Source organism: Zoogloea sp. (genome assembly GCF_023150065.1).
GTDB lineage: Bacteria > Pseudomonadota > Gammaproteobacteria > Burkholderiales > Rhodocyclaceae > Zoogloea.
This window is the reverse complement of record NZ_JAKLLN010000008.1, coordinates 110464-160486: the sequence shown is the minus strand read 5'-3', so window position 1 is coordinate 160486 and position 50023 is coordinate 110464. Positions and strand designations below refer to the sequence as shown.

The 50023-nt window shown below is 66.2% G+C and carries 35 protein-coding genes and 1 riboswitch; of the genes, 24 read left to right on the top strand and 11 right to left on the bottom strand.

Annotated elements, in window-relative coordinates; genetic code table 11:
• The 3 genes from L6Q67_RS11965 to L6Q67_RS11955 form a co-directional block, all read left to right on the top strand.
• A partial coding sequence (locus L6Q67_RS11965; RefSeq protein ID WP_296569559.1) for a porin occupies nucleotides 1-897 on the top strand: 897 nt, incomplete at its 5' end.
• A gap of 45 nt (nucleotides 898-942) precedes the next feature.
• Nucleotides 943-2907 (top strand): pyrroloquinoline quinone-dependent dehydrogenase, encoded by a 1965-nt coding sequence (locus L6Q67_RS11960; RefSeq protein WP_296569557.1) that lies wholly within the window; start codon nucleotides 943-945, stop codon nucleotides 2905-2907.
• 100 nt (nucleotides 2908-3007) lie between these two features.
• Complete coding sequence (locus tag L6Q67_RS11955) at nucleotides 3008-3400, top strand: cytochrome c (RefSeq protein ID WP_296569556.1); 393 nt, start codon at nucleotides 3008-3010, stop codon at nucleotides 3398-3400.
• Nucleotides 3401-3532: 132 nt separating this feature from the next.
• On the opposite strand, the gene L6Q67_RS11950 is transcribed toward L6Q67_RS11955, so the two are convergent.
• Nucleotides 3533-5560 carry a sigma-54-dependent Fis family transcriptional regulator gene (locus L6Q67_RS11950; RefSeq protein WP_296569554.1) on the bottom strand — a complete coding sequence of 676 codons (2028 nt, stop codon included), beginning with the start codon at nucleotides 5558-5560 and terminating at the stop codon, nucleotides 3533-3535.
• A 338-nt stretch (nucleotides 5561-5898) separates the two neighbouring features.
• Here L6Q67_RS11950 and L6Q67_RS11945 point away from each other — a divergent pair, with 338 nt between their 5' ends.
• The 7 genes from L6Q67_RS11945 (at nucleotide 5899) to L6Q67_RS11915 (ending at nucleotide 12288) form a co-directional block, all read left to right on the top strand.
• A complete protein-coding gene (locus L6Q67_RS11945; protein WP_296569553.1) occupies nucleotides 5899-6936 on the top strand; it encodes an NAD(+)/NADH kinase in 1038 nt (345 codons plus the stop codon).
• A 127-nt stretch (nucleotides 6937-7063) separates the two neighbouring features.
• Nucleotides 7064-8038 (top strand): thiamine pyrophosphate-dependent dehydrogenase E1 component subunit alpha, encoded by a 975-nt coding sequence (locus L6Q67_RS11940; protein ID WP_296569552.1) that lies wholly within the window; start codon nucleotides 7064-7066, stop codon nucleotides 8036-8038.
• 33 nt (nucleotides 8039-8071) lie between these two features.
• Nucleotides 8072-9082 carry an alpha-ketoacid dehydrogenase subunit beta gene (locus L6Q67_RS11935; protein ID WP_296569550.1) on the top strand — a complete coding sequence of 337 codons (1011 nt, stop codon included), beginning with the start codon at nucleotides 8072-8074 and terminating at the stop codon, nucleotides 9080-9082.
• Nucleotides 9082-10194 (top strand): acetoin dehydrogenase dihydrolipoyllysine-residue acetyltransferase subunit, encoded by a 1113-nt coding sequence (locus L6Q67_RS11930; RefSeq protein WP_296569548.1) that lies wholly within the window; start codon nucleotides 9082-9084, stop codon nucleotides 10192-10194. Before L6Q67_RS11935 ends, L6Q67_RS11930 begins: the two co-directional genes overlap by 1 nt.
• A gap of 65 nt (nucleotides 10195-10259) precedes the next feature.
• A complete protein-coding gene (gene lipA / locus L6Q67_RS11925; RefSeq protein ID WP_296569547.1) occupies nucleotides 10260-11231 on the top strand; it encodes a lipoyl synthase in 972 nt (323 codons plus the stop codon).
• Nucleotides 11228-11470 carry a sulfur carrier protein ThiS gene (gene thiS / locus L6Q67_RS11920; RefSeq protein WP_296569545.1) on the top strand — a complete coding sequence of 81 codons (243 nt, stop codon included), beginning with the start codon at nucleotides 11228-11230 and terminating at the stop codon, nucleotides 11468-11470. The genes lipA and thiS overlap by 4 nt, the downstream gene beginning before the upstream one ends.
• A gap of 53 nt (nucleotides 11471-11523) precedes the next feature.
• On the top strand, nucleotides 11524-12288 hold the full coding sequence (locus tag L6Q67_RS11915) for a thiazole synthase (RefSeq protein WP_296569568.1): 765 nt from the start codon (nucleotides 11524-11526) through the stop codon (nucleotides 12286-12288).
• A 67-nt stretch (nucleotides 12289-12355) separates the two neighbouring features.
• Here L6Q67_RS11915 and thiC read toward each other — a convergent pair whose 3' ends face one another.
• Nucleotides 12356-14272: a phosphomethylpyrimidine synthase ThiC gene (gene thiC / locus L6Q67_RS11910; protein ID WP_296569544.1), complete on the bottom strand. Its 1917-nt coding sequence runs from the start codon at nucleotides 14270-14272 to the stop codon at nucleotides 12356-12358.
• Between the two features lie 37 nt (nucleotides 14273-14309).
• Nucleotides 14310-14411: riboswitch (TPP riboswitch) on the bottom strand.
• A gap of 193 nt (nucleotides 14412-14604) precedes the next feature.
• Between thiC and L6Q67_RS11905 the strand changes: the two genes are divergently transcribed.
• A complete protein-coding gene (locus L6Q67_RS11905; protein ID WP_296569542.1) occupies nucleotides 14605-16080 on the top strand; it encodes a carbonic anhydrase in 1476 nt (491 codons plus the stop codon).
• Nucleotides 16081-16245: 165 nt separating this feature from the next.
• Here L6Q67_RS11905 and L6Q67_RS11900 read toward each other — a convergent pair whose 3' ends face one another.
• Nucleotides 16246-17121, bottom strand: a complete 876-nt coding sequence (locus L6Q67_RS11900) for a LysR substrate-binding domain-containing protein (protein ID WP_296569541.1) — start codon at nucleotides 17119-17121, stop codon at nucleotides 16246-16248.
• 77 nt (nucleotides 17122-17198) lie between these two features.
• Between L6Q67_RS11900 and L6Q67_RS11895 the strand changes: the two genes are divergently transcribed.
• A complete protein-coding gene (locus L6Q67_RS11895; RefSeq protein ID WP_296569539.1) occupies nucleotides 17199-17906 on the top strand; it encodes an NAD(P)H-dependent oxidoreductase in 708 nt (235 codons plus the stop codon).
• An 88-nt stretch (nucleotides 17907-17994) separates the two neighbouring features.
• Here L6Q67_RS11895 and L6Q67_RS11890 read toward each other — a convergent pair whose 3' ends face one another.
• Nucleotides 17995-18384, bottom strand: coding sequence for an Hpt domain-containing protein (locus tag L6Q67_RS11890; protein WP_296569537.1), 390 nt, complete (start codon nucleotides 18382-18384; stop codon nucleotides 17995-17997).
• Nucleotides 18385-18467: 83 nt separating this feature from the next.
• The gene (locus L6Q67_RS11885; protein ID WP_296569535.1) at nucleotides 18468-19916 is read right to left on the bottom strand and encodes a PLP-dependent aminotransferase family protein; all 1449 of its coding nucleotides are present in this window, start codon (nucleotides 19914-19916) and stop codon (nucleotides 18468-18470) included.
• Nucleotides 19917-20067: 151 nt separating this feature from the next.
• On the opposite strand from L6Q67_RS11885, the gene L6Q67_RS11880 reads away from it, so the two are divergent.
• From L6Q67_RS11880 to L6Q67_RS11840, 9 genes are all read left to right on the top strand, one after another.
• Nucleotides 20068-20520, top strand: a complete 453-nt coding sequence (locus L6Q67_RS11880) for a hypothetical protein (RefSeq protein ID WP_296569533.1) — start codon at nucleotides 20068-20070, stop codon at nucleotides 20518-20520.
• 107 nt (nucleotides 20521-20627) lie between these two features.
• A complete protein-coding gene (locus L6Q67_RS11875) occupies nucleotides 20628-21278 on the top strand; it encodes a TetR/AcrR family transcriptional regulator (protein ID WP_296569531.1) in 651 nt (216 codons plus the stop codon).
• Nucleotides 21275-22378, top strand: a complete 1104-nt coding sequence (locus L6Q67_RS11870; protein WP_296569529.1) for an efflux RND transporter periplasmic adaptor subunit — start codon at nucleotides 21275-21277, stop codon at nucleotides 22376-22378. The genes L6Q67_RS11875 and L6Q67_RS11870 overlap by 4 nt, the downstream gene beginning before the upstream one ends.
• Nucleotides 22379-22383: 5 nt before the next feature.
• Nucleotides 22384-25563 carry an efflux RND transporter permease subunit gene (locus L6Q67_RS11865; protein WP_296569527.1) on the top strand — a complete coding sequence of 1060 codons (3180 nt, stop codon included), beginning with the start codon at nucleotides 22384-22386 and terminating at the stop codon, nucleotides 25561-25563.
• 81 nt (nucleotides 25564-25644) lie between these two features.
• Nucleotides 25645-26298 (top strand): protein-L-isoaspartate O-methyltransferase, encoded by a 654-nt coding sequence (locus L6Q67_RS11860; RefSeq protein WP_296569525.1) that lies wholly within the window; start codon nucleotides 25645-25647, stop codon nucleotides 26296-26298.
• A gap of 12 nt (nucleotides 26299-26310) precedes the next feature.
• Nucleotides 26311-26634: a rhodanese-like domain-containing protein gene (locus tag L6Q67_RS11855; protein WP_296569523.1), complete on the top strand. Its 324-nt coding sequence runs from the start codon at nucleotides 26311-26313 to the stop codon at nucleotides 26632-26634.
• A gap of 29 nt (nucleotides 26635-26663) precedes the next feature.
• The gene (locus tag L6Q67_RS11850) at nucleotides 26664-27998 is read left to right on the top strand and encodes a TolC family outer membrane protein (protein ID WP_296569521.1); all 1335 of its coding nucleotides are present in this window, start codon (nucleotides 26664-26666) and stop codon (nucleotides 27996-27998) included.
• A gap of 104 nt (nucleotides 27999-28102) precedes the next feature.
• Nucleotides 28103-29575, top strand: coding sequence for a 4-hydroxy-3-polyprenylbenzoate decarboxylase (ubiD, locus tag L6Q67_RS11845; protein ID WP_296569520.1), 1473 nt, complete (start codon nucleotides 28103-28105; stop codon nucleotides 29573-29575).
• 90 nt (nucleotides 29576-29665) lie between these two features.
• Nucleotides 29666-30286: a hypothetical protein gene (locus L6Q67_RS11840; RefSeq protein ID WP_296569518.1), complete on the top strand. Its 621-nt coding sequence runs from the start codon at nucleotides 29666-29668 to the stop codon at nucleotides 30284-30286.
• A gap of 87 nt (nucleotides 30287-30373) precedes the next feature.
• On the opposite strand, the gene gdhA is transcribed toward L6Q67_RS11840, so the two are convergent.
• The 5 genes from gdhA to L6Q67_RS11815 form a co-directional block, all read right to left on the bottom strand.
• Nucleotides 30374-31717 (bottom strand): NADP-specific glutamate dehydrogenase, encoded by a 1344-nt coding sequence (gene gdhA, locus L6Q67_RS11835; RefSeq protein ID WP_296569516.1) that lies wholly within the window; start codon nucleotides 31715-31717, stop codon nucleotides 30374-30376.
• A 297-nt stretch (nucleotides 31718-32014) separates the two neighbouring features.
• Nucleotides 32015-32674, bottom strand: a complete 660-nt coding sequence (locus tag L6Q67_RS11830) for a PEP-CTERM sorting domain-containing protein (RefSeq protein WP_296569514.1) — start codon at nucleotides 32672-32674, stop codon at nucleotides 32015-32017.
• A gap of 267 nt (nucleotides 32675-32941) precedes the next feature.
• Complete coding sequence (locus L6Q67_RS11825) at nucleotides 32942-34774, bottom strand: TolC family protein (RefSeq protein WP_296569512.1); 1833 nt, start codon at nucleotides 34772-34774, stop codon at nucleotides 32942-32944.
• The gene (locus L6Q67_RS11820) at nucleotides 34774-36111 is read right to left on the bottom strand and encodes an HlyD family type I secretion periplasmic adaptor subunit (protein ID WP_296569510.1); all 1338 of its coding nucleotides are present in this window, start codon (nucleotides 36109-36111) and stop codon (nucleotides 34774-34776) included. Before L6Q67_RS11820 ends, L6Q67_RS11825 begins: the two co-directional genes overlap by 1 nt.
• The gene (locus L6Q67_RS11815) at nucleotides 36108-38252 is read right to left on the bottom strand and encodes a type I secretion system permease/ATPase (RefSeq protein ID WP_296569508.1); all 2145 of its coding nucleotides are present in this window, start codon (nucleotides 38250-38252) and stop codon (nucleotides 36108-36110) included. The genes L6Q67_RS11820 and L6Q67_RS11815 overlap by 4 nt, the downstream gene beginning before the upstream one ends.
• A gap of 728 nt (nucleotides 38253-38980) precedes the next feature.
• Here L6Q67_RS11815 and L6Q67_RS11810 point away from each other — a divergent pair.
• The 3 genes from L6Q67_RS11810 (at nucleotide 38981) to L6Q67_RS11800 (ending at nucleotide 48746) form a co-directional block, all read left to right on the top strand.
• Complete coding sequence (locus L6Q67_RS11810; protein ID WP_296569506.1) at nucleotides 38981-46045, top strand: SdrD B-like domain-containing protein; 7065 nt, start codon at nucleotides 38981-38983, stop codon at nucleotides 46043-46045.
• 89 nt (nucleotides 46046-46134) lie between these two features.
• Nucleotides 46135-46809: a PEP-CTERM sorting domain-containing protein gene (locus L6Q67_RS11805; RefSeq protein ID WP_296569504.1), complete on the top strand. Its 675-nt coding sequence runs from the start codon at nucleotides 46135-46137 to the stop codon at nucleotides 46807-46809.
• Nucleotides 46810-47045: 236 nt separating this feature from the next.
• Nucleotides 47046-48746: a tetratricopeptide repeat protein gene (locus L6Q67_RS11800; protein ID WP_296569502.1), complete on the top strand. Its 1701-nt coding sequence runs from the start codon at nucleotides 47046-47048 to the stop codon at nucleotides 48744-48746.
• Nucleotides 48747-48779: 33 nt separating this feature from the next.
• Here the strand turns inward: L6Q67_RS11800 and L6Q67_RS11795 are convergent, their stop codons facing one another.
• Complete coding sequence (locus L6Q67_RS11795; protein ID WP_296569500.1) at nucleotides 48780-49940, bottom strand: diguanylate cyclase; 1161 nt, start codon at nucleotides 49938-49940, stop codon at nucleotides 48780-48782.
• Nucleotides 49941-50023 lie beyond the last annotated feature (83 nt).

Here is a 50023-nt window from a genome sequence, read left to right as displayed (position 1 = left end):
CGCGGGCTGGAGGGCTTCTTCAACCTGGAAGTCCACTACGACACCAACAACGGCAAGCTGCATGGCACGGGTGACGCCCAGGGCACCGGCACCCCCTTCTTCCGGCGCCAGGCCAACCTGGGCCTGCGCGGCGACTGGGGCAGCGTGACCTTCGGCCGCCAGTACGGCCCGGCGCTGCTGGCCCATATCGGGACCGAACCGCGGGCCTTCAAGGAACAGTTCTCCAACCTCTACGCCTGGGCTTACAACCAGTACGCCGCCACCGCCGGCGCCCCGGGCACCGACCGCAACACCAACAACGACGTCGGCATTTTCTTCAGCAACGCCATCCAGTACCGCCACACGGTGGGCCCGGTGAACTTCGGCATCCTGTGGGCGCCTGGCGGGCAGTCGGGCAGCACCCAGAAGAACACCGCCTGGGCGGCGGGCGCCACCTACACCGGCCCGGTGACCCTGTCGGCGTCCTACCAGGTGATCAAGGACGAAGCCACCGCCAACGACAACGTGCGCCACGGCGGCCTGGGCTTTGCGGTGCCCTTCGGCCCCTTCACCTTCAAGGCCAACTACCTCAACGCCCGCAACGAGACGAGCACCGGCGCCAATGTGTCCAACGTGAACGGGATTGGCGTGGGCGTGGACTGGAAGTGGCACGCCGACCACACGGCGACGCTGGCCTATTACGACAACAAGGACAAGCGCAACAACCGCGATCACACCCGCAACATCGTGATCAGCAACGACTACGCCCTGCGCAAGGACACCACGATCTACGTGCAGGCGGCCTTCGTGGATGCCGAGGACGGCGCCACCATCAAGACCAGCATCGTTGCCGCCGGCATCCCCGCCGTGGGCACCACCTCCACCCTGCTCAACGCCGGTATCAACTTCACCTTCTGAGCAGGCTTGCGGGCGAGCACGCCTGATCCAATACGGAGCAAAAAAATGAAAACCAGTCGGACCCTGATTTCCACCCTCGTCGCCGGCATGCTTGCCAGCACCACCGTCCTTGCCGCCGATGCAGCCGGCAACTGGCGTGAATACAACGCCGACAAGAGCGGTTCGCGCTTTGCCGCCGCCGCCGACGTGACCGCCGAAAGCGTCAAGTCCATGAAAGTGGCCTGGCGCTGGGCCATGCCCGACAACGCCATCGCCGCCGACAACCCGGAGCTGCGCACCTGGGTGAATGAGTCCACCCCGATTGCCGTGGATGGCGTGTTGTACAGCACCACCCCGATGAGCCTGGTTTCGGCCATCGACGGTGCCACCGGCAAGACCCTGTGGACCTATGACCCCAAGGCCTATCAGGACGGCACGCCCCCCAACCTCGGCTTCATCAACCGTGGCCTGACCTACTGGGAGGAGGGGGGCGACAAGCGCCTGATCCTCGGTACCGGCGACGGCTACCTGATCGTTCTGGATGCGAAGACCGGCAAGCCGGTGAAGTCCTGGGGCGACAACGGCCGGGTGGATCTGACCAAGGGGCTGCGCCGCCCCATCGACCGGTCCCTGGTGGCGGTCACTTCGCCTCCCATCGTATGCGGCAACCAGATCATCCCCAGCATCGCGGTCCTCGACTCGTTTGCCGTGGGTCGTCAGCCCATGAAGAGCCACCCGCCGGGGGACATCCAGGCCTTCGACATCAAGACCGGCAAGCGCGCCTGGCTCTTCCAGCAGCCGCCGCAGAAGGGCGAGACGGGCAACGAGACCTGGGAGAACGACTCCTGGAAGACCACCGGCTCCGGCAACATGTGGGCGCGCCCGAGCTGTGACGAAGAGCTGGGCCTGGTGTACCTGCCGTTCTCCACGCCCACCAACGATTTCTATGGCGGGCACCGCAAGGGTGACGGGCTGTTCGGTGAGTCCCTGGTGGCGCTCAATGCGCGCAGCGGCAAGATCGCCTGGTATTACCAGATCGTGCACCACGGCCTGTGGGACTACGACCTGCCCACCGCGCCGAACCTGATGGACCTGACGGTGAACGGCAAGAAGATCAAGGCTGCCGTGCAGGTGACCAAGCAGGGCTTCGTCTTTGCCTTCGACCGGACCAACGGCAAGCCGGTGTGGCCCATCGAGGAGCGGCCGGTGCCCCAGTCCACCGTGCCTGGCGAGAAGTCCTCCCCGACCCAGCCCTTCCCCACGCTGCCGGCGCCCTTCGTGCAGCAGGGGGTGACCGAGGACGATCTCCTCGATCTGACGCCCAAGCTCAAGGATGAGGCGAAGAAGATCCTCAGCCGCTACAACTATGGCCCCCTGTACACCCCGCCGACCCTGGACAAGGCCGGAACCCTGAATGTACCCGGAGTGCTCGGTGGCGCCAGCTGGGTCGGTGCGGCCCATAACCCGCGGACCAATGTGCTCTACGTGCCGTCCTTCACCATCCCCTTCGGCATCAAGATCAAGAAGGAGAACACGGGCGTCTATGAATACACCGGCACCTGGGCCGGTGTGGGCGGGCCGCAAGGGCTGCCGCTGTTCAAGCCGCCGTTCTCCACGGTGACCGCCATCGACATGAACACCGGCAAGCACCTGTGGCGTATTCCGGCGGGCAAGGGGCCGGTGGACCACCCGGCCATCAAGGATCTGAATCTGGATCGGGTGGGAGTGCCCCGTGAGAGCTTCGTAGCCCTGACGGACAACATCCTCTTCCTCGCACCGGAAGGCACGAACAGCGTGCTGGGCCTTTCGTCCCGCGGCAACGCCCTGATCACCCAGGCGACGGCCGACGAGAAGGAACCCTACCTGTACGCCCACGACGCGAAGTCGGGTGAGCTGGTGTCGGAGCTGCGCCTGCCGGGTGCGGCCTTCGGCAGCCTGATGAGCTATCGCGCCAAGGGCAAGCAGTACGTGATCGTGCCGATCGGCGGGGCCGGGCTGCCGTCCGAACTGGTGGCCGTCCAGGTCAATTGATCCGGTGATCCCTGCCGGCCGGGCGTTCTGGATTTACGTCCGGCCGGCGCACCCATTTTTTCCCCGCAGATCGACGATCAAGAAAATAACGGAGACGAACATGATCAACAAATCGAGCCTGATGGCCTGTGCACTGGCGAGCTTTCTTGCGCCGGCCCTGGCCTTCAATGCAGTCCTCCCCGAAAAGGCCGCGGATGAATCGGCCCCCGCCGCCAAGACCGAAGCTGCCAGCCTGAACCTGCCCTTCGAGCTGACCAACAAGGCCCGTATCGTGTCCGGACGTGACCGCTTCCAGTCCACCTGCGCAGCCTTCTGCCATGGGCACGAACCTGCGCTGTTCATCGGCCGCGATGGGCTGGAGCCCCAGTACGTCTACAACACCATCCGCGATGGCGGAAAGGGCGCAACCCCGATGCCCCCGTGGGGCGAGGTGTTCTCTGCCGAAGAAATCTGGGAAATCGTGGCCTACCTGAAATCTCTGGGCAAATGGTGAGTCGCTGCGGGGCCCCGGGGCCCTGAGCGACCGACCCCCTCCGGCGCAGGACTCCTTCCTCCTGCGTTTTTACGGGCGCCCCTGGTGGGCCGCCCGTTTTTTTGGCTGTCCGGTGAGGTGCCCGGGCGCCGCCTAGAAATCCCGGCGGTTGGGCGGAACGATGTTAAGGCGGGACAGCTTGCGGTAGAAGGTGGCCCGGGACATGCCCAGCTCCTGGGCCGACACGGTGACCTGCCACTGGTTGCGGCGCAGGGTTTCGAGCATGCGCTCGCGCAGGCGCAGGTCTTTTTCCTTGAGGGGCGGCAGGTTGCTGTCCGGCAGCAGGGCCACCGGAGGCGGGGAGGCGGGGGCGGGGATGTCTTCCCGCAGGGGGCGGGGCCCGGCCAGGCGGGGGCCGAAGAACAGGTCGGGCGGAAAGTGGGCGGTGTGCAGCAGATTGCTGTCACAGATGGCACAGGCGTAACGCATGGCGTGGCGCAACTGGCGGATGTTGCCGGGCCAGCCGTGGCGCATCAGTGCTTCGCGGGTCTCGGGGGCGAGGCGCAGCCCCTCCCGACCCATGGCATGGATCTCCTCGGCCAGCACCCGGTCGATCACCTCGCCGATGTCCTCCCGCTCGCGCAGGGGCGGCAGGATGAACACCGCGCCGTTGAGGCGGTAGTAAAGGTCTTCCCGGAAGCGCCCCTCCTCGACGAGGGTGGGCAGGTTCTGGTGGGTGGCGCAGATGATGTGCAGCTTCACCGGGATCGGCTGCTCCGCGCCCAGGGGCTGGACCTCGCCTTCCGCCAGCACCCGCAGCAGGCGGCTCTGCAGCACCAGGGGCATGTCGCCGATTTCATCGAGGAACAGGGTGCCCTGGTCGGACTGCACGATCTTGCCCCGGGCGCCCTTGGCGCGTGCTCCGGTGAAGGCCCCGTCCCGGTAGCCGAACAGCTCGCTCTCGATGAGGCTTTCCGGAATGGCTGCACAGTTGAGGGCCACGAAGGGCTGCTTGTGGCGGCTGCTGCAGTCGTGCACGGCCTTGGCGAAGGCCTCCTTGCCGGTGCCGGTTTCGCCCAGCAGCATCACCGGGATGTCCCGGTTGGCCACCTTGAGGGCGCGCTGCACGTTGGTGCGTACCCGGGAGTCGCCGGTGGCCAGGTGGCCGAAGCCCCGGGCTTCGCTGCAGCCGTTGAGGTCGTTATCGTCCCGCGCCAGGGCCGGGGCGCTGTGGCGGCGCACGTCCGGCGCCCGCAGCAGGCCGAAGATGCGCTCGCCGCTGTCGGTCACCCGCAGGGGAATGGCCTGGCCGGGGCGGGCATGGGCGGCAGCCAGCAGATCGGCGGCCGAGCATTCGAACAGGTCGGAGACGCTCTGGATGTGCCGCCCCGGGCGGGCCAGCAACTCCTGGCGGGCGCGCCGGTTGCCCCCGACGAACATGCCCACATCGTCGAAAGCCAGCAGGTAGTCGGTGTGCACGTTCATCAGCTCGGGGGTGCGGCCCAGCTGCAGGATCCAGTGGTCGCGCAGGCTGTAGAAGGCAAACGCGTCCTCGATCAGGCGGGCCTTCTCGATGACCATCTGGAACACCAGCATCTGGCTTTCCCGGTGTTCCGGCGAATACAGGGCCGAGGCGTCGAGCACGGCCAGGGGCCGGTCGTCGATGCCGAAGATGGGCGCCGAGCTGCAGGTGAAGCCGATGTTGTGGGAGCGGAAGTGCTCGCCCCGATGGACCAGGATGGGCTGGCCGTCCACCAGGCTGGTGCCCACGCCACAGGTGCCTTCATCCATCTCGGACCAGCGCGTGCCGTTGCGGAAGCCCTGGGCGCGGAATTCCTTGTCCTGTTCGGGCACGGTCCGGAAGTCCACGGTCACGCCGGTGGCGTCGGTCATCAGCACGCAGTAACTGGACGGGCGCAGCTGCTCATGGAGGCGGTCGAGCCCTTCCCGGGCGATGCGCATGAAGGCATCGAGCTTGTCGCGGTGTTCGCGCAGCTCCTGGGCGGTGACGACCTGAGGCGTGCTGGCCAGGCCAGGGTCCACCTGGTACTTGCTGAGCGAGCGCTGCCACGACCGGGCCAGCCGGTCCTGCGCCGGGTGCCGCGACAGCACGACGCCCCTTTCCACCACCTCGACCACGCGTTCCACGTGGCGGGCGATTTCACCTTGTCCCCGAATCATTTTATTTCCCCCTTATATGTCGGGAGTGTATTTGCGGAATTGCATCCTTTGGTGGGTGCAAAGACTATTCCGCTACGGCAATTAAATCAATGCTGACGTTTGTCTCGTAAAAATGAGACAGGTGTCTCATTTTCTCGGTTTTGCGCGCCGTCTCAATTTTCATTGGGCATTAAAAATGGCTTGCTGCATGGCGCAAATAAATAAATAGAGAATCGATTTGTTGATGATTTGAAAGAGCTTTTGTTTGAGCGCATTGCGACATTTTGCTAATTCAATTCGGGTTTGGCATGCACCGTGCTGAATGAAGGCTCAATTACCCGAATGAATTGCGGCCAATCGTGAAACAGTGTTCCTCTCCCTCCCTCGTCGGCATCGTGGCCAATCCCGCCTCCGGGCGGGACATTCGCCGCCTGACCAGCAAGGCGCTGGTTTTTCCGACCGTCGAAAAGGTCAATATGATCGAGCGCCTGCTCGGCGCCCTGGGTGCCACCGGGGTTGAGCGGGTGTTGATGATGCCGGACCTGGTGGGTATTTCTGCCGGTCTCACCCGTGCCATCGACGGCCATCGCGCCGACCGGGACCAGCCCTGGCCGACGGTGGACTTCCTGCCCATGCGTCTCACGCAGGGCGCCGCGGATACGGTCGAGGCCGTGCGTCGCATGCGTGAGGCCGGTGTGGCGGTGATCGTCGTGCTGGGGGGCGACGGTACCCACCGCATCGTCGCCGGCGAATGCGCCGACACCCCGTTGGCGACCCTCTCGTCCGGTACCAATAACGCCTTCCCCGATCTGCGTGAGGCCACCCTCACCGGGCTGGCGGCCGGTCTGGTGGCCAGTGGCGCGGTGGCGGTGGAGGCCGCGGCCCGGCGCAACAAGCGCCTGCGGGTGCGCTGCGCCGGGCAGGAGGAGCTGGCCCTGGTGGACGTCTGTGTCACCCGCCTGGAGCACGTGGGCGCCAGGGCCGTCTGGGATCCGACCTCGATTGCCGAGCTGTACGTGACCTTCGCCGAGCCGGGCGTCATCGGCTTGTCCAGCATCGCCGCCATGCACACCCCGGTTGGGCGCGACGAGCCCCGCGGGGGCTGGGTGCACTGCGCCCCGGCCGGTCCGGCGGTGCTGGCACCGATTGCCCCGGGCCTGGTGCGGCCGATCGGTATTGCCGCCGCCGGTGCGCTGTTGCCCGGGCAGCCCATGGCCATCGGGGCCCTGCGGGGCTCCATCGCCCTCGATGGCGAACGCGAGATCGAGCTGGATGGCCGTCAGGCCGCCAGCGTCACCCTTGAGCTGGAGGGGCCGCTGACCCTCGACGTGCCGGCCACCCTGGCCGCTGCCGTGGGGGCCGGTGCCCTGCAGCGCGAGCTCGGAACCGGGCCATGACCCCGCCCGGCCTGCGGGCCTCCCTTTCACGGCTGCGCGGCATCGCGCAGCCCTTACCCGATCCACGGGCAGGCGCGTTCCGCCTGCCCAGGATGCACCCCAGAAATCCAACAACCTGGAGACAACCGTGACCAAACAGCTCACCCGCGACGACCTGCTCAAGGCCTATCGCACCATGCGCACCATCCGTGAATTCGAAGAGCGCCTGCATACCGACTTCGCCACCGGCGAGATCCCGGGCTTCGTGCACCTGTATGCCGGCGAGGAGGCCTCGGCCACCGGCGTGTGCATGAACCTCGGCCCCGAAGACCACATCGCCAGTACCCACCGGGGCCACGGCCACTGCATCGCCAAGGGGGTCGACCCGGTGGGCATGATGGCCGAGATCTGGGGCCGCAAGACCGGCACCTGCAAGGGCAAGGGCGGCTCCATGCACATTGCCGACCTGTCGGTGGGCATGCTCGGCGCCAACGGCATCGTCGGTGGCGGCGGCCCGCTGGTGTGCGGCACCGCCCTGGCGGCCAAGCTGCGCGGCCAGCCCTACGTGAGTGTGTGCTTCTTCGGCGACGGCGCCTCCAACCAGGGCACCATCTTCGAAGCCATGAACCTGGCCTCGGTGTGGAACCTGCCGGTGATCTTCCTGGCCGAGAACAACGGCTACGCCGAAGCCACCTCGTCCAACTTCTCGGTGGCCTGCGACAACATCGCCGACCGCGCTTCGGCCTTCGGCATGCCCGGCATCACCGTGGATGGTTTCGATTTCTTTGCCGTCTATGAAGCCGCCGGCGCCGCCATCGAGCGCGCCCGCCAGGGCGGTGGCCCGTCTCTGGTGGAAGTGAAGCTGTCCCGCTACTACGGCCACTTCGAGGGCGACCAGCAGACCTACCGCGCCCCGGGTGAAGTCCAGAACATCCGCGACACCAAGGACTGCCTGCTGCAGTTCGCCCGCCGCGTCACCACCAGCGGCCAGATCACCCAGGCCGAGCTGGCCGCCATCGACGCCGAGGTCAAGGCCCTGATCGACGGCTCCGTCGTCAAAGCCAAGTCCGACCCCAAGCCCACCGAAGCCGACCTGCTGACCGACGTGTACGTCAGCTACTGATCACGCCCGCAAAGAGATAACAGGAGACAGAAAATGGCACGAAAGATTACCTACCAGCAGGCCATCAACGAGGCCCTCGACCAGGAAATGGGCCGCGACCAGAACGTGATCGTGATGGGCGAGGACGTGGCCGGCGGCGCCGGCTCCCCGGGTGAGCAGGACGCCTGGGGCGGCGTGCTGGGCGTGACCCGCGGCCTGTACCACAAGCACCCGGGTCGCGTCATCGACACCCCGATCTCCGAATCCGGCTACGTCGGTGCCGCCATCGGCGCCGCCTGCGTCGGCATGCGCCCGGTGGCCGAGCTGATGTTCGTGGACTTCCTGGGCGTGTGTTTCGACCAGATCTTCAACCAGGCCGCCAAGTTCCGCTACATGTTCGGCGGCAAGGCCGAGACCCCGGTGGTGATCCGCGCCATGTACGGCGCCGGCTTCCGCGCTGCGGCCCAGCACTCCCAGTGCCTCTACAACCTCTTCACCCACATCCCGGGCCTGAAGGTGGTGGTGCCCTCCAACCCCTACGATGCCAAGGGCCTGCTGATCCAGTCGATCCGCGACAACGACCCGGTGATCTTCCTCGAGCACAAGGCCCTGTACACCATGGAAGGCGAGGTGCCGGAAGAGATCTACACCGTGCCTTTCGGTGAAGCCGCCGTGGTGCGTGAAGGCCATGACGTGACCATCGTGGCCATCGGCCGCATGGTGCAGAAGGCCCAGGAGGCCGCCGCCGATCTGCAGAAGCAGGGCATCCACTGCGAGATCATTGACCCGCGCACCACCTCGCCCCTGGACACCGACACCATCCTTGAAAGCGTCGAGAAGACCGGCCGTCTGGTGGTGGTTGATGAGTCCCACCCCCGTTGCAGCATGGCCTCCGACATCGCCGGCCTGGTCGCCGAGAACGCCTTCGGCAGCCTCAAGGCACCGATCCGCCAGGTGACCGGCTACCACGCCCCCGTGCCCTTCAGCGATGCGCTGGAGGAGCTCTACATCCCCAGCGCGGCGAAGATCATCGCCGCCGCCAAGAGCGTCAAGGAGTACAAGTAATGTCCGACATCCACACCATCACCATGCCCAAGTGGGGCCTTTCCATGCAGGAGGGGAAGGTCAACGGCTGGCTCAAGCAGGTGGGTGATGCCATCGAGAAGGGTCAGGAGATCGTCGAGGTGGAGAGCGAGAAGATCGCTGGCGCCGTCGAGGCCGGCGTCTCCGGCGTGCTGCGCCGGCAGCTGGCCGGCGAGGAGGACGTGCTGCCGGTGGGCGGCCTGCTCGGCGTGATTGCCGATGCCAGCGTCGCCGATGCCGACATCGACGCCTTCGTGGCTGACTTCCAGGCCAACTTCAAACCCGCCGAGGGGGACGCCGAAGACCAGGGGCCGACAACCCAGAAGATCGAGGTCAACGGCCACAAGCTGCGCTACCTCAAGCGCGGTGAGGGCGGCGAGCCGATGGTGCTGATCCACGGCTTCGGCGGTGATCTCAACAACTGGCTGTTCAACCACGAAGCCCTGGCCGCCGACCGGGAGGTGTACGCCCTCGATCTGCCCGGCCACGGCGAATCCACCAAGGATGTGGGCGAGGGCACGCTGGACGCCCTCGCCGACACGGTGGTGGCCTTCATGGATGCGGTGGGTGTCGATGCCGCCCACCTGGTCGGCCACTCCATGGGCGGCGCCGTGTCCCTGACCGTGGCGGCGCGCCACCCGCAGCGGGTGCGTTCCCTGAGCCTGATCGGCAGCGCCGGCCTGGGCGAGGAGATCAACACCGGCTACATCGAGGGTTTCGTCTCGGCGGCCAACCGCAATGCCCTCAAGCCCCTGCTCGGCGACCTGTTTGCCGACTCCAGCCTGGTGACCCGCCAGCTGGTGGACGACCTGCTCAAGTACAAGCGCCTGGAAGGCGTCGGCGCGGCCCTGGGCACCCTGTCCGGCAAGCTCTTTGCCAACGGCCGCCAGAACAGCGTGATGGCCGACCAGCTAGCCAGCCTGGGCAAGCCGGTGCTGGTGATCTGGGGCGAGGAAGACCGCATCATTCCGGTGGCCCACGCCCAGGCCGTTTCCGGCCGGGTGCAGGTGGAGGTCTTCGGCAACCGCGGGCACATGGTGCAGATGGAAGCGGCCAACGACGTGAATCGGGCCATCGCCCGCTTCGTGGGCTGAGCGCCACGCCGTCACCCAGGGGCCGGCATGGCCGGCCCCGCATCCCCCACCCCAAGGAGAGATCCATGTCCAACGCCTCCCCCGGCGCCGCGCCGGTGAGCCTGCGCGGCGCAGACAAGCTGGCGCGCATCCCGGTCAAGGTGGATAGCCAGCGTGCCTCGCCGCCCAAGCCGCCCTGGCTGCGCGCCCGCGACCCGGGCACCGCGTCGGTGCTGGCCCTGCAGCAGATGTTGCGCGAGCAGGAGCTGCACACCGTCTGCGAGGAGGCCGACTGCCCCAATATCGGTGAGTGCTTTGCCCGCGGCACCGCCACCTTCATGATCATGGGCAGCATCTGCACCCGCCGCTGCCCCTACTGCGACGTGGCCCATGGCCGGCCGGCGCCCCTCGATGCGGACGAGCCCGCCCGTCTGGCGCGCACCGTGAAGGCCATGAAGCTGCGTTACGTGGTCGTCACCTCGGTGGACCGGGACGACCTGCGGGACGGCGGTGCAGGCCACTTTGCCGCGTGTATCGGAGCGATCCGCGCGGCCACGCCGGCGGTGCAGATCGAGGTGCTGACCCCGGACTTCCGGGGCCGCGAAGACAGCGCCCTGGAGATCCTCGGCCAGGCCCTGCCGGACGTCTTCAATCACAACCTCGAAACCGTCTCGCGTCTTTACCGGGCCGTGCGCCCGGGGGGCGATTACGCGGCCTCCCTGCGCCTGCTGGCCGACTTCAAGGCCCGCCACCCCGGCATCCCCACCAAGTCGGGAATCATGCTGGGCCTGGGGGAGAGCGACGGCGAGCTGCTGGAGGCCATGAACGACCTGCGCGCCCATGGCTGCGACATCCTGACCCTCGGCCAGTACCTCCGCCCCTCATCGTCACACCTTCCCGTGGAGCGCTACGTCACCCCGGAAGCCTTCGAGCAATGGCGACGCGTTGCTCTGACCATGGGCTTCGTCGAAGTGGCGGCGGGCCCCCTGGTGCGCTCCTCCTACCGGGCCGACCAGCTCGCGGCCGGGAGTGGGCTGCTCGAAGGTGTGCCGGCATGAGCGCGGTGTCAGGCCGCACCCCGGCCAGCCCGGGGGCCGCGACGATCCGGCTCAATGGCGCGTCGCAGCGCCTTCCCGCGTCCGGCTTTCTGGCAGACCTGGTGGAAGAGCTGGGCTTTGCCGGCAAGCGCATCGCCGTGGAAGTAAACGGGCAGATCGTGCCCAAGAGCCACTACGGGCAAGTCCGCCTTGCTGCGGACGACCGGGTGGAAGTCGTTGTCGCTGTCGGAGGAGGCTGAAGATGGGAAAGATCGAACACGGCAGCATTGCACCGCTGGACACGCCCTTCGTGATGGGGGGCGAGACCTTCCGGTCGCGTCTGCTGGTGGGCACAGGCAAATACCGGGATTTCGCCCAGACCCGCGACGCCATCGAGGCCAGCGGTGCGCAGATCGTCACGGTGGCCATCCGCCGCACCAACATCGGCCAGGACCCGGGGCAACCCAACCTGCTCGACGTGCTCGACCCGGGGCGCTTCACCATCCTGCCCAATACGGCGGGCTGTTACAGCGCTGTTGAGGCCGTGCGCACCCTGCGCCTCGCCCGGGAGCTGCTTGACGGGCACGACCTGGTCAAGCTCGAAGTGCTGGGCAGCAAGGAAACCCTCTTCCCCAACATGCCTGAAACCCTGAAGGCCGCCGAAGTGCTGGTCAAGGATGGCTTTCGGGTGATGGTGTATTGCTCTGACGACCCGGTGCAGGCGCGCATGCTGGAAGACATCGGCTGCGTCGCCATCATGCCCCTGGCCAGCCTGATCGGCTCCGGCATGGGCATTCTCAATCCGTGGAATCTGAACATCATCATCAACGACGCCCGCGTGCCGGTGATCGTCGATGCCGGCGTGGGCACGGCATCGGACGCGGCCATTGCCATGGAGCTGGGCTGTGACGGGGTGCTGATGAACACCGCCATCGCCGCGGCAGGCGACCCGGTACGCATGGCGGTGGCCATGCGCCAGGGCGTGGAGGCGGGGCGCAATGCCTTCCTGGCCGGGCGCATGCCCCGCCGGGGTTACCACGCCGACCCGAGTTCGCCGACGGCGGGGTTGATGAGCTGAGACCCGGGGCGCGGGGGCGCTCCGGGATCGGGGCAGCGGGGGGCACTACAGTGCCCCCCGCTGCCTTTTACACCTTGCGATAGATCTCGGCCCCCGCCTTCACGAACTCGACCGCCTTGGTCTCCATGCCCTTCTGCAGGGCCTCAGCCTCGGCGATGCCCTGCTTGGCAGCGAAGTCGCGCACGTCCTGGGTGATCTTCATGGAACAGAAGTGGGGCCCGCACATGGAACAGAAGTGGGCCACCTTGGCCGACTCCTTGGGCAGGGTCTCGTCGTGGAAGCTCTTGGCCTTGTCCGGGTCCAGGCCCAGGTTGAACTGGTCGTCCCAGCGGAACTCGTAGCGGGCTTTACTCAGGGCATTGTCACGGATCTGCGCCCCCGGATGGCCCTTGGCCAGGTCGGCCGCGTGGGCGGCCAGCTTGTAGGTGATGATGCCTTCCTTCACATCATTCTTGTCCGGCAGGCCCAGGTGCTCCTTGGGGGTCACGTAACACAGCATGGCCGTGCCGTACCAACCGATCATGGCCGCGCCGATCCCACTGGTGATGTGGTCGTAGCCCGGCGCGATGTCGGTGGTGAGCGGTCCGAGCGTGTAGAACGGCGCCTCCTTGCAGTGCTTCAGCTGCAGATCCATGTTCTCCTTGATCATGTGCATCGGCACATGGCCCGGCCCCTCGATGATCGTCTGCACATCGTGCTTCCAGGCGATGTCGGTCAGCTCGCCGAGGGTCTCCAGCTCACCGAGCTGGGCCGCATCGTTGGCATCATAGATCGACCCCGGGCGCAGCCCGTCGCCCAGCGAGAAAGCCACATCGTAGGCCTTCATGATCTCGCAGATCTCCTCGAAGTTCGTATAGAGGAAACTCTCCTTGTGGTGAGCCAGACACCACTTGGCCATGATCGAGCCGCCGCGGGACACGATGCCCGTCATCCGGTTGGCCGTCATCGGGATATAGCGCAAGAGCACCCCGGCGTGGATGGTGAAGTAATCGACGCCCTGTTCCGCCTGCTCGATCAGCGTATCGCGGAAGATCTCCCAGGTCAGCTCCTCGGCCTTGCCGTCCACCTTCTCCAGCGCCTGGTAGATGGGCACCGTACCGATGGGCACGGGGGAATTGCGGATGATCCACTCGCGGGTCTCATGGATGTTCTTGCCGGTGGACAGATCCATCACCGTATCACCGCCCCAACGGGTGGCCCAGGTCATCTTGTCCACCTCCTCGTTGATGGACGAGCCCAGGGCCGAATTACCGATGTTGGCGTTGATCTTCACCAGGAAGTTGCGGCCGATGATCATCGGCTCCGATTCCGGGTGATTGATGTTGTTGGGGATGATGGCGCGGCCGCGGGCCACCTCCGAGCGCACGAACTCCGGCGTGATCTCGGCGGGGATGGAGGCCCCGAAATCCTGGCCCTTGTGCTGGCGGCCCAGGAGGCCGGCCATCTTCTCGCCCATGGGCCCGGTGGCGCGCAGGCTCTCCAGATAGGCGGCCCGGTTCACGTTCTCGCGCAGGGCGACGAACTCCATCTCCGGCGTGATGATGCCCTTGCGGGCATAGTGCATCTGGGAGACGTTGGCGCCGGCCACCGCACGGCGGGGCTTGCGGTGCAGGCCGGGGAAGCGCAGGGAGTCGAGCTTGGGATCGGCGGCGCGGGCGCGGCCGAACTCGGAAGACAGATCGGGCAGCACCTCGGTGTCACCGCGCTCCTCGATCCAGCCCTGGCGCAGGGCGGGCAGGCCGGAGCGGATGTCGATACGGGCGGCGGGGTCGGTATAGGGGCCGGAGCAGTCGTAGACGAAGATCGGCGGATTCTTCTCGCCCCCGAAGCCGGTGGGGGTGTCGGCCTGGGAGATCTCGCGCATGGGGACGCGGATGTCGGGGCGGGAGCCCGGGAGATAGACCTTGCGGGAATTGGGCAGGGGGGCAACGGCGGCTTCGTCCACGTGGGCCGAGGCAGCGAGGAATTTGTCGGTGGCGTTCATGAAGGCTCCTTGGGGAGGGCTGCCAGCGGATGGAAAGGCGGCAGGAGCCACGTTTCCCTACGCCGGCATGACCCGGATCAGGTTCGGAGGGTAAGTCTCAGCCGTGCGACTGCGCACACCGGCACCCCTAACGTATGGCCCGCAAAGTACTGGAAGCGCCCCCTAAAGGCAAGATTTTGCGGGGGTTTTGTGGTTCGCCACATGCGGCGGCGGGGTTTTTGGGTGGGTGTCGGGTGGGGCGCTGTGGCGCCGGCTAAAGCTTTTGGGCCCGGATGCCGAAATGTGAGGCATCCGGGCCTTGCATGGCCCCGCACTCTTCCGGAGAAGAAAACATGCGCTCACGCATGCATCCCCTCGCTGCGCTTCTGCTGGCTGCCGGCACGACCTCGGTCCTGGCGGCCGACTGGCAGATGATTGCTTCCGACAAGAAGCGCACCATCGAGCTCGACCGCGCCAGCATCCTCCAGTCCGACCCGGGCACCAAAGTGGCCTGGGGGCGCATCGTGCTGGCCGACTCCGAAGCGGAAAGCGCAGGCTATACCACCGTCAAGGCGCTCAATCGCTATGACTGCCGCAACCAGACTTTCGCCACCATCAAGCGGGTCTATCTGGACGCCGATTCGTCGGTGGTGAAGGACGAGAAGGTCAAGGTCGAGAAGGACATGCCGGTGGCTGCCGGCAGCGTGGATGAGAAGCTGTGGCGGGACGTGTGCAAGCCTGCCGGTGGGGGTGCGTCGAAGGACATCTCCCAGCTGGCCATGAATGCCTCGAAAGCCGCTCAGGCGGCCCAGGCCGGCAAGCAGGATCTGCGGGTGGCCGACTATCGTCCGGCCAAGACGGCGGACAAGCCGGCGGTGACCAAGGTGTCCGAAGGCAAGGGCGAGCATGGCGCTGAGCCGGCCATCCCCATCAAGAAGAACTTCATCGACAAGCCCGCTCCTCCGCCCAAGGCGGAGCCCGTGCCCGAAAGGCCGGTGCAGGCCGAAGCGCCGCCGCCGGAAGTGCGTCGGGTGCCGGCCTATGTGCCGCCGCCGCGTCCGCGGCCCCGGGTGGTGCGTTCGCCGGTCGTGTCCGGTGAGGCCCATGCGGCGCATGGCGCAGGTGCCCCCGGCACGCCGCTGGCCCATCACGAGATCCACTGGAGCTACGACGGGGAGGGCGCGCCGGCCAACTGGGGCACCCTCAAGCCGGAATGGCAGCTGTGCAACGTGGGTGAGCGGCAGTCGCCGATCGACATCCGCGACGGCATCAAGGTGGATCTGGAGCCCATCCGCTTCGATTACCGCCCGTCCAATTTCCGCATCATCGACAACGGGCACACCATCCAGGTTAACCTCGGCCCGGGCAACACGATTGCAGTGATGGGCCGCATGTACGACCTGGTCCAGTTCCACTTCCATCGCCCGTCCGAGGAGCGCATCAACGGCAAGGGCTTCGACATGGTGGTGCACCTGGTGCACAAGGATCTGGACGGACGCCTGGCGGTGGTGGCGGTGCTGCTGGAGCGGGGCCAGGCCCATCCGGTGATGCAGACCCTGTGGAACAACCTGCCCCTCGAGAAGCACTCCGATTACTCGCCCGAGGGTGTGGCCATCGACCTCAACCAGCTGCTGCCCGAGAACCGCAGCTACTACACCTACATGGGCTCCCTCACCACGCCGCCGTGCAGCGAGGGGGTGATGTGGATGGTGATGAAGCAGCCGGCCCAGGTGTCGGCCGAGCAGATCGCCATCTTCTCCCGGCTGTATCCGATGAACGCCCGACCGGTGCAGTCGGTCCGCGGGCGCCTGATCAAGGAATCGCGCTGACGCGCAGGGGTGACCAAGCGGGAGAAGGGGGCCGGTCTGAGGATCGGCCCTTTTTATTTGAGCCCAGCGGTGGCGTTCTGCTTCAGATGAATCCCCTGCTTCGAGGGGCTTGCGGCGGGCCAGGCGGCGCCTGATGAACTGCCGGGCGGCCGCCGCTGACGCCAGTCAAACGAATTGCATCAGCCAGTTCTCCACCGTCGAAACCGCCTCGGAGGATTGCCGTCGGGCGGGTTTCAGTATGTGGTAGGCCATACCGTCGAGCACGGGTTCGGAGACTATGCGCAACAGCCCCAGGCGCAGCTCTTCTTCGACCAGCAGCAGACTTAATAGGGCGACGCCCTGGCCTGCGACGGCGGCCTGGATGGCGTGGCTTTCCTCTGAGTACCGGATGCCGGGGGAAAACTCTTCGGGCGCGCGGCCAGTCTTGCGAGCCCAGGCGGCCCAGGTCAGGTCTACGGGTTGCGGGCGGTGCCAGTCGAAATGGATCCGTGGCCATTGGGATGCATCGAGGCGCGTCGTCGTCTCCAGCGCCGGGCTGGCGACGGGGGCGAAGTGGTCTTCCCGCCACAGGCGGGCAATGACCTCAGGGTACATGCCGTGCCCGTACCTGATCGCCAGATCCGCGGTGCCGGCGTTGAGGTCGACCGGAGCGTTGGAGGCATGGACGTGCAGATCGATGTCCGGGTGGGCTGACTGGAATGCGGCCAGCCTGGGTACCAGCCACTTGGTGGCAAAGGCTGGCGTGACCGATAGCGTCACCGGAGCGCGTGGTGGCCGGCGCACGTGTTCGACAGCTTCGGCGATCATCTGGAAGCCGCTGCTCGTCGCCACGAGCAAGGTCTGGCCATCGGGTGTCAGTTCTACCGCACGGACCTTGCGCACGAACAAGGGACGTTCGATGTACTCCTCCAGCACCCGAACGCGGTGGCTGATTGCTGTGGCGGTGACGGAGAGCTCTTCTGCAGCCCGCTTGAAGCTGCGCAGTCGGGCTGCGGCTTCGAAGGCGCGCAAGGCGCTCAGAGAGGGGAGCCGGGTGGTCATGAACGAATGATCTCATGTCACTCATTGGTTGAGTATTGATCGTTTGTGAGCCGTTTCCAATGGGATGAAACTGGTCCTTGCATGATTTCATCTCACCCATGGAGCTCTTCGGCATGACCACGCTATTGCATATTGACGCCAGCGCCCGCCCTGGCAGTTCAGACACGACAGCCTATGGATCACACACGCGTCGGCTCACGGCGCGCTTTGTCCGGCAATGGGTGGCTACCCAGCCCGGCGCGAAGGTGATCTACCGTGATGTGGGCATGGAGCCCCCGCCGCCTGTCTCCGGCCGGTGGATCCACGCCGCTTTCACGCTCGAGGCCGCGCGGGAGGCATGGATGAAGGAGGTGTTGCGTGTCAGCGACATGTTGGTGGACGAGCTGCTCCAGGCCGATCTCATCGTTGCTGGCGTACCGATGTACAACTTCGGTCCGCCGGCGCAGTTCAAGGCTTACATCGACAACATTGTCCGTGTGGGGCGTACGTTCGGGTTCGACCGCAGCCGTGCCGGTGATCCCTACTGGCCGCTGCTGGCGGATGCCGGCAAGCGCCTGGTGATCCTCTCGTCGCGGGGTGATCACGGATACGCCGAGGGGCAGCGCCTGTCGGACCGCAACCATGTGGAAGCATCGGTGCGGACCGCTTTTGCCTACATCGGCGTGACGGACACGCACAGCCTTGCCGTCGAGTATGACGAGTTCGGCGATAGGCGGCTGGCTGATTCGATCAGTCAGGCCGAAGCTGCGGTGGATGAATTGGTGGCGGCGCTGGTGCGACCTTGATGCTCGTGGACGCTGTGCCCGTTTTTCTGGCGCCGTCGTCTTCTGATCGTTTGGCCGCGGATCTTGTTCGTGGCCCAGGGCAGGGGGCTCAGCCCTGGACGCGTGCTTCCAGTTCGGCGATGAGCCGGTGCAGGAGGGCGGCGAGCTGGGCTGCCAGGAGTCGGCACTGGGGGTCGGAGATGCGGGCGGCCTGGTCGGTGGCCGCAGCAAGGGCCTGTACCTCGAAAGCCTTGAGGGAGCCGGCCGTGCCCTTGATGCTGTGGGCGAGGAAGGCGATGTCGGCGTATTCACCGTCGCCGGCGGCGAGCTGGTGCAGGCGCTCGGCGCTGGCCCGGTAGTTCTTCAGGGCCTTCTCGGCCAGGCCGGTGACAAACCGCGTCTTGCCACGGAACTGGGTTTCGAGGCCGGGCCAGTCGACCAGCGGTCCGGTGAGTGGATCGGTGGCCCCGCACGGAGCGGGCAGTGTCTGTTCGATCACGGTGAGGCTCCCCAAGGCTGGCAGGTTGAACAGGGCGTCCCACGGACGCGAGTGCTCCAATAACGGGCTCGCCCCGTGGATCTTTAAGCTTGCCTGAGCTCCGAGTGTGACGTTGTTGGCGTTTGTGTCGCCGCGGCCAGGGCGTCGCCGAGAAAACGCTCGAAGCGCGGGTGGGCGCAGAAGCCCACGTTGAAGCGCAGGAAGCCGGAGGGCTGGTTCTGGGGGCGGAAGACGTTGCCCGGGGCGAGCAGGATGTCCTCCCGGGCCGCCCGGCGGGCCAGCTCGGAGCTGTCGGCAATGCCGGGGATGCGCGCCCAGATGAAGGGGCCGCCGGCGGGCTCCGGATCGGGCTGCAGCCCGACCCGTTCGAGCAGGCGCAGGGTGCGGCCGGTGGCCTCGGCCAGGCGCCCCTTCAGGCGATCCACCAGCTTGCGGTAGTGGCCGTCGGTGAGGAGCTGGTGGATCAGCTGTTCCGACAGCTCGGCCGACGACAGCATCGAGACGATCTTCACGTCGGTGAACAGATGGGCCAGGTCGGGGCGGCAGGCCAGGAAGCCGACGCGCAGGTTGCCCGAGATGGTCTTGGAGAAGCTGCCGGTGTAGATCACCCGCGAGAGCTGGTCGAGGCTGGCCAGGCGGGTGGCGGCATCGGGGGCGATGTCGCCGTAGATGTCGTCTTCCACCACCATGAAGTCGTGCTTCTCGGCCAGCTGCAGTACGCGAAAGGCGTTGGCCGGCGACAGGTTGCAGCCGGTGGGGTTGTGCAGCACCGAGTGGGTGAAGAACAGGCGCGGCTGGTGGTGGGCGAGGATCTCCTCGAGGGCCTTCACGTCCGGGCCTTCCGGGGTGCGCGGCACGCCGAGCAGGGCCACGCCGTACAGGCGCAGGTTGCCGAACAGGTTCCAGTAGCCGGGGTCGTCCACCAGCACGCAGTCGCCGGGCTTGAGGAAGTAGCGGCAGACGATGTCGAGGGCCTGGTGCACGCCGTAGGTGAGCACGATCTGCTCGGGCGTGGCGCCGATGCCGATCTCGGCCAGGCGCACCTGCAGTTGGGCGCGCAGGGGCGCGTAGCCCTGGGCGGAGCCGTAGCTCACCGGGCGCACGTCGCTGCGCCGGCTCAGGGTGCGCAGGGCGCGCAGCACGCCGGCCTCGTCGAGCCACTCGGGGGGCAGGCTGCCGGCGCCGGCGAGGATGCGGTCGGGGCTGTCGTGGGCCATCTCGCGCATCAGCCAGGCGGCGTCGATGGCCCGCTCCATGGCGTCGCCGGACTGGGCCGCGCGGACCGGCAGCGGGCGGTTGGCCACGTAGAAGCCCGAGCCCCGGCGGGACTGCAGGTGCCCCAGGGCGACCAGCCGGTCGTAGGCCTCGACCACCGTGAAGCGGGACACGCCGTGCTGCTCGGCAAACTGGCGGATCGGCGGCAGGCGTGCGCCGGGGCGCAGGATGCGGTCGTCGATGCGGGTGCGGATGGCGGTGACGATCTGGTCCACCAGCGGGGTGGGGCTGTCGGCGGAAAGGACGATCTGCAGCATGGGACGCTCCGGTGTATCGGTCGCCGGGCCGGGCCAATCGGGTTGAAATGGCCGGTACGGAAGAGTGTTTTGTCTGAATAGTGTATCTGTGTAGGGCTGAAAGTGTCCGATATTGTCAGGTCTCGTCATCTTTCCTGTGGGGAGTCCCGTCATGTCCCGGAGTGTCCGTCATTGCCTTTCCGCCCTCGCCCTGGCTGTCGCTGCCGGCACCGCCGTGGCCGGGGACGTCCTGCTCGATGCCCCCGACCTGAAGTGGGTGATCGTGACCCAGGCCGGTGGCAGCGCGGTGCAGGTGCTCGACCTGAGCCGTGGGGTCACGCCCCTGGCCACCCTGCGCACGGCGGGGCGGGGGCGACTGCTGGCGGTGCATCTGCAGCGCGAGGGGCGGCGGGTGTGGGTGCTCGGGGAGCGAGGCCTCGATGTGCATGACGCCTACAGCGGCCGGCTGCTCGAGCATTGGGCCACCCCGGAAGGGTTGCGGCCTGAGCGTCTGGAAGCGGGGCCGGGCGGGCGACCGCAGGTGGTCAGCGGCGCGCAGCGCCATGAAGCCCTGCTGGGGGCGGCTTTCCTGGTGCCTGCCGGTAATCGCTTGAGCCTGCGCTGAGGGCGCGCATCAAGGGGCGGTCATGCCTTTTTGTGACCGCTGTCTTTACAAGCGGCAGGTGCTCCACTAAATTACTGACCAGTCAGTTAGTAATTTGGTGGAGCACCATGAGTCCCGTCGAAATCGTCCGTCGCCAGCGGCGCAAGGAGGCCCGTCCGGCCGAGCTGGCCGCGGCGGCCCTGTCCCTGTTCATCGAGAAAGGCTTTGCCGCCACCCGGCTGGATGAGGTGGCGGCCCGTGCCGGGGTGTCCAAGGGCACCCTGTACCTGTATTTCGACAGCAAGGAAGCACTCTTCAAGGCCGTCATCGAGGAGGGCGTGGTGCCCCTTTTCGAGGAGTTTGAGGCCAAGCTGGAGACGCTGCAGGACGATCCCGAGCGCCTGCTGCGGGAGATCCTGCAGGGCTGGTGGGACAAGGTGGGCTCCACCGACCTGGGGGGCATCTGCAAGCTGATGATCTCCGAGGCGGGCAACTTCCCCGAGGTGGCGCGCTACCACCACGAAGCCGTGATCGTGCGCTGGATGGCCCTGCTCGGCCGGGCCTACGCGATCGGCGTCGAGCGCGGCGTGTTCCGTGACATGGACGTGGAGACGGTGCGCCAGCTGGTGTTCTTTCCGCTGCTGATGCAGGCCGTGTGGAAGAACTCCATGTCCTGCTGCGAAGTCACCCGGACCCTGCCCGACGCCTATTTCAGCACCTATTTCGAGATGATCTTTCGCGGCCTGCGGGCTGCCCCCCTGCCGGAGTCCCGCCCATGAATCGCAGCTTCCTTGTCGGCGTTCTCGCCATGGCCGTGCTGGCCGCCTGTTCAAAGCCCGAGCCGGTGGTCGAGGCGCCGCGGCCGGTGGTGGTGCATACCCTGGCCCTCACGCCGGTGGCTGCCGGGGCTCTGTACTCCGGGGAAGTGCGCGCCCGCCACGAGTCCGATCTGGCTTTCCGCATCAGCGGCAAGGTCATCGAGCGCCGGGTGGATGTGGGGGCGGTGGTGAAGCCGGGCCAGGTGCTGGCCCGTCTCGACCCGACCGATGCGGGGCTGAACGCCGAGGCTTCCCGGGCCCAGCTGGCGGCGGCGCAGAATGAATACGCCTTTGCCAAGGCCGAAGTGGAGCGCTACCGGGATCTGGTGGGCAAGAACTTCGTCAGCCGCAGCGTGCTCGATGCCAAGGAGTCGGCCTTCAAGTCGGCCGCGGCACGGGTCGAGCAGGCCCGGGCCCAGGCCTCGGTGGCCGGTAACCAGAAGAACTACACCACCCTCACTGCGGATCAGCCCGGGGTGATCACCGCGGTGGCGGCGGAGGTGGGCCAGGTGGTCAAGGATTCGACGCCGGTCATGCGCCTGGCCCGGGATGGCGAGCGGGAGGTGCTGATCGCCGTGCCGGAGAGCCGGCTGGCCGACCTGCGCAAGGCCGGGGCCATCGAGGTGCGCCTGTGGTCCAGCCCCGATGTGGCCCTGAAGGGCCGGGTGCGGGAGATCGCCCCGAGCGCCGATGCCGCCACCCGGACCTACGCCGTGCGGGTGACGATCGTCGACCCGGGCCCCGCGGTGCAGCTGGGCATGACGGCCAACGTCATCCTGCCCGACGCGGCGGCCGCTGCCGGCGCCCTGCTGGTGCCGGCCAGCGCGGTGTTCGAGCACCAGGGGGGCAGCGCGGTATGGGTGCTGCAGGCCGAGGGCGAGGTGCTCAAGCCGCAGCTGCGCCCGGTGACGGTGCGCCAGTTTCGCGAGGACGGAGTGCTGCTTGCCGGTGGGCTGAAGCCGGGTGAGCGCATTGCCGCCGCTGGTGTGCACAAGATCGTGGCCGGTCAGCCCCTGCGCGCCATGGCGGCTGCGGCGCCGGCCGTGGCGGCGGGGAGCTGAGGGTGATGCGCTTCAATCTCTCCGAATGGGCCCTGCGCCATCAGCCCCTCGTTCGCTACCTCATCGTGGCCCTGGCCCTGGTGGGAGTGATGTCGTACCAGAAGCTTGGCCAGTCCGAAGACCCGCCCTTCACCTTCAAGGTGATGGTGGTGCGCACCGACTGGCCCGGCGCGTCGGCCCGGGAGGTGGAGGAGCAGCTCACCGACCGTATCGAGAAGAAGCTGCAGGAAGTGCCCTTCGTGGACACCATCCGCAGCTATTCGCGTCCCGGCGAATCGGTGGTGCTCTTCGTGGCCAAGGACTCGACGCCGGCGAAGGAGGTGCCGGAAGTCTTCTATCAGGTGCGCAAGAAGATCGGTGACATCAAGGGCAACCTGCCCAGCGGCATCCGCGGGCCCTATTTCAATGACGAGTTCGGCGATGTCTTCGGCAACATCTACGCCCTGACCGGAGACGGTTTCAACTACGCCCAGCTGAAGGCCGAGAGCGACCGCATCCGCGCCGAGCTGCTGCGGGTGTCCGGCGTGGCCAAGGTGGAGCTGATCGGCGAGCAGGAGCAGCGCATCTACGTCGAGCTGTCGAACACCAAGCTGGCCACCCTGGGGCTGGACGTGCAGACGGTCACCGACGCCCTGGCGCGGCAGAACGCGGTGGCCCCGGGGGGCTATTTCGAGACCCGTAACGAGCGCATCTACCTGCGCCCCAGCGGCGCCTACGACACCGTGGAGGCGATCCGCGAGACGCGCATCCGGGCCGGTGGCCGGGAGTTCCGCATCGGCGACATCGCCACCGTGGCCCGCGGCTTCGTGGAGCCGCCGGCGCCGCGCTTCCGCTTCCAGGGCCAGGATGCCCTGGGCCTGGGGGTGTCCATGGCCAAGGGGGGCGACATCATCGCCCTCGGCCGCGACCTCAAGACCACCGCGGCGGGCATCCAGGCGCGCCTGCCGGTGGGCATGGAGCTGGTGGAGGTGGCCAGCCAGCCGGCGGCGGTGCAGCGCTCGATCAGCGAGTTCGTGCAGTCCCTGGCCGAGGCGGTGATCATCGTGCTGGTGGTGTGCTTCTTCTCTCTCGGGCTGCGCACCGGCCTGGTGGTGGCCCTGTCGATTCCGCTGGTGCTGGGGGTGACCTTCTTCGGCATGCGTCTGTTTGACGTGGGCCTGCACAAGATCTCCCTGGGCGCGCTGATCCTGGCCCTCGGCCTGCTGGTGGACGACGCCATCATCGCCGTGGAGATGATGCTGGTGAAGATGGAGCAGGGCTGGGAGCGCTCCAAGGCGGCGGCCTTTGCCTACACCAGCACGGCCGGGCCGATGCTCTCCGGCACCCTGGTGACGGTGGCCGGCTTTTTGCCCATCGCCACGGCCCAGTCTTCCACCGGCGAATACACCCGCTCGATCTTCCAGGTGAACGCCATTGCCCTGCTGGCCTCGTGGCTGGCGGCTGTGGTGGTGGTGCCCTACCTGGGTTACGTGCTGCTGCCCGACCCCCGCGGGCCGAAGAAGGCGAGCTGGTTCTCCACCCGCTTCCCGCGCCTGGATGCCTTCAAGGACCGCATCGGCCTGGGTGACCCCCATGTGGAGGAGGGCGATGAGGATGCCGTGTTCCGTACGCCTTTCTACAACCGCTTCCGGGCGTTGGTGGATGCCTGCGTGCGCCGGCGCTGGCTGGTGATCGGCACCACGCTGGTGATCTTCATCGGTGCCATGGTGGGCTTCGGCTCGGTGCAGCAGCAGTTCTTCCCCAGCTCGACGCGGCTGGAGCTGCTGATCGACCTGCGCCTGCCGGAAGGGTCCAGCCTGCGCGCCACCCAGGCCGAGGCCGAGAAGGTGGAGGCCATCCTCAACAAGGAGGAAGGCATCACCAACTATGTGGCCTACGTGGGCACCGGCAGCCCGCGCTTCTACCTGCCCCTCGACCAGCAGCTGCCGGCCGCCAACTTTGCCCAGTTCGTGATCCTGACCGACAACGTACCGGCCCGGGAGGCCCTGCGCGAGCGCATGATCGCCCTGTTCAAGCAGGACTTCCCCAATCTGCGGGCCAGCATCAACCGGCTCGAAAATGGCCCGCCGGTGGGCTTTCCGGTGCAGTTCCGGATCAGTGGGCCGGACATCCCCACGGTGCGCCAGTACGCCGAGGAGATTGCCGGCGTGATGCGCGGCAACCCGAACCTGTCGGATGTGCAGATGGACTGGTACGAGCAGTCCAAGGTGCTCAAGGTGGACGTGGATCAGCACAAGGCGCGCCTGCTCGGCATCACCACCCAGGACGTGGCCAACTTCCTCAACACCTCCCTGCGCGGCCTGGCCGCCACCAGCTACCGGGAGGGCATCGAGTCCATCGACGTGATGCTGCGTGCCGACGCGGTGGAGCGGGACAAGCTGTCCCTGATCAGCGAGCTGTCCATTCCCACCCGGGCCGGCAAGTCGGTGCCCCTCGGCCAGGTGGCCACGGTGAGCCATGCCTACGAGCACGGCCTGGTGTGGCGCCGCAACCGGGAGCCGAGCATCTCGGTGCGCGGCCAGATCTACGACGGCCGCATCCAGGCGCCCACGGTCACCGCCCAGGTGCTGCCGCTGCTGGAGCCCATCCGCGCCCGCCTGCCCGCTGGCTACCGCATCGAGACCGGTGGCGCGGTGGAGGAGAGCGCCAAGGGGCAGAGCTCGGTGAATGCCGGCTTCCCGCTGTTCCTGGCGGTGGTGTTTACCGTGTTGATGGTGCAGCTGGGGAGCTTCTCGCGCACCACCATGGTGGTGCTGACGGCGCCCCTGGGGCTGATCGGGGTAGTGCTGTTCCTGCTGCTGTTCAACAAGCCCTTCGGCTTTGTGGCCATGCTCGGCACCATCGCCCTGTTCGGCATGATCATGCGCAATTCGGTGATCCTGGTGGATCAGATCGAGCAGGACGTGGAGAAGGGCCTGAGCGTGTGGGAGGCCATCGTCGAATCGGCGGTGCGCCGCCTGCGCCCCATCGCCCTGACCGCGGCGGCGGCCGTGCTGGCGATGATCCCCCTGACCCGCAGCGCCTTCTTCGGGCCGATGGCGGTGGCCATCATGGGCGGGCTCATCGTGGCCACCCTGCTGACCCTGCTCTTCGTGCCGGCCCTGTATGCCGCCTGGTACCGGGTGAAGCGCGAGCCGGGCACGATGGGTGACGCGAATGATCTAAGCCATGCCCAAGTACGCTAAAATTCGAAAGTTTTTGGCAATCGCTCAGGCATGCAGATCATCAATATTAGCCTGTGCTAATATTTACCCGGGAGTCACACAATGAATTTCGAACAAGCACGGTACAACATGGTCGAGCAGCAGATCCGCCCCTGGGAGGTGCTGGATTTCGGCGTGCTCGACCTGCTGATGAGCATCCGCCGCGAGGAGTTCGTGCCGGAGGCCTACAAGTCCCTGGCCCTGTCCGAGGCCGAAATTCCCCTTGGCCACGGCGGCAGCATGCTGGTGCCGGTCATCGAAGGGAAGATCCTGCAGGCTATCCAGGTCAAGCGTTCCGACAAGGTGCTCGAAGTCGGTGCCGGCTCCGGCTACTTCGCCGCGCTGATGGCCGCCAAGGCCGACTGGGTGCGCACCGTCGAAATCGAACCGGCCCTGGTCAACATGGCCCATGACAACCTCAAGCGCTACGGCGTCGAGAACGTCATCGTCGAAGAAGGCGATGCGATCTGTGGCTGGCCCAGCAATGCACCCTACGACCTGATCGTGGTGTCCGGCGGCGTGCCCCAGATCCCCGAATCCCTGCTGCAGCAGGTCAAGGTGGGTGGCCGCCTGTTCGCCTTCGTCGGTGACGAGCGCCTGATGACCGCCCAGCTGGTCACCTGCGTGGCCGAAGGCCAGTACCGCACCGAATCCCTTTTTGAAAACGCCGTGCCCATGATGCGCAATGCACCGCGCAAGAGTGAGTTCAAGTTCTGAGCGACTGAGTCCATGAAGCAGATCACCCCCACGGAGCTGGCCAACTGGCTGAAGGAAGAGGGCCGCGTGGCCCCTGTCCTGCTCGATGTCCGCGAGCCCGTCGAGTTCGCCCATTGCGCCATTCCCGGTTCCATCCCCATGCCCATGGCCAGCGTACCGGCCCGCATGCAGGAGCTCGAGCCGGATGCCGAGATCGTGGTGATCTGCCATCACGGCGGGCGCAGCATGCAGGTGGCGATGTTCCTGGAGCGTCAGGGTTTTTCGAACCTGATCAACCTGGCCGGCGGGGTGGCCCAGTGGGCGGCCCAGGTCGACCCGTCCATGCCCCAGTACTGATGCACCCGAACCCACGGACGGAGAAGCTGATGAGACGGATTGCGCGACCTGCGGTGCTGGCAATTGCGCTGGGACTGGCTGCGGGCCTGACGGCGCCTGGTGCGCTGGCGGCAGATCTTGAGCAGGTCTATCGCGATGCGCTGGCCAACGATGCCGCCCTGGCTTCGGCCCGGGCTTCCCGCGAGGCCGGGCTCGAGAAACTGCCCCAGGGGCGTGCGCTGCTGCTGCCGTCCCTGTCCGTGACGGGCAATACCACCTGGAACGACCTCACCCTCAAGCATCTCAACCCCGACGTCACCCGCGGCTACAACAGCAACGGCTGGCAGGCGCAGCTCACCCAGCCCCTGTTCCGCTGGCAGAACTGGGTCCAGTACAAGCAGGGCGAGCTGCAGACCACCCTGTCCGAAGCCCAGTACCAGCTGGCCCGACAGGACCTGACCCTGCGTGCGGCCCAGGCCTATTTCGACGTGCTGACGGCCCAGGACACCCTGGCCGCGGTCAGTGCCCTCTACGAGGCCAACAACCAGCAGCTGGCCCTGGCCAGGAAGAGTTTCGAGGTCGGCACCGTCACCATCACCGACGTCCACGAGGCCCAGTCCCGGGCTGATCTGTCGTCCGCCCAGGTGATTGCCGCCGAGAGCGATCTGGCCGTCAAGCGCCATGCCCTGCTGGTGCTCACCGGCAAGGAAGCCGATGCCCTCAAGGGCCTGCGCAAGGGCGTGGCCCTGAGCCGTCCCGACCCGGCCGACATCCAGTCCTGGGTGACGGCTGCCGAGGCTAGCAACCTGTCGGTGCAGGCCGCCCAGATCGCCGGCGAGATCGCCGGCCGCGAGGTGGAGCGCAACCGGGCCGGGCATCTGCCCACCGTCGATGTGGTGGCCTCCTACGGTAACAACGCCACGGCCAACGCCCTGGCCAACTTCGTCAATACCGACATCCGCTCGACCGTCGTGGCCCTGCAGGTAAACGTCCCCGTCTTCCAGGGCGGCGCCGTCAGCTCCCGTGTGCGCGAGGCTGCGGCCCTGCGCGACAAGGCGGCGGCCGATCTCGACAACGCCCGCCGCAGCTCGGCCCAGAATGCCCGCCAGGCCTACCTCGGCGTCACCAGCGGGCTCGCCCAGGTGAAGGCCTTCGAGGCCGCCCAGGTGTCTTCGGCCTCGGCCCTGGATGCCAACAAGCTGGGCTATGACGTGGGCGTGCGCATCAACATCGACGTGCTCAACGCCCAGAGCCAGCTCTACGACACCCGCCAGAAGCTGGCCAAGGCCCGCTACGACACCCTGATGGCCCAGCTCAAGCTCAAGGCGGCTGCGGGTTCCCTGGCGGAGGACGACATCAGGGCCATCAACGCACTTCTCGACTGAGACCGGCGCCTGCCGGGTTGCGGCGGGCCGGATTCAGGTAAGGTACGGGGCTGCTTTGCAGCCCTTTCCTTTTCATCCATTCAATCCAATCCATTCGTCGCCCCATGCGCTATACCGACCTACGTGACTTCATCTTCCAACTGGAACGCCTGGGCCAGCTCAAGCGGATTTCCGTCGAGGTCGACCCTCACCTGGAAATGACCGAGATCTGCGATCGGGTGCTCCGCGCCGGTGGCCCGGCCATCCTCTTCGAGCGCCCCAAGGGGCACGCCGTACCGGTGCTGGCCAACCTCTTCGGCACCCCCCAGCGGGTGGCACTGGGCATGGGGGTGAGTGGTGACGACTGGCAGGGCGCCCTGCGCGAGGTGGGCAAGCTGCTGTCCTTCCTCAAGGAGCCCGAGCCCCCCAAGGGCCTCCGGGATGCCTGGGACAAGCTGCCCATGTTCAAGCAGGTGCTCAACATGTCGCCCAAGGTGGTGTCGTCGGCGCCCTGTCAGCAGGTGGTCAAGGAGGGGAGCGAAGTGGATCTGGCCAGCCTGCCCATCCAGCACTGCTGGCCCGGCGACGTGGCGCCCCTGATCACCTGGGGCCTGGTGGTGACCCGCGGCCCCAACAAGACCCGCCAGAACCTGGGCATCTACCGCCAGCAGGTGCTCGGCCCCAACAAGGTGATCATGCGCTGGCTGGCCCACCGGGGCGGTGCGCTGGATTTCCTCGAATTCCAGAAGGCCAACCCGGGCAAGCCCTTCCCGGTGGCCGTGGTGCTGGGCTGCGATCCGGCCACCATCCTGGGCGCCGTCACGCCGGTGCCCGACTCCCTCTCCGAATATCAGTTTGCCGGCCTGCTGCGCGGGGCCAAGACCGAACTGGTCAAGTGTATCGGGTCTGATCTGCAGGTGCCGGCTTCGGCCGAGATCGTGCTGGAAGGCGTGATCCATCCGGGCGAGATGGCCCTGGAAGGGCCCTACGGCGACCATACCGGCTACTACAACGAGCAGTCGGAATTCCCGGTGTTCACCATCGAGCGCATCACCAGCCGGCCCGACCCGATCTACCACAGCACCTACACCGGCAAGCCGCCCGACGAGCCGGCCATGCTCGGGGTGGCGCTCAACGAAGTCTTTGTGCCCCTGCTGCAGAAGCAGTTCACCGAGATCGTCGACTTCTACCTGCCGCCCGAGGGCTGCTCCTACCGTCTGGCGGTGGTGAGCATCAAGAAGCAATACCCCGGCCATGCCAAGCGAGTGATGTTCGGCATCTGGAGCTTCCTGCGCCAGTTCATGTACACCAAGTTCATCATCGTGGTGGACGACGACGTGAACATCCGTGACTGGAAGGAAGTGATCTGGGCCCTGACCACCCGCATCGATGCCACCCGGGACACCACCCTGGTGGACAACACCCCGATCGACTACCTGGATTTCGCCAGCCCGGTGGCCGGCCTCGGCTCCAAGATGGGCCTCGACGCCACCAACAAGTGGCCCGGCGAGACCCAGCGCGAGTGGGGGACCCCCATCGTCATGGACGACGAGGTGAAGACGCGGGTGGATGCCATGTGGGGTGAGCTGGGGTTGTGAGTACGGCTGGCCAGCATCCCGCTGGCGAAAGGCGGCCTGTCCCGTGTCGTTTTTGTCATACTTGAGGTTTCATCACCCTCGAGCCTGCTCATGACCATGCTACCCGGGCGCACCCCGCTTCATGCGCGCTTTGCCCTGCCTTTTCTTGCCCTGGCGCTGGGGGGCTGTGCAGTCACGTCCACCGTGGTGTCCAGCATAGGCGCCCGTTCGCTGAACGGAACGGCTGTCCTGCCGTCCGGGGCGGAGGGTGTGGAGCTTGCCCTGACGGATGCGCCGCGTTCCATGCCGAGCGGAGCGGTGCTCCACTTCGCCGCGATTCCCTACTCGTCCCTGAGCACGGAACCCGGCGGCGAGCCGGCCGGCCGGCTTCTCGTGAAGCCGGCCGAAGTGCGCTGGGCGAATCCAGCCCAGGGCGACGTCACCCTCCTGCACGAGGGTGTGCCGAGACGATTCGATGTCAGGCGCAGTACCGTCCGGGGGGAGGATCTGATTACCGTCGAAAGCCCTTACAGGCGATGGTACGGCTATCCCGCCCAGGGCCTGTTGATTGCCACTTTGCCCCTCGATGCGGCTATCGACGTGGCCGTGCTTGGCGGGGTGCTCGTGTCGATGCCGGTGGTTTACGGGGTACGTGCGCTCCGGGGCGGGGATGCGGCGGAGCCGGGCAAGAGCGCGGGGGAGAGCGTTCCCCCGGACGGCGCCCGGCGCTGATCTGCGATTCCCCGCGGTCCTGCGGCCCTGTCGCCACCGGGAGCGGAGGGGCACTGCGCCATGGCCCGTTGCCGGAGGTCTGTCAGTTCAGATCACCCCCTGGGCCAGCATGGCTTCGGCCACTTTGACAAACCCGGCGATGTTGGCGCCGTCAGCGTAGCTGACGCTGCCATCGGGTCGCTGGCCGTGCTTCAGGCAGGCGGCGTGGATGCCCGTCATGATCTCCTTGAGGCGGGCGTCCACTTCTTCGCGGGTCCACGACAGGCGCATGGCGTTCTGGCTCATCTCCAGGCCGGAGGTGGACACGCCCCCCGCGTTGCTGGCCTTGCCGGGGGCGTAAAGCACGCCGCTGTGTTCGAAGAACTTGATGGCATCCACCGTGGTGGGCATGTTGGCGCCTTCGGCCACGGCGATCACGCCGTTTCTGACCAGGATGGCAGCGTCGTTAGCGTCCAGTTCGTTCTGGGTGGCGCAGGGCAGGGCCACGTCCATCGGCACGTGCCAGGGGCGCACGCCGGCTTCGAAACGGACGCCCACCTGACGGGCATAGTCGGAGACGCGGCCGTAGTGGTGGTTTTTCACATCCATCAGGATGGCCAGCTTCTCGTCCGTGAAGCCTTCCTCGTCGATAACGGTGCCACTGGAGTCGGAGCAGGTGATGGGTCGGGCGCCCACCTGCAGCAGCTTCTGGATGGCGTACTGGGCCACGTTGCCGGAACCGGACACCCCCACGCGCAGGCCTTCGAGGTTGCGGCCGGCGTGGCGCAGCATGGCATCGGCGAAATAGACGGTGCCATAGCCCGTGGATTCCGGGCGGATCAGCGACCCGCCGAAGGCCAGGCCCTTGCCGGTAAAGACGCAGCTTGCCTGGTTGGAAAGCTTCTTCATCATGCCGGCCATGTAGCCCACCTCGCGCCCGCCCACGCCGATATCACCGGCCGGCACGTCCGTGTCGGGGCCCACGTGGCGGTACAGTTCGGTCATGAAGGCCTGGCAGAAGCGCATCACCTCGCCCGGACTGCGCCCCTTGGGGTCGAAGTCCGAGCCGCCTTTGCCGCCGCCCATGGGCAGGGTGGTCAGGGCGTTCTTGAAAGTCTGCTCAAAGGCCAGGAACTTGAGGATGGACAGGTCCACCGACGGGTGGAAGCGCAGCCCGCCCTTGTAGGGGCCGATGGCCGAATTGTGCTGGATACGGTAACCGCGATTCACATGCACGTCGCCCTTGTCGTCCATCCAGGACACCCGGAACATGATGACCCGCTCCGGCTCCACCAGGCGGTCGAGCAGGGCATGTTCAGCATAGCGCGGATTGTTGGAGATGAAGGGCCACAGGCTGGACATGACTTCGCCGACGGCCTGCAGAAACTCGGGCTGGCCCGGGTTGCGTCCATTCACGTAGGACAGGAAGGATTCGAGTGAGGTGTATTTCATGCGGCATGTCTCGTTCGGAGTGTATGTGTGCACCATTTTAGTGCATTGAGTATCCGAATTGGTGCATTCGCATCTTTGGAACGGCCACGTCGGGGAGACTGCAAGGCAGACAGATGCACGCCGCGCATACCTGGCTGAGTCCTCGCCTTGCCTGGCCCTGCAAGACCGCACCGGTTCGCGGTGGACGGGAATGAACCGGCAGCTTTCGCTCAGCAAGTGTGAGAAGCGCTCCTCCTGAAGGGACGTGCACAAAAAAATGCAGCCCGTGGGCTGCATTTTTTCTGGGGGACGCAGCGCTCAGCGCTTGCGGCGGGCCATGACCAGGGCGCCGAGGGCGCCGCCCAGCAGGGCCAGGGAGGCCGGCTCGGGCACCTGGGTGCCGGGGTTGCTGACACCGAGCACGCCGACGGTGATGCCGTGCCAGTTCTCGCTGGTGTCCGTGAAGGTGATCGAGGTGTAGTCACCGATGAGTTCGATCACGCCATGCACTTCACCGCTACCAAAAAAGCCGGTGCCCGTGCCATTGAGGATAGGGGTGCCATTACCCCAGAAGCCGGCGCCGTAGCTGAGGATGTTGATCGGCACGCCGAAATCCACCGTGTTGCCGTTCCAGCTGACCAGGCCGATCAGGGGGTTATGCACGCTCTGGGAGAAGGTGATGGTCTTCGTTCCACCCCCATTGAGGGCGACGATGTCTGCCGTGGTCGGCCCGTTGTCGACCGTCGTGCTGGTGTAGATGGCCGGGTTGGTGGCCCAGTAGTTGGTGCCGCCGGCGGTCTGGGCGAAGGCATAGGGGCCGGAGAAGGTCACGCCGACGGTGCTGCTGCCGACGGTCAGATCGCCGATGACCGCGGAGGCCACGTTGCTGGTGCTGGTCCAGTCGGTCCAGTAGGCGGGTGCGGCGAGGGCGGGGGCGGAGGCCAGGGCAGCGACGAGGGCGGTGGCGAGCAGGCGCATGATCGGATCCTTTGGGCTGAGTGCCGGAAAAGTGATGTATTTCCAAAGGTTTAGCAAATTCGACGCCAGTTTTGAATTTATGCAACAAATGCTGATTTCTGTCTAAAAATCAGATGTTTGCGTCTTGGATGCAAATTTGGGCAAGGCTGCGAATGTGGCGGATTGTAAAAGCCGTCGACAGCGCCATCGGGGTATGTCCTTGCTACGTGCCGAAAGAAAAAAGCCAGGCAGGTGCCTGGCTTCTCATGGGGCGGCGGGCTCCCTGAACTACTGGGTGGCCTCTGTGGTGGGGCCCGTCGGGCGGGGGGCCGGTGGTGCGAGTACCGTTTCGGCGGCAATCTTCCACTGGCCGTCCACCTTCACCCAGTCGATCTGCTTGCGCACCGTGTCCCGGTAGTGACCGGCGCTGTAATGCTGGGTGAAGCGCGTGCTCAGGCGTTCGGTGCCCCGCGGGCGCAGCTTCAGGTTGTCGATGTGGATGCTGGGGGACTGGGCCTGGCTGACGCGGGTGCGGCGCTCGCTTTCCCAGTCGGCGGTGCTGCGCCCCTTGCCGGGTTGGAAGTCGGCCACGTAGAAGGCCCGGTAGGCGTCAAAGTCGCGTGCCGCCCAGGCGGCGGCCCAGGCTTCGAGACGCTGCTCGGGGCTGGCGGCGTCTGATTCGGTGGTGGCTGCCGTGGCGGGCTTTGCTGCTGCTGCGGGCGCCAGCTCCATCTCCGGGGCGGGCAGGGCGTCCACCACCGGCACCGGGGCGGCGGCCAGGGCCGGGGTGTAGGGCGTGGTGCCCAGCAGTTCGGGCTGGATGGGCGCCGGTTGGTAGTGGGTGCGCAGGGTTTCGCGCAGTTCGCCGGCCAGGCTCAGGAGCTGGGCCTGCAGGGTGGTCTGCTGGGCACGGTTTTCGATCAGGGCGCGCTGGGCGCTGAAGAGGTCTTCCTGGGCGATGGACAGGTCGTTGAGGCTGCGCCGGCCGGCTTCGAAATGGAGTTCGTAGGCCGCGGCCACGCGCTGGGCCGCCACCACCCTTCGCTCGGTGAGGGGGGCGATCTCGCGGGCTTCGGTGAATTGCCGGTAGAGATCGGTGATCTCCCGGGAGACCTTCAGCAGCAGGTCGTCGGCGTCGGCCTGGGCGGCCTGGTGACGTTCGACGGCCTCGCTGTGGCGGCCGAGGTTCTTGCCGCCGAGGGGAATGTCGATGCTGACCTGGAGCTGGGCGGCCCGGTCGGTGTCGGAGACGGGGACCGGGCTGGTGTTGTTGTCGAGGCGCTTGTTTACCGACAGGTCGACGGCCGGGAAGAAGCTGCCCCGGGCCACCCCGATGTCGGCCTTGCGGGCCGAGCTGCGCTGCAGGGCGGCGCGCAGGCGGGGGTTGCGTTCGTGGATGCGTTCCACCAGGGCGTCGATGTCGTTTTCCACCGTCTTTGAGCGGATCCCCGGGGGTACCAGCTCATTGGGGGCTTCGCCGGTGAGCAGGCGGTAGCGGTACTCGGCGGTGCCCAGCTGGGCCCGCAGCTGGCCGAGCAGGGTGCGGCTCTGGATCAGGCGCACGTGCATCAGGTCGAGCTCAGCCGAGGAGATGCGGCCCGCATCCACACGCTGGGCGACGCTGGTTTCGACCCTCTCCTGGCGGGCGATGGTGGCCTGCAGGCTGCTCATGGTCTGGCGCAGACGCACTACATCGGCGTAGGTTTCGGTGATTTCGAAGGCGACCTGTTCGAGGACGCTGTCCAGGTCGGCATCGGCGGCGTCCCGGCTGAAGGCGGCGGAGCGCAGGCGGCTGGTGTCGGCGGCACCGTTGAAAACGTTCCAGCGCAGGCTGGCGTCGCTGCGGCGCACGTTGCGGTCCACCGGGCGGCCCTGGGTTTCGTCCCGGGCGTCGGAGTTGCGGTAGCTCAGCCCGAGGCTGGGCAGGAAGTCGGAGCGCACCTGGGTGATCTGGGCCTCGGTAGCCCGCAGCAGGGCCTGGGCGGAGCGTACGCTGGGTTGTTGCAGCAGCACCTTGTCCACCACGCTGGGCAGGGGGGCGGCGTAGGCCGGGGCGCCGAGCAGGCCGCAAGCGGCCAGCACCACGGCGAGGCGGCGGGGAGCAGTGAAAAACGGGGTCATCAGCGTTCGCGCAGGGATTTGTCGAAGGTCTTGACGATGGGTTTTAGCATGTATTCCATCATCGTGCGCTTGCCGGTCTGGATGCTGGCGTCGGCGGCCATGCCCGGGGAGATGGTGAGGCGCTCGGAGCGCTCGCCGAGGAAGTTTTTCTGGGTTTCCAGGAAGACCTCGAAGAAGGTGTCCTTGCGCTCGGCATCCACCACGGCGTCGGCGCCCACCCGTACCACCTGGCCGGCGAGGGTGCCGAAGATGGAGGAGTCATAGGCGCTGATGCGGATTTTGGCTTCCTGGCCGGGCTTGATGAAGGCGATGTCCGAAGGCTTGACCCGGGCTGCCACCAGCAGGCGCTCTTCGGCCGGCACCACTTCCATGATGGTCTCGCCGGCCTTCACCACGCCACCGATGGTGGGGATGAGGAGGCGGTTCACCACGCCGTCGAGGGGCGCACGCAGCTCGCGGCGGGCCACCTTGTCGCTGCGGCCGGTGAGCTGCTCGCCCAGGGTGGCGGCGCGCAGTTCGATCTCGTTCTTCTCCTTGCTGGTCTCGGTGAGGAAGCGCGAGCGGGTTTCCGACAGGCGGGCCTGGGCTTCGGCCACGGCGGCCTGGATGCGGCCGATGGCGATGCGGGTAGTCTCCAGTTCACCCTTCTGGCTGGTGTAGCGCTGCTGGGCGGCAAGCAGGTCGGCGCGGGCACCGGCACCGGCACCGGCGAGTTTTTCCTCAATGGCCAGAGCTTCCCGGGCCGGGCCGATGGCTTCCTGCAGGGCCTGGTGGCGGGCCTTGGCTTCGGCCAACTCCTGCTGGCGTTGGCTGATCTGGCGGGACAGGGTTTCGAGGGTGTTCTCGCGCTCCTGACGGCGGCTCTGCCACAGGGTGCGTTGTTCGCGCACCAGGTCGGGGGCGCTCTGTTCGAGATCCGGCGGGAAGCTCGGGGTGATGTTGCGGGCTTCCGCATCCAGGCGCACCAGGGCGGCCCGGGCGCCCCACAGGCTCTGCTGGGACTCGCCCAGGTCGGCCGCGAACTGGAGGTTCTGGACCACGGCGAGGACGTCGCCCTTCTTCACCACCGAACCTTCACGGGCGTTGAGGGCCTGCAGGATGCCGCCTTCCATGCTCTGGATCTGCTGCAGCCGGCTCGAGGGTACGACGGAACCGACGGCATTCACCGAAATGTCGAGCCGGGCCAGGCTCATCCAGGCAAACAGCAGCACGAAGAACAGGGCCGTGACACCCAGCAGGATCAGGATGGCCCGGCGCGGACCCCGGTCGAAGTCGGGGTGATGGCTGACGGGCTCGCTGTCGATGCGTGGAGTGGCGGTGGGCGCGTTGGTTTTCATGCGGCGTATTCCTTCGGTGCGGCCTGGGCGGGGCCGCCCTGCAGCTTGCGCAGTACCTCGGCGCGCGGGCCGTCGAGGACCACCCGGCCCTGGTCGACCACGACCAGCCGGTCCACCAGCGGCAGCATGGCCATGCGGTGGGTGACCAGCAGCAGGGTCACGCCCTTGATGCTGCGCAGGTTTTCGATGAGTCGGGATTCGGTGGCCGGGTCCATCATGCTGGAGGGCTCGTCGAGGAGCAGCATGCGGGGCTGCTGCACCAGGGCCCGGGCGATGGAGACAGCCTGGCGCTGGCCGCCGGAGAGGCGGTCGCCGCGCTCGCCCACCTGGGTGCCCAGGCCGTGGGGCATCTGGGTCAGGGTCTCGTCGAGGCAGGACAGGCGCAGGGCTTCGAGGATCTCGGCGTCACCGGCCTGGCTGTTGCCGAGCAGGATGTTCTCGCGGATGTCGCCGTGGAAGAGCACCACGTCCTGGGGCACGTAGCCCACCTGCCGGCGCAGGCTCTGGGGTTCGAGCTGGTTCACCGACATGCCGTCCACCAGCACGTTGCCCTGGCCGGGGCCGTAAAGGTTGAGGAGCAGCTTGAACAGGGTGCTCTTGCCGGAACCGATGCGGCCGATGAAGCCGACACGCTCGCCCGGGCGGATGCTCAGGTTGAGCCCCTTCAGCACGGGCGGGCAGTCCGGGTAGGCGAAGTGCACGTCGCGGAAGTCGATGCGCCCCTGCATGCGCGGCAGGTGCAGGCTGTCGGCGGTCTCGTCGGTGGGCGACTCCATGATCTTGTCGAGGGCGTCGAGGGCCTGGCGGGTCTGTTCGTAGCGCACGATCAGGGCGGCGATCTGGGTGGCCGGGGTGATGGCCCGGGCGGTCAGCATCGACACGGCGATCAGCTGCCCCATGGTCAGCTCGCCGGCGGAGATCAGCAGGGCGCCGAACATCACGATCAGGATGGTGGTGAGGTTGGTCACCAGCATGGAGACGTAAGTCCCGAAGGAGGTCCACTCCCGCATCTTCACCGAGTTCTCGGAGATCTTGACGGTGAGCATCTCCCACTGGCGGCGGGCCCAGGCCTCGGCACCGAGAACCTTGATGGTGTCCACGCCGTTCATGGTCTCGAACAGGTGGGCGGTGCGCTGGGCGGACTCCTGCATGTTGGCGCCGAGCACCCGGATCAGGGGGCGCCGGATCAACAGCGACGAGGCGATGGTCAGGGGGATCATCACCAGCGGGATCATCACCAGCCAGTGTCCGACCAGTCCGATCAGCACCAGGAAGAACAGCATGAAGGGCACGTCGCCCAGGGCGGTCAGGGTGGATGAGGTGACGAATTCGCGAACCGATTCGAAGTCCCGCACGATGTTCGCCAGCACTCCGCCGGAGGCCGGCCGGTTGGCCGCCCGCAGGCGCAGGGCATGGGCGAACACGTGGGACGACATGGCCACGTCGGCCTTGCGCGCCGCCGCCTCAAGGAGGTAGCTGCGCAGCATCTTGATGACCAGATCGAAGAGCACCACCACTGCAACGGCGCCGGTCAGCACCCACAGGCTGTCGAGGGCGTTGTTGGGTACCACGCGGTCATACACCGACATGGTGTAGAAGGGGATCACCGCGGCGAAGACGTTGGTCAGCACGGTGGCCAGCAGGGCCCAGCCGTAGATGCCGCGGTTGGCCAGCAGGGTGTCCCAGAACCAGCGCCGCGGGCGCGGCAGATGGTAGAGCAGGCTGCGGGTGTCGAAGAACACCAGCGGCCGCACGAAGTAGGTGATGCCCGGGTAGTCGGCCGCGATGGTCGCGGCGCTGAGGGACACGCTGCCACGGATGCCCGGCTGCACGCACTCGAAGTCGTCACCCTTGCGGTTCAGCACCACCAGCGGATCGCCCCCCTCGACGATGATCAGCGCCGGCAGCTCGGACGGCCGGAAGGCCTCCGGCGTCTTGACACTGCGGCTGAGGGACAGGCCGCCGCGCTGAGCGCATTCGCGGATGTGCGCCTCGCTGATGTGGCCATCGACCACGGGGGTGTCTGCCAGCAGCTGGGAGGGATCGGCACGCTTGCCGAAGAAGTGCGCCAGGAACATCAACTGATCGATGATCCCGTCGACCGGCGCCTCGCCAGGGGTGGATGAGGGTGTTTCGCGCATGGGCAGAAAGCTCGGTTAGTCGTGCTGCGCAGAGACCGGAAATCGGTGTCCGCATGAATCAGGACGCCGATGGTGCCACAGGACCCCAAATGCCAAATGTTAAAAAGTCACGGGGTTTTTGCCTCCTTGATGCTGCTTGCGTACTTGGTCACATTTTTCGTTTCCGGGTGACGATGATCTTGGCGGCTATTTAAGCGTTTTTAACAAATAAGATGTCTTTTTTCTGTTTACGAGCCCCGAATTTTCGTGTGTGCATTTGTTTTTCTTATTTTGCAAAAAAGTGTCAATTCGTCTCCCGGGAGTGTGGCTTATTGCCTGTCGGAGAATTTCGCGGGTTTTTGGAAGGCGAAAAAGTAGGGGGCAAGACCCTGCATGGGGGGGAGGGGGGTGTTTCTTGTTTTTTGAAAAACATAAATAAAACAACTAGTAAGCGCGATTTTTAAACCCGTTTGAATGGCGCGGGAAGTGATCCGTTTATCGCTCCGCAATGCTTTTATTCAATCCGGAGTGTCGGATTTTTTTACAGCGAATAATGGTTTGTGCTTTTTCACACACGTCAAAAACCCTGCAGATCCCATTAAGTTGTTGAGGGGCTTTGAAATTCTCGTTTTTGACAGTTGTTGATGTCTTGGTGGCCCGCAAATTGCAGTTGGATCTCCGTTTTTCTTTCTTCGTCTCCCTTTCTCGAAGGGCAGGCGACATAACACGCAAAAAGATGGAGGTCGTTCATGGCAACTTCGCGGTACTCAACCAGCGTTTCCCTTTGCGAAGACACCAGCAAGAATTTCGAGCTGTTCGATCTGCTCAAGCAGGCGGATCCCAACTACTCCGCTGTTGATCCGGCTCGCATCAAACTCTACGTTTACGACGGCACCAAGTACGTCGAAACCACCTCCGGCTACTTCACGGCGGTGGACAAGGACACCTTCACTGTCGATGCTTCCCTGCTCCCGAACTTCAACGGCGAGCTGAAGGTTCGCGTTCTCGGCACCGACAGCACCGGCAACAGCTTCATCCTCGACATCACCATCGATGTCACCCCCGTGAATGACGCGCCCTCCGGCGCCGACGACTCCGCCAACGTCGCCAGCGGCGATGTGTACGTGCTGGGTCTGGCCGACTTCGGCTTTACCGATGCGGTCGAAGGCGACGCCTTCAAGTCCGTGGTCATCACCAGCCTGCCGAGCGCCGGCACTCTGCTGCTCAACGGCGTCGCCGTCACCGCCGGCCAGGAAGTCCTGGCCGCTGACGTGGCTGCCGGCAGCCTGACCTACCTGGCTCCCAGCGATGCGGGTGGCGCCATCGGCTTCACCTTCCAGGTGCGTGACACCGGCGGCACTGACGGCTGCGGCGGCAACGACCTGGACCTGACCCCCAATACCTTCACCTTCAACGTGCCCGTCCCCGCCAAGGCGGTCATCGGCGACACCGTGTGGGAAGACGTGAACGGCAATGGCCTGCAGGACGCCGGCGAAGCCGGTATCGGCGGCGTGACCGTTCAACTGCGTGACCCCCAGGGCAACCTGGTGCAGACCACCACCACCGACAGCGCCGGCAAGTACAGCTTCACCGTCAATCCGGGCAGCTACTTCGTCACCGTCGTGGCCCCCAACGGCTATGCCGCCACCGAGCGGGACGTGGGCGCCAATGACGGCATCGATAGCGACATCGACGGCACCGGTCTCAGCCACCTCGTCACCGTTGGCGCGGGCGACATCAACAACACCGTCGATGCCGGCCTGTTCCGCACCGCCGAAATCGGCAACCGCGTGTGGCTCGACGTGAATGGCAATGGCCTGCAGGATGCCGGCGAAGCCGGCGTCCAGGGCGTCCAGGTCCGCCTGCTCGACGCCAACGGCAACGCCGTTGAAGGCCCGATCACCACCGACGCCAACGGCAACTACCTGTTCTCCGGCCTCAAGCCCGGTGTTTACAGCATCGCCTTCGACCCGGCCACGCTGCCCGCCGGCTACCGCTTCACCACCCGTGATGCGGGCGCCGACTCCGCCGACTCCGACGTCAATCCGCAGGATGGCACCACCATCCAGACCGTGCTCGTCTCCGGCGAGTCCGACCTGAGCTGGGATGCCGGCATCGTCGCGAATCCGGGCACCATTTCCGGTAACGTGTCGGAAGATCAGGACAACGACAACACCGGCGACAGCCCCATCGCCGGCGTGACCGTGCAGCTGAAGGACCCGGCGGGCAACGTGGTGCAGACCACCACCACCGACGCCAACGGCAACTACACGTTCAACAACGTGCCGGCCGGCAATTACACCGTCGTCGAAACCAACAAGCCGGGCTTCTCGGATGTGGGCGACGTGGATGGCGGCGATCCCAACGTGATCTCCGTGACTCTGCCGGCAGGTGGCAACAGCACCGGCAACGACTTCGTCGATGAGCGCCTGCCGGGCGTGGTCTCCGGCTCCGTGCTGGAAGACAACAACAACGACAACGTGGGCGACACCCCGATCCCGGGCGTGACCGTCGAGCTGAAGGACCCGGCGGGCAACGTGGTTCAAACCACCACCACCGACGCCAACGGCAACTACACCTTCAACAACGTGCCCCCGGGCAACTACACCGTTGTCGAAACCAACAAGCCGGGCTACACCGACGTGGGCGACAGCGACGGCGGCAACCCCAACACCATCGCCGTGACCGTGACCCCGGGCTCCTCGAGCACCGGCAACGTGTTCGTCGATGAGCGTCCGGCCACCCTGGGCGACCGCGTGTGGGAAGACAAGAACGCCAACGGCGTTCAGGATGCCGGCGAAGCCGGTATCGCCAACGTCACCGTTCAGCTCAAGGACACCGCCGGCAACGTGGTCAGCACCACCACCACCGACGCCAACGGCAACTACAGCTTCAGCGTCACCCCGGGCACCTACACGGTTGCCGTGGTGAAGCCGGCGGGCTACGAGATCACCGGCCAGGACCTGGGCGGCAACGAAGCCACCGACAGCGACATCAATGCTGCTGGCGTGACCGCTCCGGTGACCCTGCAGTCGGGCCAGAACAACCCGAACGTGGATGCGGGCCTGTACAAGCTGGCCGAGCTGGGCGACAAGGTCTGGTACGACACCAACAAGAACGGCGTGCAGGACGCAGGCGAAGCCGGCGTGCAGGGCGTGAAGGTTTCGCTGCTGGATGCAGCCGGTAACGTGGTCACCACCCAGACCACCGACACCAGCGGCAACTACCTCTTCACCAACCTGAAGCCGGGCACCTACAGCGTGCAGTTCGACAAGGCCACGCTGCCCACCGGCTACGTGTTCACCTCGAAGGACGTGGGCTCGGACGCCACCGACAGCGACGCCGACACCAGCACCGGCAAGACCATCCAGACCGTTCTGGATTCGGGCGAATCGGACAAGACCTGGGACGCCGGCATTGTGGCCAACCCCGGTTCCATCTCCGGCACCGTGCGCGAGGATGTGGACAACAACAACACCGGCGACACCCCCATCGCTGGCGTGACTGTGCAACTGAAGGACAGCACCGGTACCGTGGTGCAGACCACCACTACCGATGCCAACGGCAACTACACGTTCAACAACGTGCCGGCCGGCAACTACACCGTCGTCGAAACCAACAAGCCGGGTTACCTGGACGTCAATGACGTTGATGGCGGCAACCCGAACAGCATCGCGGTGAATCTGACCCCGGGCGCTTCCAGCACCGGCAACGATTTCGTGGATGAGCGCACCGCCGCCATCGGCGACAAGGTGTGGCTGGACAAGAATGCCAACGGCGTGCAGGACGCCGGTGAGGCCGGTATCGCCGGTGTCGCCGTCAAGCTGCTCGACAGCACTGGCACCGTGGTGGGCTCCGCCACCACCGACGCCAACGGCAACTACCAGTTCAGCAACCTGGCCCCGGGCGACTATGCCGTGCAGATCGCTGCACCGGCCGGCTATTTCGTCAGCCCGAAGGACCAGGGCGGTAACGACGCCACCGACAGCGACATCGACCCGACCACCGGCAAGACCATCAACACCACCCTCAGCGCCGGCGAGACCGACCTGACCTGGGACGCCGGCCTGTACCAGAAGGCTTCCCTGGGTGACAAGGTGTGGATGGACACCAACAAGAACGGTGTTCAGGACGCGGGCGAAGCCGGTGTTTCCGGCGTGACCGTGAAGCTGCTCGACAGCACCGGCAACGTGGTCTCCACCGCCACGACCGATGCCAACGGCAACTACCTGTTCAAGGATCTGGTGCCGGGCAACTACTCGGTTCAGGTCGTCGCTCCGGCTGGCACCAGCTTCACCGGCAAGGACCTGGGCGGCAACGACACCACCGACAGCGATGTGGATAGCACCGGCAAGTCCGGCGTCATCAACCTCGAGTCCGGCGAAACCGACACCTCCGTGGATGCGGGCCTGACCCAATCCACCGCCTCCTACGGCGACAAGGTGTGGCTGGACAAGAACGCCAACGGCATCCAGGAAGCAGGCGAAGGCGGCATTGCCGGCGTCACCGTGAAGCTGCTCAACAGCGCCGGTGCCGTGGTGGCCACCACCACCACCGATGCCAACGGCAACTACCTGTTCGACAACCTGACCCCGGGTGACTACTCCGCCCAGATCGTGGCCCCCACCGGCTACTTCCTGAGCGCCAAGGATCAGGGCACCAACGACGCCATCGACAGCGACTTCGACCCGACCACCGGCAAGACCGTCGTGACCACGCTGGCCACCGGCGAAGCGGATCTGTCCTGGGATGCGGGCCTTTACCAGAAGGCTTCCATCGGCGACAAGGTGTGGGCCGACTGCAACACCAATGGCATTCAGGACGGCAATGAAGCGGGTGTCGTGGGTGTCACCGTGAAGCTGCTGAACAGCGCCGGCACCGTGGTGGCCACCACCATGACCGACGCCAACGGCAACTACCTGTTCAAGGATCTGGTGCCGGGCAGCTACTCGGTGCAGGTCGTGGCCCCCACCGGCTACACCATCACCGCCAAGGACCAGGGCACCAACGATGCCGTGGATTCCGATGCTGACCAGGCCACCGGCAAGACCGTGACCACCGTGCTCGAGTCGGGTGAAAACGATCTGACCTGGGACGCCGGCCTGGCTGCCAAGGTTGTGACCGCCACCTTCGACTTCAACGGCAACATGGCGACCGACGGTACCGACGGCAACGTGCTGTGCTTCACCAACAACGGCATCAATGTCAATGCCAGCGCCTTCAGCCGTGACAAGACCACCGGTGCGTGGGCCAAGGCCTACCTGGGTGCCTACGGTGGCGGCCTGGGCGTGACCGATAGCTCGGAAGGTTCCGGTAGCGGCAACACCCACACGGTGGACAACAACGGCACCCGTGATAACTACGTGCTGTTCGAGTTCAACCAGGCCGTGGTGGTCGACAAGGCCTACCTGGGCTACGTAGTGGGCGACAGTGACGCCAAGGTGTGGATCGGCACCGTGAATGGGGCCTTCGACAGCCACATCACCCTGTCCGACGCGGTGCTGTCCAGCATGGGCTTCACCGAAGTCAATGCCACCACCCTCACGTCCGCCCGCTGGGCCGACCTGAACGCCAACGGCTTCGTGGGCAACGTGCTCATCGTTGCCGCGGCACCGGGTGAGACCAACGACTACTTCAAGATCCAGAACCTGGTCGTGAATACGCCGTCCGCCTTCTGCGCCACCGATGTCAGCATCGGTGACAAGGTCTGGGAAGACACCAACGCCAACGGCCGTCAGGACGCGGGTGAAGCCGGCATCGCCGGGGTGACCGTCAAGCTGCTCAACAGCGCCGGCACCGTGCTCACCACCACCACCACCGACGCCAGCGGCAACTACCTGTTCAGCGGCCTGCCCGCCGGCAGCTACAAGGTCCAGGTCGTTACCCCGACCGGCTACGTCATCACCACCAAGGACGCCACCGTGGCGACCGATGCCACCGACAGCGACATCGACGCCAGCGGTATCTCCGGTCTCTACACCCTGACCGGCGGCAGCAACAACCTCACCGTCGATGCCGGCTTCTACAAGGCCCGTGCCTCGCTGGGTGACAAGGTGTGGTGCGACGCCGACAAGGATGGCATCCAGGACGCCGGTGAAGTGGGCGCCAGCGGCGTGACCGTCAAGCTCCTCGACGCCAGCGGCACCGTGGTGGCGACGACCACCACCGATACCAACGGCAACTACAAGTTCAGCAACCTGAACCCGGGTGATTACTCCGTGCAGGTCGTGGCCCCCACCGGCTACGCCTTCTCGGCGAAGGACCAAGGCACCAACGATGGTGCGGATTCCGACGTGGATACCGTCACCGGCAAGTCGGGTGTGGTCACCCTCGCGGCAGGCGAGAACAACGTGTCCCTCGATGCAGGTATCTACTTCAAGCCCACCACCGGCTCCATCGGTGACCGGGTGTGGGAGGACATGAACTACAACGGCATCCAGGACGCGGGCGAAGCCGGCATCAAGGGCGTGACCGTCAAGCTGCTCAACTCCGCCGGCACCGTGGTGGCCACCACCACGACCGACGCGAGCGGCAACTACCTGTTCAGCAACCTCAACGCCGGCAACTACAAGGTGCAGGTGGTGGCTCCGACCGGCTACTACTACACCAAGCAGGATCAGGCAGGCTGGAACGGTACCGACAGCGCGGTCAACTCGTCGGGCTACACCGGCACCGTTGCGCTGGCTGCCGGTGAGTCGCAGTTGAAGCTGGATGCCGGCCTGTATCGCAAGGCCAGCATCGGTGACAAGGTGTGGGAAGACAAGAACCACAATGACATCCAGGACAGCACCGAACCTGGTATCTGCAACGTCAAGGTTCTGCTGCAGAACTCCGTCGGCACCACCATCGCCACCACCTACACGGATGTGAACGGCAACTACAAGTTCACCAACCTGGATCCGGGCACCTACCGTATCGTCTTCGACAAGTCCGCCACCACCTACCTGGGTGTGGATATGTCCAAGTGGTACTGGGCTGCCAAGGACGTTGGCACCGACGACACCAAGGACGCCGATGCCTACAGCACCACCGATGTTGCCTACACCAACTACACCACCCTGGTGTCCGGTGAGGCCGACATGACCTGGGACGCCGCGATCACTCCGATTGTGCTCGACCTGGACGGCAACGGCATCCAGACCATCGCCCGTGAAAACTCGGGTGGCACCTTCGACCTGCTGGGTACCGGCAAGGGCATCGGGAGTGGCTGGATCTCTGCGGGCGATGCCTTCCTGGCCATCGACATCAACCACGACGGCAAGATCTCCAGCGTGGCCGAGCTGTTCGGCGGCTACAGCAAGGGTGACGGCTTCGCCAAGCTCGAAAACTTCGACAGCAACGGCGATGGTTACGTGGATGCCAAGGATGCCGCATTCGGCGATCTGCGCGTGTGGCAGGATCTCAATGGCAACCACCAGACCGATGAAGGTGAGCTGCGCAGCCTCGCCGAAGCCGGTGTGGCCAGCCTGAAGGTGGCTTTCACCGAGCTGCCCGCCATCGATGAGCAGGGCAACCTGCACCTCGAGCGTTCCAGCGCGACCCTGGCCGACGGCCGCAGCATCGACATGACCGACGTGTATTTCAACGTCTCCGTCGCCGATGCCGAAGCCGCCGGGATCAAACTGCCCAGCCTGTCCGCCCTGCTGGGAGACGACACCAGCCTCGACGCAGCCCTGGGCTCCACGGTGATCACGGTCGAAGTGACCGCCACCGCCGCCACGGTGACCAATTGCGTCAGCGACGGTGCCGTGACCGCCCTGAGCCAGCTGGCCAACCTGTACGACGAGCAGCAACTTGCCCTGATAGCCGCCTAAGTCTCAACGCACCCGCCGGGATCTTCCCGGTGGGTGCCCAAGGCGCCATCCGGACACGCAGTCACTTTTTAAACGTAGGAGAAAAATCAATGAATCACAGCAGCTTCTTCAAGAAATCCGCCGTGGCCCTGGCTGCCGTCGGTCTTTTCGCCAGCGCTTCCGCCCAGGCTGACTCCCTGGTGCTCGAGCAGGACATCAACTCCCTGGCCTTCACCGTCAATGTCGGTGGCGTGCAGGACGACGTCGTTGCCGGCGTGTTCAACGTCGACAACCTCACCCGCGGCACCAGCTTCCTGGCTTTCTGCTTCGAGCTGCTGCAAGGCGTTGGCGTTGGCGCCCTGACCCCCCCGGGTCTTGAGTTCTCCGCCAGCAACGCGGTGAATGCCAGCACCCAGGCGCTCTTCAACCAGAGCTACGCCACCCTCGACTTCAGCGATGCCTCCGCCCTGGCCGGCTTCCAGATCGCCCTGTGGGAAACCCTGGACGACAACAATCTGACCACCGGCACCTACCAGAACTGGGTTGGCGACACCGGCAGCTTTGAAGAAGATCTGGCCCTGCTGGTTGCAGACACCTTCCTGGGCAACATTGCCGCTGGCGCCCCCGCCACCGGCAACTACAAGCTGACCAGCTGGCTCAACGGCTCCAGCCAGGATCTGATCCAGGCCACCCCGGCCACCGGCACCGTGCCCGAGCCCGCCACCGCCCTGCTGGGCGCGCTGGGTCTGGCTGGTATCGCCGCCGTCCGTCGTCGCAAGGCCTGATCGTCATCGGGCACCCTTCGGGGGGCCCGTCTGGCAGCGCATGCCGCGAGAAGCGGAGAAAGGGGGCTTGCCCCCTTTTTCTCTTTTCGGCCCCTGGCGGGCCGGCAGCGCGGCAGATTGGCATATGCCTGTAAAATGTTTTCCTGAACACGTTTTGTGACCGAATTCCGTGATGCAGAAGAGGCTTGCCAGTACTCTCCTGCCCGCGTCGCCCCGCTTCACCGTCCGAGGTCTTCATGCATCGAACCCGTCTCTACCCAGCCCTGATCCTGGGGTCGGGCCTTGCCCTCTTCTCCCTCGTCGCTAGTGCGGACCTGATGCTCGGCAGCCCTGCCGCTGCGCTGGAAGGGGCCGCCCGCGCCGACAGCGACTCCCTGGGGCGGGGCCGTGCAGCCCTGCGGGCACGGAACTTCGACCAGGCCGAGAAGGCCTTCAGCGAGGCATACCGGCAGAACCCCTCGTCAGTTGAAGCCATGCTCGGCATGGCCGCCGTGAGCCATGCCCAGGGCAAGGCAAAGCTCGCCCGGGACTGGATGTCCAGCGCCGTGGCGATGGCGCCGGGGCAGCCGTCCGTCCTCCAGGCCCAGGCCCGGCTGCTGGTGGAACAGGGGCTGCCGGCAGCGGCCGAGGAGAGCTACCGGGCCGCCATTGCCAATCGCCCGGACGACGCCCAGCTCAAACTCGATCTTGCCGCCCTTTATGCCGAGTCCCTCAAGAAGCCCGGGCAGGCGGTCAGCCTGCTGCGCGAGGTGGTGAGGCTGCGTCCGGAGATGGTCGAGGCCCAACTGCAGCTCGGCATGGCCCTGTCCATGGATGGACGCACCGAGGAAGCCGGGCGGGTGCTCGACGACGCCCTGCGCCGGGAACCGAACAATCCCCGTGTCCTGCATGCCCGGGCCCTGGCGCATCTGAAGCAGGGGCAGGCAGAGAAGGCTCTCGAATTGCTGGACAGGGCTCTGGCCCAGCGCAAGGACTACGCCGCTGCCGTGGTGGCCCGGGGCGATGCCCTGCAGGCCCTGGGCCGCGGCGAGCAGGCGCTGGAAGCCTATCGGCGGGCGATTGCCATGGCGCCCGGCAGCTCACTTCCCCATGCCCTGATGGCCCAGACGCTGGCACATCTGAAGCGCCCGGCCGAGGCCGAGAAGGCCTACCGGGAAGCCCTGCGGATCGATCCCGACAATACCCGCATCGCCAACAATCTGGCTGTCCTGCTCGCCAACCAGAAGACCAGCCTGGATGAAGCCTTGAGCCTGGCCAAGCGCGCCGCCGACAAGGAGCCCGGCCGCAGCACCTTCTTCGACACTCTTGGTCTGGTCCTGCAGGCCCGGGGCGATACGGCGGGTGCCCGTCAGGCCTTTGAGCGCGCCCTGGCGCTGGAACCGGGCAATGCGGAGTTCCGTCAGCATCTGAGCCGGGTTGGCACGGTGGGCACGGCAGCGGCCACCACGGCGGCGGCAGTGAAGCCAGCCTCGGCTCCCGCCGTGGTCGCCGCACCGGCTGTTGCCGCAGCGCCGGCCCCGGCGCCTGCCGCCAAGGTGGCGGTGGCTGCCCCACCTGCCGCCCCGGCACCTGTGGCCAAGCCGGCCGCCGGCGCCGACGACGCTGCCCGTCTGGTGGCCAGCCGTCTGGAAGCGTGGCGCCTGGCCTGGGAGTCCAAGGACGCGAGCCGCTACCTGGGCTTCTACGCCAGTAGCTTCGTCCCTGCCGACAAGCGCGCCCGGGCCGCCTGGGAGGCGGATCGCCGCAGCAAGCTCGACAAGAAGGGCGAGATCAAGGTGCAGGTCAATGGCCCGGCCATCAAGGCCGAAGGCGAGGCCGTCTCGGTGATCTTCGAGCAGCGCTACCAGTCGGGCAACTACAGCGACGTGGGGCGCAAGCAGCTGGAGTGGGTGCGTGAGGGCGGCGAATGGAAGATCCGCCGGGAGCAACAGATCTGAGTTTCGGTCACTGAGCTTCGGTCACCGTGCTGCTCAGGCGATGTGCCAGCGGTTTCCGCCAGCGCGCTTGGCGGCATACATGGCCCGGTCTGCCAGCAGCTGCAGGTGTGCCGGGTCGTAGCCGTCGTCGGGGTACAGCGCCACACCGATGCTCACGCCCAGCGGGCAGCCCGGAATATCCGCGCGGGAAATGCCCCGCACGCTGTCCACCAGCCGTTCGCACAGCTGCCCCACATCGTCCTCGCCGCCGAGCATCGGGCACAGGATGGCAAACTCGTCTCCGCCCAGCCGGGCGACCACGTCGGTGGCCCGGGCCGCGCCCTCCAGGCGGGTGGCGACGGCACGCAGGATGGCGTCGCCCGCAGAATGCCCGAACCGGTCGTTGATGCCCTTGAATCCATCCAGGTCGAGCATCAGCATCGCGCCGGGCTGGGCATCCACCTGGGCCCGCATCAGCTGGGCACTGGCGGCTTCCTCGAAGGCCTTGCGGTTGGCGATGCCGGTCAGGGGGTCGTGGCGTGCCATCGCCCGCCAGCGCTGGCTGTCTTCTTCTATCAGACGGTAGCGGCGTGCCATGCCGAGCACGATGATCAGGAAGTTCGCCATGGCCAGGGCGAAGGCGCCGCTCTGGATCAGGCGGAGATCCCGTGTACGACGGATCGAATCATGTTCGAGAACGGTGGTGAGCCGGTTCATCAGGGCCAGGATCTGGGGGTTGTGCTGCACCATGTAGGCGGCGGCGGGGCTCCGCTCGGCGCTTGGCTCCGCACGGGTGGCGGCGAGGAGTAGCGACAGGGGCGTGATCAGGCTGCGGGCCTCGGTGACAATCCGTGCGCCTTCGCCGTCCACGGCTTTCAGGTGGGCGCTGGTGCCGTCGCCGCCCCGGGCCTTCCCCCCTTCGGCAAAGGCTTTGAGGGTTTCCTCGAAGAGCCCGAAGGCCTCGTCGGTTTCCTGCCGGGCGCTGCGGGCATCCTCACCGCTGCGCGGGCGGGTGGTGAGGAGCAGGGCCTTGGTGATCTGTTGGGACAGCATGCGCTGGCGGCCCGCCAGGTTGATGGCGACCGCGTCCTGGGCGACCTGTTCGGCGATCCATAGATTGATCATGAGCACGGTCAGGTCGAGCACCAGGAACAGCACGATGGCGGTGACCAGGCGGCGGGGCGAGCCGATGAGGGCGCTGACCGGTAGGGGCATGGGGTGGGTGGCCTCGCTGCTGTATGCCTGGGCTCAGGATAACGGCGCCCGGCCTGCGTGGCTGTAGATTTTTCTGCCCGAAA

What these genes read in the sequence shown, in the direction of transcription:
- thiS (WP_296569545.1), top strand. Translation starts at nt 11,228, where the DNA reads ATGAGCGCGGTGTCAGGCCGCACCCCGGCCAGCCCGGGGGCCGCGACG.
- L6Q67_RS11875 (WP_296569531.1), top strand. Translation starts at nt 20,628, where the DNA reads ATGAGTCCCGTCGAAATCGTCCGTCGCCAGCGGCGCAAGGAGGCCCGT.
- L6Q67_RS11880 (WP_296569533.1), top strand. Translation starts at nt 20,068, where the DNA reads ATGTCCCGGAGTGTCCGTCATTGCCTTTCCGCCCTCGCCCTGGCTGTC.
- L6Q67_RS11960 (WP_296569557.1), top strand. Translation starts at nt 943, where the DNA reads ATGAAAACCAGTCGGACCCTGATTTCCACCCTCGTCGCCGGCATGCTT.
- L6Q67_RS11800 (WP_296569502.1), top strand. Translation starts at nt 47,046, where the DNA reads ATGCATCGAACCCGTCTCTACCCAGCCCTGATCCTGGGGTCGGGCCTT.
- L6Q67_RS11830 (WP_296569514.1), bottom strand. Translation starts at nt 32,674, where the DNA reads ATGCGCCTGCTCGCCACCGCCCTCGTCGCTGCCCTGGCCTCCGCCCCC.
- L6Q67_RS11795 (WP_296569500.1), bottom strand. Translation starts at nt 49,940, where the DNA reads ATGCCCCTACCGGTCAGCGCCCTCATCGGCTCGCCCCGCCGCCTGGTC.
- L6Q67_RS11935 (WP_296569550.1), top strand. Translation starts at nt 8,072, where the DNA reads ATGGCACGAAAGATTACCTACCAGCAGGCCATCAACGAGGCCCTCGAC.
- L6Q67_RS11840 (WP_296569518.1), top strand. Translation starts at nt 29,666, where the DNA reads ATGACCATGCTACCCGGGCGCACCCCGCTTCATGCGCGCTTTGCCCTG.
- L6Q67_RS11850 (WP_296569521.1), top strand. Translation starts at nt 26,664, where the DNA reads ATGAGACGGATTGCGCGACCTGCGGTGCTGGCAATTGCGCTGGGACTG.
- lipA (WP_296569547.1), top strand. Translation starts at nt 10,260, where the DNA reads ATGTCCAACGCCTCCCCCGGCGCCGCGCCGGTGAGCCTGCGCGGCGCA.
- gdhA (WP_296569516.1), bottom strand. Translation starts at nt 31,717, where the DNA reads ATGAAATACACCTCACTCGAATCCTTCCTGTCCTACGTGAATGGACGC.
- L6Q67_RS11955 (WP_296569556.1), top strand. Translation starts at nt 3,008, where the DNA reads ATGATCAACAAATCGAGCCTGATGGCCTGTGCACTGGCGAGCTTTCTT.
- L6Q67_RS11930 (WP_296569548.1), top strand. Translation starts at nt 9,082, where the DNA reads ATGTCCGACATCCACACCATCACCATGCCCAAGTGGGGCCTTTCCATG.
- L6Q67_RS11900 (WP_296569541.1), bottom strand. Translation starts at nt 17,121, where the DNA reads ATGACCACCCGGCTCCCCTCTCTGAGCGCCTTGCGCGCCTTCGAAGCC.
- L6Q67_RS11855 (WP_296569523.1), top strand. Translation starts at nt 26,311, where the DNA reads ATGAAGCAGATCACCCCCACGGAGCTGGCCAACTGGCTGAAGGAAGAG.
- L6Q67_RS11815 (WP_296569508.1), bottom strand. Translation starts at nt 38,252, where the DNA reads ATGCGCGAAACACCCTCATCCACCCCTGGCGAGGCGCCGGTCGACGGG.
- L6Q67_RS11915 (WP_296569568.1), top strand. Translation starts at nt 11,524, where the DNA reads ATGGGGGGCGAGACCTTCCGGTCGCGTCTGCTGGTGGGCACAGGCAAA.
- L6Q67_RS11950 (WP_296569554.1), bottom strand. Translation starts at nt 5,560, where the DNA reads ATGATTCGGGGACAAGGTGAAATCGCCCGCCACGTGGAACGCGTGGTC.
- L6Q67_RS11825 (WP_296569512.1), bottom strand. Translation starts at nt 34,774, where the DNA reads ATGACCCCGTTTTTCACTGCTCCCCGCCGCCTCGCCGTGGTGCTGGCC.
- L6Q67_RS11905 (WP_296569542.1), top strand. Translation starts at nt 14,605, where the DNA reads ATGCGCTCACGCATGCATCCCCTCGCTGCGCTTCTGCTGGCTGCCGGC.
- ubiD (WP_296569520.1), top strand. Translation starts at nt 28,103, where the DNA reads ATGCGCTATACCGACCTACGTGACTTCATCTTCCAACTGGAACGCCTG.
- L6Q67_RS11860 (WP_296569525.1), top strand. Translation starts at nt 25,645, where the DNA reads ATGAATTTCGAACAAGCACGGTACAACATGGTCGAGCAGCAGATCCGC.
- L6Q67_RS11820 (WP_296569510.1), bottom strand. Translation starts at nt 36,111, where the DNA reads ATGAAAACCAACGCGCCCACCGCCACTCCACGCATCGACAGCGAGCCC.
- L6Q67_RS11865 (WP_296569527.1), top strand. Translation starts at nt 22,384, where the DNA reads ATGCGCTTCAATCTCTCCGAATGGGCCCTGCGCCATCAGCCCCTCGTT.
- L6Q67_RS11885 (WP_296569535.1), bottom strand. Translation starts at nt 19,916, where the DNA reads ATGCTGCAGATCGTCCTTTCCGCCGACAGCCCCACCCCGCTGGTGGAC.
- L6Q67_RS11870 (WP_296569529.1), top strand. Translation starts at nt 21,275, where the DNA reads ATGAATCGCAGCTTCCTTGTCGGCGTTCTCGCCATGGCCGTGCTGGCC.
- thiC (WP_296569544.1), bottom strand. Translation starts at nt 14,272, where the DNA reads ATGAACGCCACCGACAAATTCCTCGCTGCCTCGGCCCACGTGGACGAA.
- L6Q67_RS11805 (WP_296569504.1), top strand. Translation starts at nt 46,135, where the DNA reads ATGAATCACAGCAGCTTCTTCAAGAAATCCGCCGTGGCCCTGGCTGCC.
- L6Q67_RS11810 (WP_296569506.1), top strand. Translation starts at nt 38,981, where the DNA reads ATGGCAACTTCGCGGTACTCAACCAGCGTTTCCCTTTGCGAAGACACC.